This window comes from Plantactinospora sp. B6F1 (assembly GCF_040120695.1).
Lineage (GTDB): Bacteria > Actinomycetota > Actinomycetes > Mycobacteriales > Micromonosporaceae > Plantactinospora.
In genome coordinates, this window is sequence record NZ_JBEEAC010000003.1 from 1 (window position 1) to 54,081 (window position 54,081).

At 72.0% G+C, this 54,081-nt stretch carries 58 protein-coding genes (1 of these 58 only partly in view); 36 read left to right on the top strand and 22 right to left on the bottom strand.

The features are described from left to right. Positions 1–127: 127 nt before the first annotated feature. From ABNF97_RS05590 to ABNF97_RS05600, 3 genes are all read right to left on the bottom strand, one after another. Complete coding sequence (locus tag ABNF97_RS05590) at positions 128–532, bottom strand: hypothetical protein (RefSeq protein WP_130465228.1); 405 nt, start codon at positions 530–532, stop codon at positions 128–130. A gap of 265 nt (positions 533–797) precedes the next feature. Further along, positions 798–1,004: a hypothetical protein gene (locus ABNF97_RS05595; protein ID WP_130465227.1), complete on the bottom strand. Its 207-nt coding sequence runs from the start codon at positions 1,002–1,004 to the stop codon at positions 798–800. A gap of 40 nt (positions 1,005–1,044) precedes the next feature. After that, the gene (locus ABNF97_RS05600) at positions 1,045–2,145 is read right to left on the bottom strand and encodes a helix-turn-helix domain-containing protein (RefSeq protein WP_130465226.1); all 1,101 of its coding nucleotides are present in this window, start codon (positions 2,143–2,145) and stop codon (positions 1,045–1,047) included. A 125-nt stretch (positions 2,146–2,270) separates the two neighbouring features. On the opposite strand from ABNF97_RS05600, the gene ABNF97_RS05605 reads away from it, so the two are divergent. The 3 genes from ABNF97_RS05605 to ABNF97_RS05615 all read left to right on the top strand — a co-directional run bounded on the left by ABNF97_RS05605 (position 2,271) and on the right by ABNF97_RS05615 (position 4,264). Further along, positions 2,271–3,407 (top strand): NsdA family TPR-like regulatory protein, encoded by a 1,137-nt coding sequence (locus tag ABNF97_RS05605; RefSeq protein ID WP_130465225.1) that lies wholly within the window; start codon positions 2,271–2,273, stop codon positions 3,405–3,407. A gap of 313 nt (positions 3,408–3,720) precedes the next feature. After that, entirely contained in the window at positions 3,721–4,017 is a 297-nt protein-coding gene (locus ABNF97_RS05610) for a hypothetical protein (protein ID WP_130465224.1), read from the top strand. Continuing rightward, positions 4,007–4,264, top strand: a complete 258-nt coding sequence (locus ABNF97_RS05615) for a hypothetical protein (RefSeq protein WP_130465223.1) — start codon at positions 4,007–4,009, stop codon at positions 4,262–4,264. Before ABNF97_RS05610 ends, ABNF97_RS05615 begins: the two co-directional genes overlap by 11 nt. Here the strand turns inward: ABNF97_RS05615 and ABNF97_RS05620 are convergent. Next, positions 4,230–4,904, bottom strand: coding sequence for a DNA alkylation repair protein (locus ABNF97_RS05620; protein ID WP_130465222.1), 675 nt, complete (start codon positions 4,902–4,904; stop codon positions 4,230–4,232). The two genes, ABNF97_RS05615 and ABNF97_RS05620, sit on opposite strands and share 35 nt — an antisense overlap. Positions 4,905–5,086: 182 nt before the next feature. Continuing rightward, the gene (locus ABNF97_RS05625; protein WP_130465221.1) at positions 5,087–5,857 is read right to left on the bottom strand and encodes a hypothetical protein; all 771 of its coding nucleotides are present in this window, start codon (positions 5,855–5,857) and stop codon (positions 5,087–5,089) included. A gap of 404 nt (positions 5,858–6,261) precedes the next feature. Between ABNF97_RS05625 and ABNF97_RS05630 the strand changes: the two genes are divergently transcribed. Beyond that, positions 6,262–7,056 (top strand): hypothetical protein, encoded by a 795-nt coding sequence (locus ABNF97_RS05630; RefSeq protein ID WP_130465220.1) that lies wholly within the window; start codon positions 6,262–6,264, stop codon positions 7,054–7,056. 213 nt (positions 7,057–7,269) lie between these two features. Then, entirely contained in the window at positions 7,270–8,127 is an 858-nt protein-coding gene (locus tag ABNF97_RS05635; RefSeq protein ID WP_349337861.1) for a DUF2510 domain-containing protein, read from the top strand. A gap of 88 nt (positions 8,128–8,215) precedes the next feature. Here ABNF97_RS05635 and ABNF97_RS05640 read toward each other — a convergent pair whose 3' ends face one another. Together ABNF97_RS05640 and ABNF97_RS05645 are read right to left on the bottom strand one after the other, a co-directional pair. Further along, positions 8,216–8,986, bottom strand: a complete 771-nt coding sequence (locus ABNF97_RS05640; RefSeq protein WP_130465218.1) for a hypothetical protein — start codon at positions 8,984–8,986, stop codon at positions 8,216–8,218. Positions 8,987–9,187: 201 nt separating this feature from the next. Beyond that, positions 9,188–13,585 carry a S8 family serine peptidase gene (locus ABNF97_RS05645; protein ID WP_130465217.1) on the bottom strand — a complete coding sequence of 1,466 codons (4,398 nt, stop codon included), beginning with the start codon at positions 13,583–13,585 and terminating at the stop codon, positions 9,188–9,190. 347 nt (positions 13,586–13,932) lie between these two features. Here ABNF97_RS05645 and ABNF97_RS05650 point away from each other — a divergent pair, with 347 nt between their 5' ends. Both ABNF97_RS05650 and ABNF97_RS05655 read left to right on the top strand, forming a co-directional pair. After that, positions 13,933–14,373, top strand: coding sequence for a winged helix-turn-helix domain-containing protein (locus tag ABNF97_RS05650; protein WP_486484868.1), 441 nt, complete (start codon positions 13,933–13,935; stop codon positions 14,371–14,373). 188 nt (positions 14,374–14,561) lie between these two features. Continuing rightward, positions 14,562–15,428: a hypothetical protein gene (locus ABNF97_RS05655; protein ID WP_349337863.1), complete on the top strand. Its 867-nt coding sequence runs from the start codon at positions 14,562–14,564 to the stop codon at positions 15,426–15,428. Positions 15,429–15,440: 12 nt separating this feature from the next. Here ABNF97_RS05655 and ABNF97_RS05660 read toward each other — a convergent pair whose 3' ends face one another. Then, complete coding sequence (locus ABNF97_RS05660; protein WP_130465214.1) at positions 15,441–15,803, bottom strand: DsrE family protein; 363 nt, start codon at positions 15,801–15,803, stop codon at positions 15,441–15,443. 25 nt (positions 15,804–15,828) lie between these two features. On the opposite strand from ABNF97_RS05660, the gene mtfM reads away from it, so the two are divergent. Together mtfM and ABNF97_RS05670 are read left to right on the top strand one after the other, a co-directional pair. Then, on the top strand, positions 15,829–15,933 hold the full coding sequence (gene mtfM, locus ABNF97_RS05665; RefSeq protein ID WP_349337864.1) for a small membrane protein MtfM: 105 nt from the start codon (positions 15,829–15,831) through the stop codon (positions 15,931–15,933). Positions 15,934–16,107: 174 nt separating this feature from the next. Continuing rightward, the gene (locus tag ABNF97_RS05670; RefSeq protein ID WP_349337865.1) at positions 16,108–16,701 is read left to right on the top strand and encodes a heme-binding beta-barrel domain-containing protein; all 594 of its coding nucleotides are present in this window, start codon (positions 16,108–16,110) and stop codon (positions 16,699–16,701) included. A 39-nt stretch (positions 16,702–16,740) separates the two neighbouring features. Here the strand turns inward: ABNF97_RS05670 and ABNF97_RS05675 are convergent, their stop codons facing one another. Then, positions 16,741–17,592: an aminotransferase class IV gene (locus ABNF97_RS05675; protein WP_130465212.1), complete on the bottom strand. Its 852-nt coding sequence runs from the start codon at positions 17,590–17,592 to the stop codon at positions 16,741–16,743. A gap of 58 nt (positions 17,593–17,650) precedes the next feature. Here ABNF97_RS05675 and ABNF97_RS05680 point away from each other — a divergent pair, with 58 nt between their 5' ends. The 10 genes from ABNF97_RS05680 (at position 17,651) to ABNF97_RS05725 (ending at position 25,769) form a co-directional block, all read left to right on the top strand. Then, the gene (locus ABNF97_RS05680; RefSeq protein WP_165436881.1) at positions 17,651–18,082 is read left to right on the top strand and encodes a transcriptional repressor; all 432 of its coding nucleotides are present in this window, start codon (positions 17,651–17,653) and stop codon (positions 18,080–18,082) included. A 46-nt stretch (positions 18,083–18,128) separates the two neighbouring features. Further along, positions 18,129–19,241, top strand: coding sequence for a CAF17-like 4Fe-4S cluster assembly/insertion protein YgfZ (gene ygfZ / locus ABNF97_RS05685; protein WP_130465211.1), 1,113 nt, complete (start codon positions 18,129–18,131; stop codon positions 19,239–19,241). 114 nt (positions 19,242–19,355) lie between these two features. After that, positions 19,356–20,192: a beta-keto acid cleavage family enzyme gene (locus ABNF97_RS05690; protein WP_349337866.1), complete on the top strand. Its 837-nt coding sequence runs from the start codon at positions 19,356–19,358 to the stop codon at positions 20,190–20,192. A 46-nt stretch (positions 20,193–20,238) separates the two neighbouring features. Further along, complete coding sequence (locus ABNF97_RS05695) at positions 20,239–21,201, top strand: asparaginase (RefSeq protein ID WP_349337867.1); 963 nt, start codon at positions 20,239–20,241, stop codon at positions 21,199–21,201. An 87-nt stretch (positions 21,202–21,288) separates the two neighbouring features. After that, complete coding sequence (locus ABNF97_RS05700; RefSeq protein ID WP_130465208.1) at positions 21,289–21,924, top strand: helix-turn-helix domain-containing protein; 636 nt, start codon at positions 21,289–21,291, stop codon at positions 21,922–21,924. Then, positions 21,921–22,646, top strand: coding sequence for a hypothetical protein (locus ABNF97_RS05705; RefSeq protein WP_349337868.1), 726 nt, complete (start codon positions 21,921–21,923; stop codon positions 22,644–22,646). Before ABNF97_RS05700 ends, ABNF97_RS05705 begins: the two co-directional genes overlap by 4 nt. 126 nt (positions 22,647–22,772) lie before the next feature. Further along, entirely contained in the window at positions 22,773–23,087 is a 315-nt protein-coding gene (locus ABNF97_RS05710) for a DUF2516 family protein (RefSeq protein ID WP_130465206.1), read from the top strand. Next, positions 23,084–23,968, top strand: a complete 885-nt coding sequence (locus ABNF97_RS05715) for an alpha/beta fold hydrolase (RefSeq protein WP_130465205.1) — start codon at positions 23,084–23,086, stop codon at positions 23,966–23,968. The genes ABNF97_RS05710 and ABNF97_RS05715 overlap by 4 nt, the downstream gene beginning before the upstream one ends. 61 nt (positions 23,969–24,029) lie before the next feature. After that, the gene (locus tag ABNF97_RS05720; RefSeq protein ID WP_349337869.1) at positions 24,030–24,767 is read left to right on the top strand and encodes an alanyl-tRNA editing protein; all 738 of its coding nucleotides are present in this window, start codon (positions 24,030–24,032) and stop codon (positions 24,765–24,767) included. An 87-nt stretch (positions 24,768–24,854) separates the two neighbouring features. Further along, positions 24,855–25,769 carry an SDR family oxidoreductase gene (locus ABNF97_RS05725; RefSeq protein ID WP_349337870.1) on the top strand — a complete coding sequence of 305 codons (915 nt, stop codon included), beginning with the start codon at positions 24,855–24,857 and terminating at the stop codon, positions 25,767–25,769. Positions 25,770–25,839: 70 nt separating this feature from the next. Here ABNF97_RS05725 and ABNF97_RS05730 read toward each other — a convergent pair whose 3' ends face one another. Beyond that, positions 25,840–26,805: a WYL domain-containing protein gene (locus tag ABNF97_RS05730; protein WP_130465202.1), complete on the bottom strand. Its 966-nt coding sequence runs from the start codon at positions 26,803–26,805 to the stop codon at positions 25,840–25,842. Between the two features lie 156 nt (positions 26,806–26,961). On the opposite strand from ABNF97_RS05730, the gene ABNF97_RS05735 reads away from it, so the two are divergent. Further along, positions 26,962–27,798: an EI24 domain-containing protein gene (locus ABNF97_RS05735; RefSeq protein ID WP_502930454.1), complete on the top strand. Its 837-nt coding sequence runs from the start codon at positions 26,962–26,964 to the stop codon at positions 27,796–27,798. A gap of 127 nt (positions 27,799–27,925) precedes the next feature. On the opposite strand, the gene ABNF97_RS05740 is transcribed toward ABNF97_RS05735, so the two are convergent. Beyond that, positions 27,926–28,942, bottom strand: a complete 1,017-nt coding sequence (locus tag ABNF97_RS05740) for a LacI family DNA-binding transcriptional regulator (protein ID WP_349337871.1) — start codon at positions 28,940–28,942, stop codon at positions 27,926–27,928. 89 nt (positions 28,943–29,031) lie between these two features. Next, positions 29,032–29,793 carry a maleylpyruvate isomerase family mycothiol-dependent enzyme gene (locus ABNF97_RS05745; RefSeq protein ID WP_130465199.1) on the bottom strand — a complete coding sequence of 254 codons (762 nt, stop codon included), beginning with the start codon at positions 29,791–29,793 and terminating at the stop codon, positions 29,032–29,034. 63 nt (positions 29,794–29,856) lie between these two features. On the opposite strand from ABNF97_RS05745, the gene ABNF97_RS05750 reads away from it, so the two are divergent. From ABNF97_RS05750 to ABNF97_RS05760, 3 genes are all read left to right on the top strand, one after another. Continuing rightward, positions 29,857–30,945 (top strand): UDP-N-acetylmuramate dehydrogenase, encoded by a 1,089-nt coding sequence (locus tag ABNF97_RS05750; RefSeq protein WP_349337872.1) that lies wholly within the window; start codon positions 29,857–29,859, stop codon positions 30,943–30,945. 125 nt (positions 30,946–31,070) lie between these two features. After that, complete coding sequence (locus tag ABNF97_RS05755) at positions 31,071–31,421, top strand: helix-turn-helix transcriptional regulator (RefSeq protein ID WP_130465197.1); 351 nt, start codon at positions 31,071–31,073, stop codon at positions 31,419–31,421. Next, entirely contained in the window at positions 31,418–32,032 is a 615-nt protein-coding gene (locus ABNF97_RS05760; protein WP_130465196.1) for an HAAS signaling domain-containing protein, read from the top strand. Before ABNF97_RS05755 ends, ABNF97_RS05760 begins: the two co-directional genes overlap by 4 nt. 49 nt (positions 32,033–32,081) lie before the next feature. On the opposite strand, the gene ABNF97_RS05765 is transcribed toward ABNF97_RS05760, so the two are convergent. Next, positions 32,082–32,870 (bottom strand): class I SAM-dependent methyltransferase, encoded by a 789-nt coding sequence (locus ABNF97_RS05765; protein WP_349337873.1) that lies wholly within the window; start codon positions 32,868–32,870, stop codon positions 32,082–32,084. 152 nt (positions 32,871–33,022) lie between these two features. Further along, positions 33,023–33,802, bottom strand: coding sequence for an SDR family NAD(P)-dependent oxidoreductase (locus tag ABNF97_RS05770; protein WP_130465194.1), 780 nt, complete (start codon positions 33,800–33,802; stop codon positions 33,023–33,025). A 185-nt stretch (positions 33,803–33,987) separates the two neighbouring features. Between ABNF97_RS05770 and mshA the strand changes: the two genes are divergently transcribed. Beyond that, positions 33,988–35,361 carry a D-inositol-3-phosphate glycosyltransferase gene (gene mshA / locus ABNF97_RS05775; RefSeq protein ID WP_130465193.1) on the top strand — a complete coding sequence of 458 codons (1,374 nt, stop codon included), beginning with the start codon at positions 33,988–33,990 and terminating at the stop codon, positions 35,359–35,361. 43 nt (positions 35,362–35,404) lie between these two features. Beyond that, the gene (locus tag ABNF97_RS05780) at positions 35,405–35,929 is read left to right on the top strand and encodes a YbjN domain-containing protein (protein WP_130465192.1); all 525 of its coding nucleotides are present in this window, start codon (positions 35,405–35,407) and stop codon (positions 35,927–35,929) included. 92 nt (positions 35,930–36,021) lie between these two features. Here ABNF97_RS05780 and ABNF97_RS34105 read toward each other — a convergent pair whose 3' ends face one another. After that, complete coding sequence (locus tag ABNF97_RS34105) at positions 36,022–36,726, bottom strand: hypothetical protein (protein ID WP_502930455.1); 705 nt, start codon at positions 36,724–36,726, stop codon at positions 36,022–36,024. A 79-nt stretch (positions 36,727–36,805) separates the two neighbouring features. Here ABNF97_RS34105 and ABNF97_RS34110 point away from each other — a divergent pair, with 79 nt between their 5' ends. Then, complete coding sequence (locus tag ABNF97_RS34110; protein WP_486484865.1) at positions 36,806–37,171, top strand: hypothetical protein; 366 nt, start codon at positions 36,806–36,808, stop codon at positions 37,169–37,171. Between the two features lie 434 nt (positions 37,172–37,605). On the opposite strand, the gene ABNF97_RS05790 is transcribed toward ABNF97_RS34110, so the two are convergent. From ABNF97_RS05790 to ABNF97_RS05800, 3 genes are all read right to left on the bottom strand, one after another. Next, complete coding sequence (locus ABNF97_RS05790) at positions 37,606–38,409, bottom strand: M23 family metallopeptidase (RefSeq protein ID WP_349337875.1); 804 nt, start codon at positions 38,407–38,409, stop codon at positions 37,606–37,608. 23 nt (positions 38,410–38,432) lie between these two features. Then, positions 38,433–38,957, bottom strand: coding sequence for a helix-turn-helix domain-containing protein (locus ABNF97_RS05795; protein WP_130465189.1), 525 nt, complete (start codon positions 38,955–38,957; stop codon positions 38,433–38,435). A 67-nt stretch (positions 38,958–39,024) separates the two neighbouring features. Further along, positions 39,025–40,329 carry an MFS transporter gene (locus ABNF97_RS05800; RefSeq protein WP_130465188.1) on the bottom strand — a complete coding sequence of 435 codons (1,305 nt, stop codon included), beginning with the start codon at positions 40,327–40,329 and terminating at the stop codon, positions 39,025–39,027. A gap of 152 nt (positions 40,330–40,481) precedes the next feature. On the opposite strand from ABNF97_RS05800, the gene ABNF97_RS05805 reads away from it, so the two are divergent. Next, a complete protein-coding gene (locus ABNF97_RS05805) occupies positions 40,482–41,285 on the top strand; it encodes a phosphoglyceromutase (protein ID WP_349337876.1) in 804 nt (267 codons plus the stop codon). Between the two features lie 39 nt (positions 41,286–41,324). On the opposite strand, the gene phoU is transcribed toward ABNF97_RS05805, so the two are convergent. Next, positions 41,325–41,969, bottom strand: coding sequence for a phosphate signaling complex protein PhoU (gene phoU / locus ABNF97_RS05810; protein WP_349337877.1), 645 nt, complete (start codon positions 41,967–41,969; stop codon positions 41,325–41,327). Between the two features lie 218 nt (positions 41,970–42,187). Here phoU and ABNF97_RS05815 point away from each other — a divergent pair, with 218 nt between their 5' ends. Both ABNF97_RS05815 and ABNF97_RS05820 read left to right on the top strand, forming a co-directional pair. Further along, a complete protein-coding gene (locus ABNF97_RS05815) occupies positions 42,188–43,471 on the top strand; it encodes a sensor histidine kinase (RefSeq protein ID WP_349337878.1) in 1,284 nt (427 codons plus the stop codon). Positions 43,472–43,522: 51 nt separating this feature from the next. Then, positions 43,523–44,206, top strand: a complete 684-nt coding sequence (locus tag ABNF97_RS05820; RefSeq protein WP_130465185.1) for a response regulator — start codon at positions 43,523–43,525, stop codon at positions 44,204–44,206. 18 nt (positions 44,207–44,224) lie between these two features. Here the strand turns inward: ABNF97_RS05820 and ABNF97_RS05825 are convergent, their stop codons facing one another. Next, on the bottom strand, positions 44,225–45,124 hold the full coding sequence (locus ABNF97_RS05825; protein ID WP_349338049.1) for a DUF3109 family protein: 900 nt from the start codon (positions 45,122–45,124) through the stop codon (positions 44,225–44,227). 80 nt (positions 45,125–45,204) lie between these two features. Here ABNF97_RS05825 and ABNF97_RS05830 point away from each other — a divergent pair, with 80 nt between their 5' ends. From ABNF97_RS05830 to ABNF97_RS05840, 3 genes are all read left to right on the top strand, one after another. Further along, positions 45,205–46,170 carry a Ppx/GppA phosphatase family protein gene (locus ABNF97_RS05830; RefSeq protein WP_130465184.1) on the top strand — a complete coding sequence of 322 codons (966 nt, stop codon included), beginning with the start codon at positions 45,205–45,207 and terminating at the stop codon, positions 46,168–46,170. A gap of 48 nt (positions 46,171–46,218) precedes the next feature. Then, positions 46,219–47,055 carry a sugar phosphate isomerase/epimerase family protein gene (locus ABNF97_RS05835; protein ID WP_502930456.1) on the top strand — a complete coding sequence of 279 codons (837 nt, stop codon included), beginning with the start codon at positions 46,219–46,221 and terminating at the stop codon, positions 47,053–47,055. Positions 47,056–47,165: 110 nt separating this feature from the next. Next, positions 47,166–47,507: an MmcQ/YjbR family DNA-binding protein gene (locus ABNF97_RS05840; protein WP_349337880.1), complete on the top strand. Its 342-nt coding sequence runs from the start codon at positions 47,166–47,168 to the stop codon at positions 47,505–47,507. A gap of 77 nt (positions 47,508–47,584) precedes the next feature. Here the strand turns inward: ABNF97_RS05840 and ABNF97_RS05845 are convergent, their stop codons facing one another. Next, on the bottom strand, positions 47,585–48,580 hold the full coding sequence (locus ABNF97_RS05845; RefSeq protein ID WP_349337881.1) for a fibronectin type III domain-containing protein: 996 nt from the start codon (positions 48,578–48,580) through the stop codon (positions 47,585–47,587). Between the two features lie 164 nt (positions 48,581–48,744). On the opposite strand from ABNF97_RS05845, the gene ABNF97_RS05850 reads away from it, so the two are divergent. The 4 genes from ABNF97_RS05850 to ABNF97_RS05865 are packed head-to-tail and all read left to right on the top strand — an operon-like array spanning position 48,745 to position 53,350. Then, positions 48,745–49,626: a hypothetical protein gene (locus ABNF97_RS05850; protein ID WP_349337882.1), complete on the top strand. Its 882-nt coding sequence runs from the start codon at positions 48,745–48,747 to the stop codon at positions 49,624–49,626. After that, a complete protein-coding gene (locus tag ABNF97_RS05855) occupies positions 49,623–50,780 on the top strand; it encodes a hypothetical protein (protein ID WP_349337883.1) in 1,158 nt (385 codons plus the stop codon). Before ABNF97_RS05850 ends, ABNF97_RS05855 begins: the two co-directional genes overlap by 4 nt. 46 nt (positions 50,781–50,826) lie before the next feature. Next, positions 50,827–52,350, top strand: coding sequence for a hypothetical protein (locus tag ABNF97_RS05860; protein ID WP_349337884.1), 1,524 nt, complete (start codon positions 50,827–50,829; stop codon positions 52,348–52,350). A gap of 58 nt (positions 52,351–52,408) precedes the next feature. Continuing rightward, positions 52,409–53,350, top strand: a complete 942-nt coding sequence (locus tag ABNF97_RS05865) for a hypothetical protein (RefSeq protein ID WP_130465177.1) — start codon at positions 52,409–52,411, stop codon at positions 53,348–53,350. Between the two features lie 71 nt (positions 53,351–53,421). On the opposite strand, the gene ABNF97_RS05870 is transcribed toward ABNF97_RS05865, so the two are convergent. After that, a protein-coding gene (locus ABNF97_RS05870) for an endonuclease/exonuclease/phosphatase family protein (RefSeq protein ID WP_130465176.1) crosses the window boundary here: on the bottom strand, positions 53,422–54,081 show its 3' portion. The gene runs 108 nt beyond the window's last position; 660 of the gene's 768 nt are visible here — the last part of the coding sequence; its start codon lies off the right edge, out of view; it ends in the stop codon at positions 53,422–53,424.

Consider the following 54,081-nt stretch of genomic DNA (forward strand, 5'->3'; position numbering starts at 1 on the left):
ACCCTGGCAGCAGCAGCCGCCTTCGATCCTGTAGTCCTCACAAACACATGATCAACAGGCGGCTGCGTCCACGTTACACACCCCCACCACATCCCACGAGGTCAGACCGCCAATGGCGGCTGCCGTACTAGCAGCGGGACACGTTCTGAACGTGGTAGTTGTAGCCTTCACGGAGATGGATTTGATGTCCTGTCGTGGAGCAGCCGTAGTACGACACGGCCCCCGTCCCGACATTCCATATCTGACCCCGATACCCGGGACCGATGTATACGCCCCTGGTCTCGTTCCACCCGAACGCATAGTCGGAGAACATCACCCTCGGCAGGACGGCGTCGTACTTTCCCCGGTCGTAGTCGCCGTCCCAGTAACGCATCACTCCGATGCCGATAGTCGTGGCGTTGAAGACCCAGTTAGGGGCATCGAGCGTTTCGGCGGGCTTGGATGCCGAAGCCGCACCGGGGGCCAGGGCGCCGAGGCAGACCGTGGCGACTACGCAGATCGCACGCAGCAGGGTAATTCTTCGTTTGTGCATCGTGATCCTCCCGTTGATTCCGCCGGGTTGTCAGGGGCGCGGACGCCACCTGCACTGTTGGCAGCCTCGCAGAAATCCGGGGCAGGCTCATACGTCGCGGAGCGGCTTTGCCCCTACGCGGATTGCGGTACGTAGGTCTCCAAGGCTGCCCCAGCCTGTAGTCCCAGATGGCGAGCACGCCGGGGCATCAGCACCGCGTCGACCGCCTCTCGAATGCCTTGGCTGAGTGAGCCACTCTCGGCAGGCGGCTGATTGCTGAGCGCTGTCATGTGGTGCGGGTGTGATCGATGTGGAGGATGACCAACGTCGCGGCCAGCCAGTCCACCTCGCAGGCGGCGACCAGTTCTGGACGAGTCCGCGCTCCGGATCGTAGTTCCTCTATGACCACCTGCGTCGTCCAGCAGTCCGCCTTCAAGAGCAGGTCTTGGAGGACGTCCAGCCGATCAGCGAGGGTGAAGTGCGCCAGAAGCATGGTATCGAGTACAAGAATCGACCTCGGCGACATGCCAGGCTCACGGTGCAGGCTCCGGATCGTACTCCTCCGGAAGGTCGGCATCAGTGATCTGGCCATACATCAACTCGACCGCCCTTGTGCGGCTGATTCGACTGGCCCGCCACGCCTCGATAACCGCTTGTGCGTAGCTCGGCGGTACACGCACTGCGGCAAGATCGGGCTGCGGCGCCCAGCCTAAAGCCTCCATGAACTCCGCCCGGGTAGGCCGAGGGGCGCTCAAAGCGCGACGCGTCGCGGCATCGATAACCCCGGCCTGCTCAGCCTGCCGCAGAGCCAGCACCCAGGACGTGCGGTACAGGGCAGCGTTCTTGATAACCCGAGCCCGGATTGCGTTCCCAGCGCCTTGCTCTCTGGCCATCACACTGGCCGGCAGCAGCAGTTCCGCAGCAAATGCGTCGATCACCGCTTCTCGATCCGCGCGGGACGTGCTGACTCCCAGATCGCTGGAGTACTCGTCTCCAACTATCAGGTGCCCAAGTTCGTGCGCTGCAGTCGCTCGTCGGCGGCCGGGATCGCCCTGTGTGCTTACCACGGCAACGGCCAACTCTCCCTCGACGAGGGACGCGCCGTCGCCAGGCAAGTCAGTAACAAGCACCCACTGACCTGCACGCTCGCAGAGATCCATAATGCTGTCAATTGGCTCATCACCGAAGCCGGTCTGCTCCCGCAACCACTGAGCCGCCCGCCTGGCATCAGCTTCGGATGAGACTCTGCCGGGGTATCGGATCAGCGGAGGGGCCTGCAGAACGCCGATCGTTATGAGCTGCTGCACGTTGCGCAGCCACTCCACCAAAGCGATCTCCAGACGTTCGGCCGAGCGCGCTGCCTCGGTGTCCGTCTCTTTGCTCAGCATCGCTGTCCGTCGAGACAACACCGCTGGCCGTGGCTCGATCAGGTACTCCATCGAGACGCCGAGCGCGCGGGACAATCGCGATAGTTCGACCCCGTCAAGGCGCCTACTACCGGCCTCGACCTTTGCCAACATAGTTCGGTCGAGCCCGACACCGTCCGCAAGATCCTGCTGCGACATGCCTGCCGACAGTCGTGCCTGCCGCAGGTGCTCGCCGACACGACGCCAGTCCTGCTGCTCGCCAGCCATAGTGCGATAATCGCACGTCGGCGGACGAGATGGTTCGCACCCAGCAACTGGCCGGTGTACCGTCCGAAGTGGCGGCCAGGGTAGGGCCTGGATCGCCGCCACCCCAGCCCCATCTGGGAGGCCCGATGCCGCGCCCCGTTGCCGTGGACCCGCGATTCGGCGTCGAACTGCGCCGCCTCCGCCAGGAAGCTGGCCTGAGCATTCGCGAGCTGGCCGGCCCGGCACTCACCTCCCGCAGCCAGATTCACGACCTGGAGACCGGGCGCCGCCGGCCCACCGTCGAAACCGCTGCCGCGCTCGACCAGGCGCTCGACGCGCGCGGTCGACTAGCCGGGATGGTCCGGCCCGCCGGCCCACCCCCAGGGGATGCGGATCGGTTGGATTACGTGGCCGCCGCCCCCCGCCGCGTCGACGCGGCCGCCATAGACGCGCTCACTGACCTACTCGCCGCCCAGCGCCGACTGGAGGACGCCGTCGGCGCCGTTGCGGTACTTGGGCCGGTCCGGGCCCAGCTCGACCTGGTGACCGCGCTGGTCGGCGAGGCCCGGTGCGCCCTACGCCCCCGGCTGGTCGACCTGGCGAGCCAGTGGGCGCAGTTCGCCGGGTGGCTGTTCATCGCCGATGGTGCTGGCCAGCCGGCGGCCCGGTGGCTTGCTCGGGGCCTGGAGCTGGCGACCGAGGCCGATAACCCTGCGATGGTCGCGACCGTGCTGTCCTTCCGTGCCCACCTCGCCGAGGGGCAGGGCCAGATCGGCGAGATGATCGGCCTGTCACGGACTGCCGGCCGCAACCCGACCGTCTATCCGGGACTGCGGGCGTACTGTGCTGGCCAGACCGCGCGCGGCCTGGCGATGGCCGGTGTCGACGCGGCCGAGGTGCTCCCGCTGCTGGCCCGACTGCGGGACCTGGCGGCCGAGCAGTCGTCGGAAGATCTGCCGCCATCGGGCTACTGGTATACCGAGAGCTTCTTCCGGATCCAGGAGGGGATCACTCTGCGGCACCTCGCCGAGACTGACCGTCGACACGCAGACCGGGCTGCCGAACTGCTGACCGCCGGGGTCGCCGCCACTCCGGTCGAGTCGCGAGGGTCCGACTGGCACGGTCGCCAGGTCGTGCAGCTGGCTCGGGCGTTGGCGCTGGCCGGTGACGGGCCGGCTGCCGGGGATGCGCTGGATCGCGCTCGGGCGATTGCCCTCTCGACGGGGTCGCGTCCGCTGGCGGCGCAGGTTGCTGACGCTGTCCGCAGCCTGTCCGCAGGCTGACGCGCGGACGCGGACACGCTGGATCTCGCCAGGCAGGCGTCCCACTCTGATCTGAGGAACGCCGTCCGGGTCATGTGGCTCCGAGGCCCGGCCGGTGTCCTGGCCGGTCCGGGGCGCCGTCCCCCTGGACGCACCGGGCCGGCCCCGTTGATCCGCCCGCCGAGCGGCGTTCCGTGACCTGTGTTTCGGGGCGTCGTGGCGCACCTGGAGGTGATGACGTGCTGCTGACCGTACGACGCTGGATCCGGCGCCGCCGGGTCCGGGACTACCGCTGGGACGGCCGACGCTGGCTGCGGGTAGCGGGGCCGAACCGGTGACCCGGCCGCCGCATATCCCGCCGCCGGCGATCCCGGAGGTGCCGGTCGACACCCGAATACGGTTCGAGCCCGGTGAGTGGTCGCACTACCACCGGGGCGCCGACGTCGACGGGTATGTCGACATCCGGATCGTCCGGGTCGACAGGGGCATCACCCGCTCCGACGGCGGTCACCTCTGGGTGTGGGTACGCGGTCATGATCCGCTGTCCTGTCATTGGGAGAGTGTCGCGCCGCACGTGCCGTGCATGGAGTTGATGGCCCGGGTGGATGTCCTGGCCAGGTATGCCCGATGAGCCCCGGCCGGGGGACCTGTTGCGGATCGACGGTCGGGCGTCGGTGCAGTTCTCCGGGGACCGGGCGCTGGTGTTCCGGGTGGTGTCGGTGGACCCGAAACCGACGTACCACGGCTGGGTCTGGCTCTCCGGCTATGTGCTCGACGGGCGCGGCGAGGCGGTCGGCAAGCGCGAGGTGTACGTCCAACTCGCCGGGCTCCGGCGCCATACTGCTACCCGGCGTGCTGTCGGCGCACCATCTCGCTGATCCAGACGGGCGCGAACGGAGACGTGCAGCCCGGGGGAGTCGGATAGTCCTTGAGTACGCCCAGGCGCTCGCCGATGTCGATCGCGCGGGCGCGGTGCTCGGCGTGGTCGATGCCGATCTGCGCCAGGCAGTGGTTCATCGCCCACTGCAACCGGGGCGGGGCGTCCTTCATCTCCGCCTCGACGGTGTCGAGCAGTCCGGCGAGGTCCAGGCCCTCGGGCTTCTTGGCCACCCGTTCGATGGTCAGCGCCCAGCCGGCGCTCGCGACCACCGGATCCGGGTCGGCGAACCAGGCCCGGCGTAGCTCCTCGGCGTGCTGATTCTTCTTCACCACGTAGTTCACGAGCCAGTCGTGCACCTTGGGCGTGCGGGCGTCGCGCAACATCGCGTCCAACTCGTCCCGCGTGAACGCCTTCGGGCGGCAGATCAGGGTTGCCAGCAGTCTCGCCGCGGAATCACCCGTCTCCCAGAGCTGGCCGGCCAGTTCCTGCTGCGTCTTCAGCCGCTTCGCGATCGCGCGTAGCTTGCCGAGGTTCACGCCGTGATCATCGCCGTGCTTCTCGTTCACCTCGCGGATCTTCGGGTCCTCCAGCTCGGCCAGCTCGGCCAGCACCGTCTCGGTCAGCGTCGTCCCGGCCATCCCAGCCTCCTGCCTGTCCAGCGTGTCCGGGATGCAGCCTACGACGGAAGTCCCGTGCTGGTCGGCTCGATGATCCTGGACGACACCGAGGCCTTGAAAGCCTCGTCGACGTCCCACGTCCCACGTCCCACGTTCCCGGACCCGGGGGCGAGCTCCGCCCCGCCCGCCCCCGGGCGCACCCGCTACGGCAACTGGCTTAGGGACTCGATCGCCACCGCGCGGCTGGTGTTCGCGTACGACGCCGCCTCGACGGCCGCCGGGACGATCGGACCCAACTGCCAGTCACCGAGCCAGTACTGCTCCAACTGGGTCGCGGTGTGGATGCCGTAGACCTCGCAGGTGTAGGCCCGGATGACCGGAATGGCGTTCGGTTCCGGGTTGTAGTACTCGCAGGTCGGGGCGAGCTTGTCCACGATTTTCTGCAGCGCGGCCCGGTACTGGTTACGCAGGTTCGTCGTGCCGAAGCCGGCCCGGGCCCGGGCCACCATCGCGATCGGGAAGAGCGTGACGACCGCGTACCCGACGTCGTCGATCGCCGCCTTGCCGGAGACCGCGTCCAGATAGCTGCTGGCCCGTACCGCGTCGTGGGTGACGTCCTGGGCCCAGTCCTCCAACGTCTCCTCGGCGAAGTTGTTGATGTCCTCGAACTCGATGATGGCGGCGGTGGCGTCGTCGCGGATGTCGGCCACGGCGATCGCGTCGATGTGGGCGATAACCGCAGACTCGGCCTCGTTGAGCGCGTTGATGACGTCCTGGGTCATCGCCGCCAGGTCCGCAGGCGACACGTTCCCGTCCCCGACCCGCCCGAGCAGGTTGAGGGCGAGGTCGAGCATGTCGACCAGTGAGTTGTTGGTGTCGTCGGGGTCGGCGTGTGCCGGCTGGGTCGCCCCGGGCAGCATGACGGCGAGCGCGAGCGCTGTCGCGGCGAACCCCCGCAGTAGTTTGCCTTTCATCGATAGTCTCCTCTCTCCTCTGGTGCGGTGAGAGTCTCGGACCCGACTGGACCCCTACTGGAGACTCACTGGACCGGCCCGGCCGGGGCGGGCGGCGGCGGGCGGCGGACCTGGTCGCGCTCCCCCTCGGTGGCGGTGCCCGGCGGAACATGCCGAGGTGGCGTGCGGTCCAGTCCGGGTCCAGTCCCCGTCCAGTGGCCGTCACTAGCGTGCGCGTGACGCCGCCCTGGCGTCGATCAGCATCGATGTCGATGTCCGCCTTCCCGCCCTCGTGCCGGAGCGCACCGCGTCCGGTGAGGACCGGGCGGGCGTGCGTCGGCCGGGCCCTCGAAGGCGGAATGGAGCGTGGCGGAGTGGAGCGAGGCGGTATGAGGCGAGGCGGTATCAAGCGGAGACTGCTGAAAATGACCACGGCGGCGGTGGTGGCGACCGCCGTGGTGGTGCCGGGCGCGGCCAGACCGGCCCAGGCGGTGGATCCGGGCACGATCGTCGCGGTGGCCCAGTTCGCCCTACAGGCGTACGGCTATTTCAGCAGCTCGGAGAAGGGCGGGATGACGATCGAGGAGGCGACGAGCCGGATCATCGTCCAGATCAACAGCACCCGGAACACCATCATCGCCCACCTGGACGGACTGGCGACCGCCGAGGCGCGGGCCTGCGCCGAGCACCACCTGCTGGAGTTCGCCGACATCGAGGAGTTCTCGCTCAGCCTCAAGCAGCGCTGGGCGCAGGACGTCACCTCCTGCGTCACGCTGATCAACAGCCTCTGGAGCTCGGTGGCCACCCTCAGCGCCAAGAACCAGCTCGGCATCGCGCTCGGCACCGTCGGCCCGATCGCACTGGTGGCCCGGGCGCAGGCCCGGTTCAGCACCACCGAGCTGAAGACCCTGCTGATCGGCGCCTTCGAGCGGGTCCAGCAGCGGTTCACCCCGTACTGTCAGGCGACGCCGAACGTGTCGGAGGAGTACTGGCAGATGAACCCCGACCCGTCCTGGGTCTACGCCTGGTACTCCTGCAAGCCCGCTCCCGAGCCGCCGCACTGGTGGGAGAACGTGGGCGACTACAGCGTTTACGAGGTGGGGCTCTGGCACTGGGGTTCCCCGGTGAACTACCCCAACTGGCAGGCCGTCATCGACGGGTCGAAGCGGCTGTCGGCGGCCTCGGTGGCCGAGGCGGCGCTGAGCCAGCTCCGGGCGTAACCGGCATGCCGCGGCGCGGTCACCGCCCAGCGGCGGTGACCGTGCTCGGCTCACGGTTCGAGGACATGCCACTCTTCTTCGAGCAGGGCGCCGCCGGCCGGTCGGCGCGTCGGCAGAACCCGACCCGGCCGGCCCGTCCCTTGGTGCACGTCGCCGGTACTAGTCTTGGTTGTTCGGCGGCACTTAATTGTTCGGCGGCTCGGGGAGGACGGCATGCGACCGGGGTGGTATCCCGATCCCTCCGGCCGTTACCCGTTGCGCTGGTTCGACGGGACACTGTGGACGCCGCAGGCTCTCGACGGGTGGCAGCGTCCGGTCGTCGACCCGCTGCCCGCCGTGGGCGAGGCGGCCACTCTCCCGCCAGGCTCGACGCCGACACCGCCGGGCGCGTCCAGCACGCCGACACCGCCGGGCGCGTCCAGCACGCCGGCATCGTCGCCCGCGTCCAGCACGCCGGCATCGCCGGGCGCTGGGCCCGCATCGGTCGATGCGGCGCCGCCGGTGCTGCCCGTCGTGGCTGTGCCGGCGGGAGCCGGTAACACCGGACCGCCTGCGACGGGTACGCCGCCCGGGACGGTGGCCCCGGTCGACCAGGGGCGGTGGCTGTTCTGGCTGACCTGGCGCATGCTGCTGCTCGTCGTCGCTCTCGGCCTGCTGTTCATCGGCTTCGTCGTGTTGCCCTGGGGGCACATCCTCCGCCTCGGTATGCCGCCGATAACCGTCCACTACTTCGACTTCGTGGACTGGGTCGACGCGACCAACGTGCAGGCGAGCGGATGGCAGCGCGCGTACGCACAGGGAGTGGGGCTGCTGCACGCGTTCGTCGCGTTCGTCGCCACCGCCACGACGATCGCGGTGAGCCGGCCCGGCAGGCACGCACCCTGGGCCGGCCTCCTCCAGGTGCTGCTCTTCGCGTCGTTGATCGCCGTGCACTTCGGCACGCCGCACGCCGACATCGAAGACGTACACCCCGGGGGTGCCGGGCTGGCGGTCTTCGCCGGGATCTTCGCACTCTTCCTCGCCTGCCCCGGATTCGAGACCAAGCCCAAGCCGGCATCCCCGGCCCGCTAGCCGGGCCCGGGGCGCCCAGCGGCGGTGGTGGACGGGTCGCCCATCGTCCCATCCTCGGCCGGGGCGTCACCCGGCCGCGTTCCTCCGGCTATCCGGGGGTCAGGCACCAGTAGCCGTACGGGTTGCGGTAGAGGTCGTCCGGGTCGTAGCGGGCGCAGCCGCGGCTGCCGAGCACCCAGTGCGGGGCGTCGGCGGCGAGCGCGAACGTCTCACCGTCGCGGATCTGCCCGGCCCGCGGCTCGGTGAGCAGGTAGCGGGCCAGGGCGTCGAGGACGCGTACCTGCGCGTCGACCTCGGCCGGCCCGGTCGGCGGCCCGGCGCGCAGCTCGACGTCCGGGGCGCCGAGCAGGTGCATCCCGCAGCTGTACACCGCGACGCCGTCGGTGATCGGTCGCTTGACCCACGCCCGGTGCAGCACCACGGCCAGGGTCGGGTCGTCGGTCGTGGCGGCGGCCCGGTCGGCGAGGTCGAGCCAGCGGTCCCGGCCGTGTGCCAGGCCGCTGCTCTCGTTGCGTACCGCGGTGGCGCCGGCCCGGAGCAGCGCGGCGGTCAACGCCAGCATCCGCCGCGACACCTCGATCGCGGTCTGCCGGGTCGCTGGCGGCGACAGCAGGTACGCCACCGTGTCGTGTTCCCTGACCGCCCGCCGGTCGGCGTCGGTGAAACTCGGACTGCCCAGCGAGGACCGGAACGAGGCGACCATCCGCGAGTCGGGCTCCGGACGGGAGTACTCGGTGTCGAGGATGCAGTCCGGGCCGCCGATTTCGGCCGCGAGCCTGGCCACGACGTCGAGGTCGAGCCCTGCGCCGAGCACACAGAGCACGTGCTGCGGCGGCACGGATCCGGCCTCGTCGATCATGACCGGCACGCTACCAACGGGTACCGCGTCGCTGTCAATGCATAGCGCGTCGCTGTCAACGCGCCCGACGCAGCGGGCCGGCCGGACCCGGCGCCGAGTGGGCACCTGACGACAAGGGCGGTGCCCGCCGCCCCCGGACGGGGGCGGCGGGCACCGCCGCTCGGCAGTCACCGCCGGGTCAGCACCCGGCCCGGCCGCCGGTCAGATCCCGCCCAGCCGGGCGGGACACGGAATCACCGGTTCCAGGGTGAAGTCGAGCGTGCTGACCAGGCTGGCCTGGACCTGCTGCCGCTTCACCTGTGGCACCCAGCCGTCCTTGGCGACGATGACGTCGTACCTGCCCCTCGGCAGCCACCATGCGTACGCCCCCTTGTCCGTGGTGGAGAGGGTGTAGCCGGTCGACGGATCGCCGACCCGGTTGATCCGGACCGTCGCACCCAGCGGCACCTCGGCGCCGCCGCAGGTCCGGCCGATCACCGTGCCCTGGACCTTGCCCCAGGTGCCGGGTGGGGAGACGTTCATCTCCACCCCGACCACCGGGACCGGGTAGGGGCTCTCGGCCACCAGGCCGAGTTCGGCGCCGTAGGTGCCGGGCTGGGCGACCCCGGCCGCCGCGGTCGCCGTCAGAGTCACCTTGACGGTCCGGGACGCCCCGGCGGCCAGGGTGAAGCTGTCCGGCGTGGTGCTCAGCCAGGACGAGTCGCCCGCCTCCAGGCAGGCTTCCAGCCCACCCAGCCGCTCGGTCTCGGCCGACCCGACGAACGAACTCGGCGAACCACCCACCTTGTACGCGCCGCAGACCCCGGCGCCCCGGTAGCGGGCGAACTGCGCGTTCGGCAGGTTCACCCAGGCACCGGCCGCCGGGTCGTACGCCACCGTCCGGTTGGTCAGCGTGGTCGAGGCGGCGGTGGCGCCACCGGCCAGCACCAGCATCCCGCCGGCCGCCGCGTACTGCGAGCCCCAGAGGTCGAGCGGCATGTCCGGCAGCGGGTTCCAGGCGTCGGTGGCCGGGTCGTAGACGAAGCCGTTCTTGAACTCCGTCACGCCGACGCCACCGGCACAGTAGACCTTGCCACCGATGCCGCCGCAGGACATCCAGGACGAACCCTGCGGATAGTCGGCGGCGGTGTCGAACGTGTTGGTGAGCGGGTCGAAGACCGTCACGTCCGCGGTGTCGGCGGAACACTCGTTGTCGCCGCAGCCGCCGATGACGTACAGCTTGCCGCCGCTGGTCGCGAACGCCGCCGCCGCCCGGGGCGCCGGGTTGGTCACCTCGGGCAGGGTGCTCCAGGTCCGGCTCGCCGGGTCGAACACGTCGATCGTCGCCACCGGGGCCGAACCGGCACCCCAGCCGCCGACCACGTAGATCCGGCCGTTCAGCGCGGCGACCGCCGGCTTCGACCGCGCGGTCGGCATGTTCGGCAGGGCCGTCCAGACGTCGCTGGCCGGGTCGTACACCCAGGACTTGCGCTCGTTACCGGTGCCGGAACCGCCACCGATCGAGTAGACCTTGCCGTCCAGGGTCGCCGCCGAGTTGTCGAAGATCGACGCCGGGAGGTTGGCCACCCGGGTCCACGCGTCGTCGACAAGTGGCGTCGCGGCGGCGGTCCCGGTGCCGGGCCCGTACGCGGTCCCGGTGCGGCTCTGGCTCAGCCCCTTCATCTTGTACTCGACCAGCTCGGCGCCCTTCGCCGAGAGCAGGCTGAACCGGTCGCTCCGCTCCATCAACCGCACGGTGGTCGGCGCGTTGCCGGTGTTCGTCACCGTCACGTTGACGTTGCGGGTGCTGCCGTACGGCTGGTGCAGTTCCAGGTTCGTCGGGGTGACCGTCAGCCGGGCCGCCTTGAGCGCGAAGTCGGCCCGCCGGGTGGCGTCCGCCGGCACCGTCACCTGCTTGGTGATCGCCCGGTACGGCGACAGGCTGGCGGTGAACGGCTGCGCCCCGGTCAGGCTGGAGTAGAGCCAGTAGAAGCCGTCCGGGATGTTCGGGTCGTCCGGCGTCGCCACCGACACGCCCTTGTCGGCCGGTTGGTTGGCGCTGGCCACCGTGACGCCGTTCAGCGGGTCGCCGGTGTTGGAGTCCTTGGTGAAGCCGGCGACCAGTCCGCCCGGGTTCGGGGTGCAGGTCCGGTTGACGAGCTGGACGTTGTCCACCTCCCACCACCAGGCGAAGGTGCCGTTGAACCGGAACCGTACCCGGGCGTCCTCCGCGCCGGCCGCCGCGTCCAGCGGTACCTCCTCGACCCGGGGGCCGCGCCGGCTGGACGTCTGGTGCCAGACGTTGGTCCAGGTCGTACCGCCGTCGGTGGAGACGTCGACGTCGGCGGTGTCGCTGATCCCGACCGCCCGCCAGTCGCTGTTGAACCTCAGCAGCGGGGCACCCGTCGCCGAGAAGTCCAGCGGCGGGGTGATCAGATCGGTGTCCTGGGTGTTGCCGCTGCCCAGCTTGTCACTGTCGATGATCGCGAAGTTGCCGGTGCCGCCGGTCAGGTTGGTCCGGCCGCCCGGGTCGTCGAAGGCCCAGCCGCCCTTGTCGGTCCGGTTCACCACCGACCAGCCGTCCGGGGCCGACGTGCCGTCGAAGCTCTCCGTCAGCAGCGGGTCGCTGATCCCGGCCGTGTAGCCGGCGGCGGTGCAGGCCGGCAGCACGGCGGCGCTGATGTTGACCGTCTTCGAGCCGGTACCGACCGCCACCTCGGTGCTGACCGCACGGTAGCCGGGGTAGACCACCGTGGTGTCGAGCTGGTAGGTGGCGCTGGCCGGAACGGTGAACGAGTAGGCGCCGGTCACCGGGTTGGTGAAGATCGGACCGCCGGGTCGGCCGGAGACCTCGATCTTCGCGTACAGCGGCCAGCCGTGTCCGGAGCCGTCGGTGACCTTGCCGGCGACGGTGACCATCCGGGCCTTGTCGAGGGCGAAGTCCTGGGTGAGTACGTCGCCCTGGGCCACGGTCAGAGTGGCGGTGGCGGGGTTGAAGCCGTAGCCGCTGGCGGTCAGCTCGTGGGTGCCGACCGGCAGGACCAGGGCGTACCGGCCGTCCGGGTCGGTGACCGTGCCGACGGTGCCGGTGCGCACCTGGGCGCCCGCGACCGGGTCGCCGGTGGCGGCGTCGGTGACGGTGCCGGTGACCCGGCCGGTGTCGCCGCGCGGTGCCGCGGCTACCGCCTGGTACGCGTTGAGCCGGCCCTCGCCGAAGGTGTTGTTGTCGTCGACGGTGCCGCCGCAGGTGAGCGCCTCGACGTCGGTGGCGGTGTCGTCGAGCAGCCGTTCGGTCGCCGGGATGTTGCCCTTCAGCTCGGGCGCGGCAGACCAGATCAGCGCGACGGTGGCGGAGACGTGCGGCGCCGCCATCGAGGTGCCCTGGCCGATCCCGTAGCCGTTGCCGGGCACGCTGGACCGGACGTCGTGACCCGGCGCGGCGATGTTCGGCTTCACCGAGCCGTCGATGCTGGACACGCCCCGGCCGGAGAAGGAGGAGATGTTGTTGTTGATGTCGTAGGACCCGGCGGCGTAGGTCAGCGGGTAGTCGCCGGGGTTCTCGGTGGTGTTACAGCCCGGCCCGTCGTTGCCGGCGGAGAAGCTGGGGAAGATGCCGGCTGCCCGCCAGGCAACCACGGTCTGCTTGTACCACTCGTCGTTGCGGCCGCCGCCCCAGGAGTTGTTGACGATGTCCGGGCGCAGGTCGGGCCGGGGGTTCTGTCCGTTCAGGTCGGTCGGGGCGAGTACCCACTGGCCGGCGGCGAGCAGGGAGCCGTCGGAGCAAGTGTTGGTCTCGCAGCCCTTGGCGGCGATCCACCGGGCGCCGGGCGCCACGCCGATCTGGTTGCCGGCACCGTCGTCGCCGACCATCGTGCCCATGGTGTGCGTACCGTGGCCGTTGTTGTCGCAGGGCGCCGGGTTGGCGCAGACCTCGGCCGGGTCGAACCAGTTGTAGTTGTGGTCGACGCCGCTGCCGGTGTTGCCCCGGTAGGCGTTGCGCAGCGCCGGGTGGTCGAACTGGACGCCGCTGTCGATGTTGGCGACGACGATGTCCTCGCCGCGGTTGTCGAACTCGGACCAGACCCGGGGCGCCTCGATGTTGCTGATGTTCCACTCGACCGCATTGGTACCGGCGTCGGTGGTGGCGCGGAACGGCTTGGGTTTGACCAGCTCGTAGGTACGGCTCGGTTCGATGCTCCGCACGTCGTCCCGGGCCGCGATCGCGTCGAGCAGGGCGCGGTCACCCTCCACCCGCAACACGTTGGCGATCCAGTACGACCGGTACGTCGCGCCGCGCTTGTCCAGGTCGGCGCGGAGGTCGCGCTGGCTGCGCTCGGCGGTGGCGGTGAGCGTGCGGTAGACCGCGGTTGCCCGGTCGTCGACGTCGGCCAGCTTCGCCGCCGCGCTCAACTCGGCGCGCTCTCGCAGGTAGACAGTGAACGTGGTGCTGCCCTCGGCGGCGAGCTCGGAGAGCAGTTCGTGGCTCACCTCCGCCTCGGGGCCGGCCGCCGTGGCGACCGCGGGTTGTGCGGTGATCCCGAGCAGTACGGCGGCCGCGACAGCCACCCACCGCCAGCGTCTTGGTCGTTCGACCCAACTCCGTCCGGAACGGTCCGGCATGGTTCCTCCCCACTGTTCGGCGTCCCGAGCCGTCCTCGGGAGCCAGTTCCCCAGCTCCGGGTTGCCCGGTGCTGCCGCGCGCGTGGGTCGGACGTTCGCTTACAGACAGCGCCCCCCACTTTGGCTAGGGGTAATGCTCTTGCTCCGAGGGGTAGTGATCAATGCCCGATGTCGGCCAGTATCTAGGCAGTAACGAGGCGTATCTCGGTCAGGACTGGGTCGAATGACTTATATCGGTTAGCGTCGCTGTTGACTCGCCCGGTCAAACCCGTTTGGCTAGGGCCCGCAACCGACCGGGGGAGGAGTGGAGCCAGGTGGGAAGCGGAGAGGTCCCGCTCGTTGTGTGTGTGTCCACGGATGTCGCGGTACGGGAACGGGTGGTTCGACGACTGGATGACTTCGGCACGGTCGTGATCTGCTCAGACCTCTCCGAGTTGCGGGCGATGCTGTTTCCGATGGTCGGCAACGCGCCGGAATCCGATCCGGGGCCGGTGAGCCTCGGCGACCTCTCCGTCGACCCGGGCGGCCACCTGGTCACCTGGCGAGGCGAGCCACTCCCGTTGACCAGGCTGGAGCGGGAACTCCTGGCCCGGTTGGCCAGCCCGCCGCTCGGCGTGTGGACGTACGAGCGGCTGTTCGCCTCGGTCTGGGGCGGCGCCTACCTCGGCGACACGGCCATCCTGCACTCCGCGGTGAAGCGACTGCGGCGCAAGCTGCGCGCCGTCGAGGGCGGGCCGCAGGTGCAGACCGTACGCGGCGTCGGCTACCGGCTCGCCCCCGGACACTGACCCGCCGCCGCCCGGCCGGCCCGCCGGGTGCCCGTCGCCTGGCCGGGTGCCCGTCGCCTGGCCGGGTGCCCGCCGCCTGGCCGGGTGCCCGTCGCCTGGCCGGGTACCCGCAGCCGCCCGGCCTGCCGACTTGGAGTGTGGCCGGCTCGGTGCCGGCACCACCGGCTCGCCGTGCCACCATGGCGGACGTGCGCATCGACCCTCCGGCGCCGGCCTGGCCCGGCCAGCCGGCCCCGCCACCCCCGACCCGGCGGCGGCGCTGGCTGCTCGTCGCCCTGCTGGGCTGGGGTGCGCTGCTGCTGGTGCTCACCCTCGTCTCCGTGTACCGCGACGAACCGACCGTGCGAGAGCAGCGCACGATCGAGCAGGCCGGACCGGTGCTGCACCGGGCACTCGGCGAACTCGTCGCGGCGGCCGGCCCGGACGTCGCCGTCGAGATCACCGGCCGACCGGTACGTGACGAGTGTGAACTCACCGTCGTCCGGGACGGCGCGTCACTGGACGCGTCGGTCGTCGTACACGCGCCGGACGCGGACGTACCCGCGCTGTTGGACCGGATCGCCGACCGGCTGCCGGCGGCGTACCGGGCCCGGGTCCGGCACAGTGCCGACGGGAGCGTCCACGCGCTGCGCGCCGACGCGGGGGAGTTCGTGGCGATCGAGGGCGGCCGGGTCGGACCCGGAACGGTCGAGTTGACCGTCGGCACCGGTTGCCGCCCGGTCTCCGGCGAGCCGGACGACCGGGCCGTGCTGCCGCTGCCATCAGCCGACCCGGATCCGCTCCGGGTGCTCGGCGCGCTCGGCGCGGTCGAGCCGACCCCGGTCGAGCCGGTCTCCGCGCCCTGCCCGGGACAGGGCACCACCTGGACCGCACACGCCACCGGCCGGGGTGTGCCGGCCGGTCCGCCGGCCGCCGCGCTGCCCAGGCCGTCCGGCGCCGTCGTGGTCGCCGACACCACCGCGCGGTACGCGTACCGCAGCGGCCCGGTCAGCGTGGTCGTAGAAAGCGGCGACGGCCGGATCCGGGTCGCCGTCAGCAGCGGCTGCCCCCGGTGACGGCGCAGGACCCTAGTAGACCAGCGCCTGGGCGCCGTCCGCCGTCGCCTCCTCGACGAAGACCGCCGCCCCGGCGACGCGTACCCCGGGCAGCACGTCGGACTCGCCGATCTCCCGGCGGGCGGCACACTGGGTGCAGACGGTGACCCGGCCGCCGCTCAGGATCACGTGCAGCAGCTCGGCCAGCGGCGCGGAGTGCGGCAACTCGAACTCCTCGGCCCGGCCGGGCAACGCGAACCAGCTCGACTCACCGGTCAGCCAGAGCGACACGTCGACGCCGGAGGCGACCGCGGTGGCGGCGACGGTGAACGCCTGCGCGCAGCGTTCGGGCGAGTCTGAACCGGCGGTGGCCTTGACGACCAGGGTACGAGCCATGCCGCCAGCATAGGATCTACCCGTCATGGTTACCGAGATTGGGTTCGTCAGCCTGCTCGTCGCGGGCCTCGGCGCGCTCGCCGGTTACCTGGTGTATCTGGCAGTAAGAATCTCAAGAGGTCGCTGGTGAGTGCGAGGAGTGAGCCGGTTTTGCGAGCCCCGCAGTCACGAACGAAGGCGTGTCGGTGAGTGCGAGGAGTGAGCCGGTCTTGCGAGCCCCGCAGTCACGAACGGAAGGCGTGTCGGTGAGTGCGAGGAGTGAGCCGGTTTTGCGAGCCCCGCAGTCACGAACGGAAAGGAAGCTGTGAGCGACAACCCGATTGAGCCGCCACCCTGGCTGAACGCGCCGCCGGTCGACCCGTACCCGTACGAGGAGACGTACGACCTGCGCAAGGGGCCGGACCTGCACCCGGCGCTGCTCGGCCTGCTGCCGTACGTCGGGCTCTGGCGGGGACGGGGGCGGGGCGGGTTCCCCAGCATCGAGGACTTCGACTACGCCCAGGAGATCCGGATCACCCACGACGGGCGGCCGTTCCTCTACTACGAGTCGCGGGCCTGGATCCTGGACGAGCAGAGCCGGCCGGTCCGACCGGCCGGTCGTGAGGTCGGCTGGTGGCGGGCGGTATTCGACGACGACGGCAGGGGCACCGACGAGCTGGAGGTCATGCTCAGTACCCCGACCGGGGTGATGGAGCTCTACCTCGGCAAGGTCACCGGCACCCGGGTCGAGATCGCCACCGACGCGGTGCTGCGTACCTCGACCGCCAAGGAGGTCACCGCCGGTCACCGGCTCTTCGGCATCGTCGAGGGGGCGCTGCTCTACGCCCAGGAGATGGCCGCGGTCGGGCATCCGCTCTCCCCGCACCTCTCCGCCCGCCTGATCCGGGTCGGCGGCTGAGATGTTAGGAAGGGCCCCCCTTCCTAACGCTCGAAGCTGCTAACGCTCGAAGCCGAGCAGGTCGGCGAGGGCGGCGGTGTGCGGCGAGGGGGGCAGCGGCACTCCGTCCAGTTGGCGGACCTCGGCGAGGCCGCGTACCGACGAGGTGAACCAGACCCCGTCGGTCGCGCGCAGCTCGGCGGGGGTGACCATGCGGTGGGCGGCCGTCAAGGCCAGCTCGTGGGCCTGCCGGAGCAGCCAGTCGGCGGTCACCCCGGGCAGGATTCCGGTCCGCTCCGCCGGTACGGCGCACAGCTCGCCGCCGGTCAGCCAGACCAGGTTGGCGCTCGGCCCCTCCAGGGCGTACCCGTCGGTCGAGGTCCAGAGCACGTCGTCGACGCCGTTGGCGGCGGCCCAGCGCCGGGCGGCCTCGCTCAGCCCGTACGACGTGGTCTTCAGCCCGGCGAGCAGCCACGGCCGGCCGGCGCGGGCGTCGGCGGCGACCCCGAGCGGCAGGGTCGCGACCCGGATGCCGTCCCGTCGGGCCCGCCGGGACACCTCCGGCACCCGGGAGAGGGTGGCGTAGACGGTCGGTCCGGTGCCGCCCTCGGGCCCCCGGGTGCAGATCAGCCGCAGGGCGCCCTCGGTCTGGACCGGCCAGCCGGCGCAGGCGGTGTCGAGCAGGGCGTGCAACTCGTCGGGGTGGGGCAGCGGCAGCTCCAGCACCGCTGCCGATCGGGCCAGCCGGGCCAGGTGCTCCCGGGCCAGCCAGGGGCGGCCGGCCCGGACGTGCATCGTCTCGAAGAGCCCGTCACCCCGGAGTACGCCCCGGTCGTCGGCCCGGACCACCGGCTCGTCGGCGGGCACCACGCCCCGGCCCAGTACGGCGACGACCGGCTGCTCGCTGGACATTCCGCCGAGGGTAGCCGCCGAGGAGCCGGCCGTCGCGGCGGCGCACTATGCTTTGTCGGTGTCGGAATCGTCACTTGCGGAGATGCTGCGTTCCCGCGGACTGCGGTTGACGGCGCAGCGGCAGTTGGTCCTCGAGGCCGTCATGACACTCGGGCACGCCACCCCCGAGCAGGTGCACTCGGCGGTCCGGGAGGTCGCCGCCGGAGTGAACATCACCACGATCTACCGGACCTTGGAATTACTCGAACGCCTCGGGCTTGTTACCCATACACACCTGTCCCACGGGTCGCCGACGTACCACGCCGCGGGTGAGGACACCCACGTGCACCTGGTGTGCCGGACCTGCGGGGCGGTGGACGAGGTCGATCCGGAGATGTTCGGGCCGCTGGCCGAGAAGCTGGCGGCGGAACGAGGATTCCAGGTCGACATCGGGCACGTGGCGCTCTTCGGGGTCTGCGGACGGTGCGACTGCGAGGAGCGGCGAGAGTGACCGACCGCGAGGAGCGGGAGGGTGACCGACTGCGAGGAGCGGCGAGATGATCGACATCGCGGGTGCGGTGGCTGCCGAGGCGATCGACGAGCAGACCAGGGACCAGCCGGAGCCGGAGCACGCGGCGGCCGGGGTACGCCCGGTGGCCGCCCACTACGGCGACCCGATCCGCGAGCAGCGGCTGCTCGCCACCGACGTCGGCCTGGTCGACCGGTCTCACCGGGGGGTGGTGGCCGTCCCCGGGGCCGAGCGGACGAGCTGGCTGCACACCCTGACCAGCCAGCATCTCGGCTCGCTCGCCGCCGGGCAGGGCACCGAGCTGCTGGTCCTCTCCCCGCACGGGCACGTCGAGCAGCACGCCATGGTCGCCGAGGACGGCGAGACCACCTGGCTGGACACCGAGCCGGGCGACACCGGCGGCCTGCTGGGCTACCTGGAGAAGATGCGCTTCTTCACCCCGGTCGATCCCCGGGACGCCACCGCCGACTGGGCACTGCTCTCGCTGGTCGGCCCGCGCGCCACCGAGGCGGTCGGCACGCTCGGCGTCACCGGGCTGGCCGAACCGGATCTGCTCGGGGTGCCGGGCCCGAAGTTCGCCGCCGGCTCCGTGCCGCCCCGGCCGACCATCGTGTACGACGTGCGCGCGCTGCCCGGTGGCGGCTGGGCGCGCCGGGTCCGGCTCGGGGTCGACCTGCTGGTGCCCCGGGCGAGCATGTCGGAGGTGGTCGGCACGCTGACCGCCGCCGGCACACCGGTCGCCGGGGTGTGGGCGTACGAGGCGGTGCGAGTGGCGCAGCGGCTGCCCCGGGTCGGTTTCGAGACCGACCACCGGACGATCCCGGCCGAGGTGGGGCTGATGGCTCCGGCCGTACACCTGGACAAGGGCTGTTACCGGGGGCAGGAGACGGTGGCCCGGGTGCACAATCTCGGCCGTCCGCCGCGCCGGCTGGTGCTGCTGCACCTCGACGGGGTGACCACCGACCAGCTTCCGGCGGTCGGCGCCCCGGTGACCGTCGACGGGCGCACGGTCGGCTTCGTCGGTACGGCGGTCCGGCACCACGAACTGGGCCCGGTCGCGCTGGCGGTGCTGAAGCGGTCGGTACCGGACGACGCGGCGCTGCTGGTCGAGGGCCAGGCCGCCGCGATCGACCCGGAGTAGCCGCCGGGCAGCGAGCGCTGCTGGCGGTCCGCCGGCCGAGGCGCTGGCCTGGTGGCGGTCCGCCGGCCGGGGCGCTGGTGGCGGTCCCCGGGCGGGGCCTCGTAGGATCCCGGCATGACGGGCACCTTGATCACGGTGGCGCCGACCGGGGCCGAGTCGGCGAAGGCGGAGGTGCCGGCGCTGCCGGTCACCCTCGACGAGTTGGTGGTCACCGCGAAGGAGTGCGAGGCGCTCGGCGCCGCGGTGATCCACGTCCACATCCGGGACGACGATGCCCGGCCCACCCTCGATCCGGGCCGGCTGCGGGAGACCGTGGCCGCGCTGCGGGAGAGCAGCGACCTGATCGTGCAGCTCTCCACCGGAGGCGCGGTGATCGATCCGGAGGCGGACCGGCTGGCCGTGCTCGACGCCGACCCGGAGATGGCCTCCTGCACCATGGGTACGGTCAACTTCGGCGACGACGTCTTCCTCAACCGCTGGCAGTTCATCGTCGAGCTGCACACCCGGATGCAGGACCGGGGCGTCGTGCCAGAGTACGAGATCTTCGACCTCGGTCACCTGGCCGCGCTGCGCCGGCTGCTCGACCGGTACGGACTGCCGGCTGGCGGGCACGTGCACGTCGACTTCGTGATGGGGGTGCCCGGCGGCATGCCGGGCAGCACCGAGGCGCTGGTCGCCTGTGCCCAGGCGCTGCGCGACCTACCGGACGGGACGACGTTCTCGGCGACCGGCATCGGCCGGAGCACCATCCCGGTGATGCTCGCCTCGGTGTCGGCCGGCGGGCACCTGCGGGTCGGCATGGAGGACACGATCACGTACGCCAAGGGGCGCCCGGTGGAGTCCAACATGCAACTGGTGGCTCGGGCGGTCGGGCTGGCCCAGCTCGCCCAGCGCCCGCCGCTGAACCCGGCACAGGCGCGGGAGCTGTTGGGACTCGCGGCACAGCGCTGAGGGGTGCCGGCGCGGCGGGTTCGTCCAGTGGGTACCGTCCGCGATCATGGGCGAGATCTACGGCGGCGGCGTACCGCTGGTGGAGGCGGTCCGGTCGGGCTTCGTGGAGTCCGTGCACCGGGGTTCGGTGGTGGTGCTGGACGCGTCCGGCGCGGTACTGGCCGAGGCCGGTGACGTCCGCGCACCGGTCTTCCCCCGGTCGTCCAACAAGCCGTTGCAGGCGGTCGGGATGCTCCGGGCCGGGCTGCCGCTGACCGGTGCCGACCTGGCCGTCGCCTGCGCCAGTCACCACGGCGAGGACTCGCACGTGGACCGGGTCGGTGCGCTGCTGCGGCGGACCGGGTTGGACGTCTCGGCGCTGCGCTGCCCGCCGGATCTGCCGCTGTCGGAGCCGGCCCGGGCCGCCGTGTTGCGGGCCGGCGGTGGACCGTCCCGGCTCCGGATGAACTGCTCCGGCAAGCATGTCGGGATGCTGCTCGCCTGTCAGGCAGCCGGTTGGCCGGTCGCGGAGTACTGGCTTCCCGAGCACCCGCTCCAGCAGGGGATCGCCGCCGCGGTCGAGGAGTTCACCGGCGAGCCGGTGGCGGCGGTCGGGATCGACGGCTGTGGTGCGCCGCTGCTCGCCGTCTCGCTGACCGGACTCGCCCGGGCGTACCTGCGGCTGGTCTCGGCCGCGCAGGGCTCGGCGGCCCGGACGGTTGCCGACGCGATGCGGGGGTACCCGGAGATGGTCGCCGGCACCGACGTCGAGGCGTACGACACCCGGCTGATGACCGGGATTCCGGGGCTGCTCGCCAAGAGCGGTGCGGAGGGGGTGGTCGCGGTGGCGGTGCCCGGGGTCGGTGCGGTGGCGGTCAAGATCGACGACGGTGCGGCGCGCGGCCGGATGCCGGTGCTGGTCTCGGCGTTGCGCCGGCTGTCGGTGGCCGCCCCGATCCTCGACGAGCTGGCCGAGGCGCCGCTGTACGGCGGCGGCGAGGTGGTCGGCACGGTACGCGCCCGATGGTGACCTGACCGGGTGAGACGCCGGTAACTATTGCTAGCTTTCGCAAGCGTTTTGCTTGCAGGAGCAAGCGCGGCTCGCTACCGTCGAGACATGGCCAATCCGAAGGACCTTCCACGCGACATCGGCGGGTTCATCCGTGACCTGCGCCGCAACGCCAAGATCTCCCTGCGCCAGCTGGCCGAGCAGGCCGGGGTGAGCAACCCCTACCTGAGCCAGATCGAGCGTGGGCTGCGCAAGCCGAGCGCCGAGGTGCTCCAGCAGTTGGCCAGCGCACTACGGGTCTCCACGCCGGCGATGTACCTGCGGGCCGGGCTGCTCGACGACCGCGAGGGCCAGGGCGTGCTCGCCGCCATCGCGGCCGACCCGGACCTGACGATGCCGCAGAAGCAGTCGCTGAGCCAGATCTACGAGACCTTCCGCCGGGAGAACCTCCGGCACGCGGACGTACCGACCGAACCCGCCAGCACCGACACCCCGGGCACCGACACCCCGGGCACCGCCAGCACGTCAGGCACCGCCGACCAGGATCCGGCCGAGGCCGTACTCGAATCGGTGGCGGTGACCGAGGCGGGCGCCGCTGCCGCCCCACCGACCGAACCGCGGCCCGGCGCGAGGACCGCGCCGCCGGCCGCGACCACGAAGAAGACCGCCCGGAAGGCGGTCAAGAAGGCCACGCCGTCGACTCCGACGGTCGTCTCGGCCTCTGACGAGGAGGAACAGTCATGACCCAGCCCCGAACCGCCCGGATCCCCGCCCCGCTCTACGCGGTGGCCGGTGCCGGCGATCTCGCGTATCAGCAGCTGCGCCGGTTGCCCGCCGTGGTCAGCGGGCTCGGTGACGAGGTGACCCGCACCGAGCTGCGGGAGAAGGCCGTGACGACCACCGCCGAGCTGCGGGAGAAGGCGATCGCGACCACCGCCGAGCTGCGCCAGAAGGCCGCGCTGACCCTGCGCAACGCCAAGCCCGGCGCGACGAACCTGCGGCACCGGGCCGCGAACGGCGAACTGGACCGGCTGCGGGAGGCGACCATCCGCAACGCGGCGGTGGTGGTGGCCGGTGCCCAGGCCGCGCAGGAGCGGGCGATCGCCGTCTACGGCGACCTCGTCGCCCGGGGTGAGCGGGTGGTCGGCTCCGGTGTGGTGCAGGCCGCCGACACCGTCAACGCGGACATGACCGCCACCGGGACTCCGGCGGTGACCGCCGCCGGGCAGCCGGCGCTGAGCAGCACCCCGGCCGAGGTCGTCGAGCAGGTCAAGGAGCCCGCCGCGGCGGCCGACGCGACCGGCGCCGCCGAGGCCGGAGCGACCGGGACGGCCGAGGGCGACGGGACCGGTGCCGCCGGGGCCGGGACGGCCGGGGCGAAGGCGGCCCCGGCGGTGAAGCGCCGCCAGGCGGCGAAGTCGACCCGCCCGGCCACCAGGCGAACCCGCCCGGCGGCCGACAAGTAGCCGGCGGGCAACGGCCGAGCAGCCGGCGGTCGAGCAGTCGGCGAGCAACGGTCGAGTAGCGGCCGGTGACCCGGGTGGGTGCGCCAAGTGGCACCCACCCGGGGTCACCGGCATAAGCTTGCCGCCATGGGCACAGCCGCGCCGCTCTTCTTCGACGACGTCGTCCTCATCATCAACCTGGTGCTGATCGTCTTCGCCCTCGTGATCCAGGGCGTCGCACTCGTGCACTGCATCACCCAGCGCTCGGACGCCTTTCCGGCGATCGGCACCCTTCCCAAGGGCGCCTGGGTCGCCATCCTGGCCGTCTGCCTGGTACTCACCCTGCTGCTCTACCGGCCGCTCAACCTCTTCGCGCTGATCGGCATCGCGGCAGCGTTGATCTATCTGCTCGACGTCCGGGTCGGACTGCGCGACCTGACCGACGGCAAAGGCTTCTGGTGAGGGATTTCCGCTGGCCACCGCCGCCCGACGGCGGGCCACGGACGTACGGCCCGGGGCCGACCGCGCCGCGCAGCGGCCGGCCGGCGCTGCCCGACCCGGAGACCGAGCTGGTCGCCACCCCGCACGGCGTACGGCTGGAGCGGCTGGTGACCGGCGACGGTGAACCGGTCACCGTCTTCGCACACGGACTCGGCACCGGCATCTCCACCACCCGCCCGCTGGGCAGCGCGGTCAACGGTCGCAAGATCTTTTTCCAGTTCCGTGGTCACGGCCGCTCCGACGCTCCGGAGGGCGAGTGGAGCTACGCCGACCTGGCCCGTGACCTGCGGGCGATCGCCGATCTCGGTGGCGCCCGCCGGGCGCTCGGGATCAGCCTCGGCGCGGGCGCGCTCTGCCGGCTCCTCTGGGAGAGTCCGGCCCGCTTCGAACGGGCGGTCTTCGTGCTGCCGGCCGTACTCGACGAACCGCGCCCGGAGGTGGCCCGGCGGCGGCTCTCCGAACTGCTCAGCGCGGTACGCAGCGGCGACGCCGCCGAGGTGGCCGAGGCGGTCGCCTTCGAGGTGCCAGCGGCGATCCGGAACACCCCGGCCGGCTGGGCCTACCTGCGGCAGCGGGTCGACCAGTTGACCCGGGACGGTCTCGCCACCGGGCTGGCCAGCCTGGCCGGTCAGGTCGCCGTCCGGCAGCGTTCGGCCCTGGCAGCGGTCACCGCCCGTACCCTGGTGATCGGCTGTGCCGGCGACGACCTGCATCCGGTCGCGGTCGCCGAGCAGCTCGCCGAGGCGCTGCCGGCGGCGACGCTGCACGTCTACGACCGGCCCGGCCTGCTCTGGACGCACCGCGCCGACCTGCGCGAACGGATTTCCGGCTTCCTCAACTGACCGGTCGCCGGCGCCCACCGGTGCCACCGGGACCGGGCCGGCCGGGGTAACGTGGCGAGCCATGGGCGTTTCCCAGCATGGCCGGACGCACCGGCTCGACCTCGCCGACCCGACCCTGCGAGAGTGGGAGTGCACGGTGCTCTCCGCCGATCCCGAGCAGGGGATCGTGCTGGACCGGTCGGCCTTCTATCCCGGCGGCGGCGGCCAGCCACCGGACCACGGGGTGCTGCTCTGGCAGGGCGTGCAGACCCGGATCGTCGGCACCCGCAAGGGCGACGACCTCTACCTGATCCCCGCCGAGGGTGACCCGTTGCCGCCGGTCGGCACGGCGGTGACCGGCGCGGTGGAGGACACACGACGCAGCCTGCTGATGCGCACCCACTCCGGGCTGCACGTGCTCTGCGGCGTGGTGTTCCGGGACTTCGGTGCCCTGGTCACCGGCGGCAACATGGAGCCGGGCGAGGCCCGGATGGACTTCAACCTGCCCGAGGTGCCGACCGACTTCAAGGCCCGGCTGGAGGAACTGGTCAACACCGAGGTCACCGCCGACCGGGCGGTGGCGGTGAAGGTACTGCCCCGGGACGAGGCGCTGGCCCTGCCGGACATCATCCGCACCCAGTCCAACCTGATCCCCGCCGACGAGCAGGAGATCCGGATCGTCGACATCGTCGGGCTGGACGTGCAGGCCGACGGTGGTACCCACGTCGCCTCGACCGCCCAGATCGGCAAGGTCCAGGTGGTCAAGGTGGAGAGCAAGGGCCGGGCCAACCGGCGGGTGCGGGTCCGGCTCGTCAACTGAGCTCCCGGGTTCCCTCGTCAACTGAGCTCCCGGGTTCCGGAGAAATCCGGACGCGAGTTGTCAGAATTCGCTGCCAGGGTCATGGTCATGACAGCAGAACTGACTGGAAAGGTCGCGCTCGTCGCCGGGGCGACCCGGGGTGCGGGGCGGCAGATCGCCGTGCAGCTCGGCGCGGCCGGCGCCACCGTCTACGCCACCGGGCGGAGCACCCGGGAGAAACGCTCGGAGGTGGACCGGCCGGAGACCATCGAGGAGACCGCCGAACTGGTCACCGCGGCCGGCGGCGTCGGGATCGCGGTACAGGTCGACCACCTCGTCCCCGACCAGGTACGCGCCCTGGTCGAGCGGATCGACCGGGAACATGGCCGGCTGGACGTACTCGTCAACGACATCTGGGGGGCGGACCGGCTGATCGGCTGGTACAAGCCGATCTGGGAGCAGGACCTGGACGACGGCTTCCGCACGCTGCGGCTCGCCGTCGAGACGCACATGATCACCAGCCACTTCGCGCTGCCGCTGCTGATCCGCAACCCGGGGGGCCTGGTGGTGGAGGTCGGCGACGGCACCAGGGAGTACAACGACCAGAACTACCGGCTGTCGGCCTTCTTCGACCTGGCGAAGACCGCGGTGAACCGGCTCGGCTACATCTGGGCACACGAGTTGAAGGAGTACGGCGGCACGGCGGTCGCGCTCACCCCGGGCTGGCTGCGGTCGGAGTTCATGCTCGACGAGTTCGGCGTCACCGAGGAGAACTGGCGGGACGCGATCGAGAAGCAGCCGCACTTCGTCATCTCGGAGAGTCCGGCCTTCGTCGGCCGGGCGGTCGCCGCGCTCGCCGCCGACCCGGAGAAGGCCCGCTGGTCCGGGCAGTCCCTCTCCAGCGGCCAACTCGCCAGGGTGTACGGCTTCACCGACCTGGACGGCAGCCAGCCGGACGCCTGGCGTTACATGGCGGAGGTGGAGGCCACCGGCAAGCCCGCCGACGCGACCGGCTACCGCTGAACCGTGAGATGCAAGGAGGGCCGGCCCCTTGTTGTCGCCTTCTGTTGTAGCGGGGGCCCTTCCTGACCGCTTACGCGTAGAGCCCGGCCAGTCGCCGTGCCGCCGAGCGGAGCCGGTCCCGTAGCTCCGGCGGCTCCAGCACCTCCACCTCCGGGCCGAGGCTGAGCAGTTGGCCGTACGCGACGTCGGGGGACTCGACCGGCAGCCGGGTCACCACCCAACCGTGCTCGTCGGGCTCCCCGGCGTTCGCCTCGGCCTCCCGTACGGCGGGCGGCTCGGTGACGTAGCGCAGGGCGTACCGGCCGGCGGGGCTGAGCCGGACCGTGATCTCGTCCCGCAACATCTCCCGGACGAACCGTTCCGCCTGGGCGGCCCAGTAGCCGGCCAGCTCGAACGAGTCGTCCCGGCTGAACGTCTCCGCGCCGACGGTCACCTCGGTCATCCGGTCCACCCGGTAGGTGCGGTGCCCCGGTCCGACCCGGGCCACGAGGTACCACGCGCCGCCCTTGCACACCAGCCCGTACGGCTCGACGGTCCGGGTCACCTCCCGGTCGCGGCGCCGGTAGCGGAACTCGACCGTCCGGTCCTGCCACACCGCTTCGGCCAGTTCGCTGAGCCAGGCCGGCGGATCCGCCGTCCGGAACCACCCCGGTACGTCGAGGTGGAACCGCCGCTCCACCCGGGTCGACGCGTCCCGCAGCCCGCTCGGCAGCGCGGCGAGCACCTTCAGTTGGGCGGTCGTCACCACGTCGGCCAGTCCCATCTCGCTGGCCGGTCCGGGCAGCCCGGAGAGGAAGAGCGCGTCCGCCTCGGTCCGGCTCAGTCCGGTCAGCCGGGTCCGGTAGCCGCCGAGCAACCGGTAGCCGCCGGCCCGGCCCCGGTCGGCGTAGACCGGGATGCCGGCCGCGTTCAGCGCCAGGATGTCCCGGTAGATGGTCCGTTCCGAGACCTCCAGCTCCCGGGCCAGCTCGGCACCGGTCATCGACTCGCGGTTCTGCAGGAGCAGGACCAGGGAGATCAGCCGAGCGGCGCGCACGCATCCATCCTGCCCGGCGGCGCCGACGCCGTCTCGACCGGCGGTGGTGACGCGTTCCCGGGCGACGGTGGTGACGGATTCCCGGGCGGCGGCGACGCGTTCGCGGGCGACGCGGTGCCGTGCCGGCGGTCGGGGCGGCCGATAGGCTTTCCGGTCGTGCAGACCCCCACCCCCGCCGCGCCGCGTCCCCGCCGCGCCGGCTCGTTCCTCTCCGCGTTCGGCTCCGGGGTCGGGCTGCTGTTCCGAGGGCTCGCGGTCTACGGCCGCAACCCGGGGCTGGTGCTGCTCGGCATCGTGCCGGCGGTGATCTCCGGCGCGCTCTACCTGGCCGGTCTCGGCACGCTGATCTACTTCTCCGACGAGCTCGCCGCGCTGATCACCCCGTTCGCCGACGACTGGTCGGACGGCTCGCGCCGGGCCCTGCGGCTGGTCGCCGGGCTCGCCCTGCTCGGCCTGGGCGGCCTGCTCGGGGTCCTCACCTTCACCGCCATCACGCTGGTGATCGGTGACCCGTTCTACGAGAAGATCTCTATCCGGGTGGAGGAGCGCTACGGCGGGGTGCCGGACGAGGTCGAGCTGCCGTTCTGGCGTTCGCTGCGGCGCAGCATCGCCGACGCTGCGCGGCTGCTCGGCCGGTCGGTGCTGTTCGGCGTACCGCTCTTCGTCGCCGGGTTCGTGCCGGTCGTCGGGCAGTTCGTCGTACCCGTGATCGCCGCGATGGTCGCCGGCTGGTTCCTCGCGATGGGCCTGGTCGGAGTGCCGTTCCAGCGGCGCGGGCTCCGGCTGCCGGAGCGGCAGCGGGCGCTGCGGGCGAACCGGCCGCTGACCCTGGGCTTCGGGGTGGCGGTCTTCCTCTGCTTCCTGATCCCGCTCGGTGCGGTGCTGCTCACCCCGGCAGCGGTCGCCGGGGCCACCCTGCTGGCCCGCCGCGCGCTCGGCGAGTCCGTCGACCACCGCGACCGGGCCGACGCGACCGCCCCCGAGTCGGTCTGACGCGGGTCGAACGGTCGAGGGCGACATGACCAGTTCGCCTGATCGCCGCTTCGCCTGACTGCCGCTTCGGCTGATCGCCGCCGCAACTGGTGCCGCTTCGGCTGATCGCCGCCGCCGGCAGGGCGGCTCAGGCGGAGGCGCGTAGCACGAGTTCGGTGGGGAGCAGGACGACCGGCTCGATCCGGTCACCGGCGGCGAGTCGCAGCAGTTGGCGGGTCATCGTGCGGCCGAGATCCTGGATCGGCTGCCGTACGGTGCTCAACGGCGGGTCGGTGTAGCCGGCCAGCTCGATGTCGTCGAAGCCGAGCACCGCCACGTCCTCCGGGACCCGGCGCCCCGCCTCACGCAGCGTACGCAGCGCGCCGTGCGCCATCAGGTCGGAGGCGACGAAAACCGCGTCCAGGGTCGGGTCCCGGGTCAGGAGTTGCCGCATCGCGACCGCCCCGGACTCCCGGGTGAAGTCGCCGAACGCCTCGACCGGGCGCCGGCCGGCGTCCCGGAGTTCGGCCCGGTAGCCGGCGAGCCGGTCGATCCCGGCCACCATGTCCTGCGGGCCGGCGATGGTGGCGATCCGCTGCCGGCCGGACCTGAGCAGGTGCCGGACCGCGCCGCGTACCCCGGCGACGTGGTCGACGTCGACGTACGGCACCGCGACGGGGGGCTGGCCGAGCGGACGCCCGCTGCACACCACCGGCAGTCCCGCCTGGGCCAGCGCCCCGGGCAGCGGGTCGGCGCCGTGCAGGGAGGCGAAGAGTACGCCGTCGACGTGCCCGCCCATCGCGTAGCGCTCGACCCGCTCGTGGCTGGCCGCCGACTCGGCCAGGGTCAGCACGAGCTGCTTGCCAGCGGCCTCCAGCTCCCGGCTGACCCCGAGGATGATCCCGGGGAAGACCTGGTCGTCGGAGAAGACCCGGGTGGACGCCTCCGGCAGGACCAGCGCCACCGAGTCGGTCTGCTGGGTGACCAGGCTGCGGGCCGCGAGGTTCGGCACGTAGCCCAGCTCCCGCACCGCCCGCCGGACCGCCTGTTGGATCGGCTCGGCGACCGTGGTCGAACCGTTCACCACCCGGGACACGGTGGCCCGGGACACACCGGCCCGTTGCGCCACCGCCTCCAGCGTGGGCCGCGCGCGGGTCACCGCCATCTCCGCTCCTCAGCTCAGCCGCCGGGGAAATGGTTCCACGCGCGCCTGAAGGTCAACAACCCGTCGGGCGGGTGCCGGACCGGCTCCGGTCAGCCGACGCGCAACCCCGGAAGCAGCCCGGCGTCGCCGGCCACGTCGAGGGCGTCGAAACCGAGCCGCCCCCAGAGGGCCAGCAGCAGGTCGCTGGCCGTGCCCGAGATCTGCGCCCGGGCGTGGTGGTCGTCGCTGTCCAGGATCGTGTCGGTGTCCAGCAGGGCGACGCCGGCACCGCGCAGCCGCAGGTACCACTCCTGCCCGGCGTCGGTCGCGACCAGGTGGACCACCCCGTGGAACTGCTGGTCGGCGGCGCGCCGGCCGGCCGGCAGATGGGTGTCGAGCACCTCGCCGACCCCGTCGGCCGCAAGCTTGGCCTCGATCGGCTCCCCGGCGGCGACCGCCATCTGCGCGTCCCAGCGGTGCACCGCGGTCTCGTGCGCCATCCGGCGGTGCCAGAACCCGGCCTTCTTCGGCTGGGGCGCGTAGTTCCAGGCCGGCGCCTCCGGGTCGACCCGGTCCAGCACGTCCATGAGCTGGTCGAACTCCTGCCGCCACCACTCCACGGCCGCCGTCCCGGTCGGCAGGCCGTCCGGGACCGTGAGCGGGTCGGCCCGCTCGGTGCTGCCCCGGCTCACGATGCTCCGGGCCCGGGCGTAGACCGACCCGAGGTGGTGCACCAGATCGGTCATGGTCCACTCGGGACAGGACGGCACCCGGATGTCGAGCGGAGCCTCGGCGACCGTGGCACCGAAGGTCGGCCCCTCGGCGCGGAGCGCCCCGAGCCAGAAGTCCTTGGTGCCGTGCAGTCTGGTCATGTCGATCCTCCCGTGCCCCGGGCCGCCACCGGTCGGCCCGTCTCTCAGCCTAGGGTGAATGCTGTGCCAGACGTTAACGCCCGCCCGATAACCGCCGCCGACTCCGCCGATCCCGCGCGACTGGCCGGTTATACGACGCTGCGGCTCGGCGGCGCACCCCGGCGCCTGGTCACCGCCACCCGAACGGATGACATTCCGGAGAAACTGCGTGCCGCCGACCTGCGGGACGAGCCGGTCCTGGTGCTGGCCGGCGGCAGCAACGTGGTGGTCGCGGACGAGGGTTATCCGGGCACGGTGCTGCTGGTCCGGTCCCGCGGCTTCGAGCTGGTCGCCGAGGACGAGGTGTCGGTGACCATCCGGGTGGCGGCCGGCGAGCCGTGGGACGACCTGGTGGCGGCCACCGTCGAGGCCGGCTGGTCGGGGGTGGAGTGCCTCTCCGGCATTCCCGGGTCGGCCGGCGCGACCCCGATCCAGAACGTCGGGGCGTACGGGCAGGAGGTCGCGGAGACGGTCACCGGGGTGGAGGTGTACGACCGGCTGACCGGCGAGCTGACCCGGATGAGCGCTGCCGGGTGCGGCTTCGGCTACCGGTCCAGCGTCTTCAAGTACAACGACCGGTGGACGGTGCTCACCGTCGACTTCCGGCTGTTCCGCTCGACGCTCTCCGCTCCGGTGCGCTATGCCGAGCTGGCCCGGGCGCTCGGGGTGGAGGTCGGCGACCGGGTGCCGCTGGGTGACGCCCGGGCCGCCGTACGCGCGCTGCGTGCCGGCAAGGGCATGGTGCTGGATCCGGCCGACCCGGACACCCGCTCGGTCGGGTCGTTCTTCACCAACCCGGTGCTGGACGCCGGGGCGTACCAGGCGCTGCGGGAGCGGGCCGCCGGACTCGGCGAGCCACCGGCCTGGCCCGGCGCGGGGGACACGGTGAAGGTCAGCGCCGCCTGGTTGATCGACAAGGCCGGTTATCCGAAGGGTTACCAGGGGCCGGGCGGGGTGGCCATCTCCTCGAAGCACACCCTGGCGCTGACCAACCGGGACGGTGGCTCGACCGGTGCCCTGTTGACGCTGGCCCGGGAGATCCGCGACGGGGTGCACGACCGGTTCGGCGCCACCCTGCATCCGGAGCCGGTGCTGGTCAACTGCGCCCTCTGAGGGTCGAAGCCGGGTCTTCCACCCTCGCTCGTACCCGGATAGGGCGGGGCGCCGCCCCTGATCCTTGCAAAGCAAGGTACCCTGTGCCGCATGGTTATCGTCATCGTCGATGTCGGGCGCCGCTGATGGCGGCGGCCAGACCCGAGGCGCTGCCCGGCCAACTCCGCCGCGGAACGCTCGAATACTGCGTGCTCGCGCTGCTCCGGCCCGGCGAGCGCTACGCCCTCGACCTGGTCCGCGAACTGGGCGCGGTCGACGGCATGGTGACGAGCGAGGGCACCATCTACCCCCTGCTGTCGCGGCTGCGCCGGGACGGTCTGGTGGAAACCGCCTGGCACGAGTCGCCGAGCGGGCCGCCCCGCCGCTACTACCAGCTCACCGCCACCGGGCGGGACCGGCTCGACCAGTTCGTCGGTGAGTGGATCCGGTTCCGTGACGCGGTGGATCTGCTCGTCATCCCCAAGGAGATCCCGTGAAGCCGACCACCCCCGACGCGCTCGTCGAGCGCTACCTGCGCCAGTTGCGCGCCGAACTCGCCCCGCTGCCCGCCGACCGCCGGCAGGAGGTGCTCGACCAGATCGGCGAGCACATCGCCGTACGCCGGGCGGAGCCGGACGGGCAGACCGTGGCCGAGGTGCGCGCGATGCTCGACCGGCTCGGTGATCCGGTGACCCTCGGCGCGGACGCCCGGGAGCGGTTCGGGGTGCCGCCCCGGCGCCGCGGCCCGGTGGAGACGCTGGTACTGGCCTGCGCCGCGACCGGCCCCTTCCTGGTGCTGGTCCCGGCCGTGCTGGTGCCGTTCGGCACCGTCCGGCCCTGGCACGTCGTTCCGGTGGCCGTTGCGGCGCTGCTCTGGCTCTCCCGGCTGTGGCCGGTTCGGGACAAGCTCGTCGGCACCGCCCTGCTGCTCGGCTGTGCGGCCGTTTTCGTCCTGCTCGACCTGCTCGGCTTCCAGGACACCGGCCTCGGTTCGCTGGCCCTGCTGTTCGTGGCGCTCTTCCTGCCCTTCGGCGCCGCCACCTGTTACCTGGCGATCCGGATGTCCCGGCTCACCACCGCCGCGCCGGCCCGGCTCGGCGCCCGGTAGCCGTTCCGGTGGTCGGACTGGCCCGGCCGCGTCCCGGGCGCGGCCAGGGTCAGCGCCGTGTTGCCGGCGGGGTGTCACCGGGTGGCGCCACCGCCGACCACGCCACGGTGACCTCGCCGAGCCGCCACCTGGCCGGTCGGTCCAGTACGGGCCAGCCGGCGGCGCGGACCGCCTCGACCGCACGCCGCCAACGCTGCCGGGGCCCGAACGTGGCGTACGGGGCCGCCTCCCGCCAGCCCTGCTCCAGCGCCTGGATCAGCGCGTGCACGCCGGTTCCCGGGACGTTGTGGTGGATCAGCGCCTTGGGCAGCCGCTCGGCCAGTGTGGCCGGACTGTCGAGCGTGGAGAGACGAGCGGCCAGGGTCAGCGACCGGGGGCCGGTGGCGTCGACGAGGAGCCAGCCGGCCAGCCGGCCCAACTCGTCACAGGTCCCCTCGACCAGCACTCCGCCCGGTTGCAGTGCCCCGGTCATGGCCCGCCAGGCCGGTACGACCTCCGGCTCGGCGTACTGCCGCAGCACGTTGAACGCCCGGACCAGCACCGGGCGCAGCCCGGCCAGCTCGAAGCCACCCCGGCCGAAGGTCAGCCCCGGCGGGTCGGCGGCGGGCGCGGCAGCGGCCACCCGTACCGGATCGATCTCCAGCCCGACCACCCGGACGTCCGGCCGGACGGCGGCGGCCAGCCGGGCCCGCAGCTCGACCACGGTGACCGGGCTGGCACCGTAGCCGAGGTCCACCACCAGCGGATCGCCGGCGTCCCGAAGCAGGTCGGCACAGGTCGACGCGATCCAGTTGTCCACCCGGCGCAGCCGGTTGGGGTTGGTGGTGCCCCGGGTCACCGCACCGACCGGGCGGGCCGTCCCACCGCCACCCGCGCCGTCCGACGGTCCGCCCCGCCACCCGGTTGGCGACCCCCGCCGAGCGGGTCGCCCGGAAGCAGTGGTCCCGTGGTCGCCGGCGGTGGGATCCGACCGCCGCGGCGGCACCCGGCTCACCTGCCGGGGTCGGTCCCGACCCGGTGCACCTTGTGCTGGGCCGCCTGGGCCAGCGGGCGGACCACCAGCCGGTCCACGTTGACGTGATGTGGCCGGGTGACGCACCAGGCGACGCAGTCGGCCACGTCGTCGGCGACCAGCGGCTCGGCCACCCCGGCGTAGACCGCCGCCGCCCGCTCGGCGTCGCCGCCGAAGCGGACCAGCCCGAACTCCTCGGTCCTGACCATTCCCGGGTCGATCTCGACGACCCGGACCGGCCGTCCACAGAGCTCCAGCCGCAGCGTCTCGGCCAGCGCGGTCTGGGCGTGCTTCGCCGCCGTGTAACCGCCACCGCCCTCGTAGACGATCAGACCGGCGGTGGAACTGAGCACCACCACCGTGCCGGCGCCGGAGGCATCCAGCGCGGGCAGCAGCGCCTGGGTGACCCGGAGCGTGCCGAGCACGTTCACGTCGTACATCCACTGCCAGTCGGCGATCCTGCCTGACTCGACCGGGTCCAGCCCACGCGCGCCACCGGCGATGTTGACCAGTACGGTGACCGGCCCGTCCAGCCGTCCGGCGGCGGCGGCCAGCTCCGCCACCGATTCATCCGAGGTGACGTCGCAGGTCTGCGCGGTGGCCGTGCCGCCGGCCCGGCGGATCTGGTCGACCAGCGCGTCCAGCCGGTCGGCCCGGCGGGCGGCGGCGAGCACGTCGAAGCCCTCGGCGGCCAGCCGGCGGGCCGTCGCGGCGCCGATTCCGCTGGACGCCCCGGTGACGATCGCGACAGGAGTCATCGGGACATTCTGGCCCAAGCCGGTGCCGAGGCCGCGACCTGGGCCCGAATGAGGTCGGTCACCTCCTCGACCACCCGGACGATTGCGGGTGCCCCGATCGGGAAGATGACACCCAACACGGTGGTTGCTCTGTGATGTGACCCGGTCGTGCGGGACGGCGTAACACGGTGACAGAAGGAGCGGGCGTGGCGGAACTGCACACCGGGGTGGCCCGGCAACGAGGTGCCCGGCCGTGGCCGACGCCACGACGGATCGCGACCATCTCCGTGCACACCTCACCGCTGCACCAACCGGGCACCGGTGACGCCGGTGGGATGAACGTCTACATCGTCGAGGTCTCCCGGCGGCTGGCCGAGGCCGGCGTCGAGGTCGAGATCTTCACCCGAGCCACCTCCAGCGACCTGCCGGCGGTGGTCGAGATGGCCCCGGGCGTGACGGTCCGGCACGTCACCTCCGGCCCGTTCGAGGGACTGGCCAAGGAGGAACTGCCCGGCCAGCTCTGCGCGTTCACCGCCGGCGTACTCCGGGCCGAGGCGGCTCGCCCGCCCGGCTTCTACGACCTCATCCACTCGCACTACTGGCTCTCCGGCCAGGTGGGCTGGCTGGCCAAGGAGCGCTGGGGGGTACCCCTGGTGCACACCGCGCACACCCTGGCCAAGGTGAAGAACGCCCGGCTCGCCGAGGGGGACCGGCCCGAGCCGAAGGCGCGGGTGATCGGCGAGGAGCAGGTGGTCGCCGAGGCCGACCGGCTGGTGGCGAACACCACGGTCGAGGCCCGGGACCTGATCTCCCGGTACGCCGCGGACCCGGAACGGGTCGAGGTGGTACGCCCCGGGGTCGACCTGGACCGCTTCACCCCGTCACCGCCCGGCCGGGAGGAGGCCGCCCGGCTCGCCGCGCGGCGCCGGCTGGGCCTGCCGGAACGGGGCGCCATCGTGGCCTTCGTCGGCCGTATCCAGCCGTTGAAGGCACCGGACGTGCTGCTGCACGCGCTGGCCGAGCTGCGGAACCGGCAGCCGGGAATCGCCGGGACGGCCACCGTGGTGATCGCGGGCGGACCGAGCGGCAGCGGACTGGACCAGCCCACCTCGCTGATCGAGCTGGCCGGCAAGCTCGACGTCGCCGACGCGGTGCGGTTCCTGCCACCGCAGACCGGTGACGACCTGCCGGCGCTCTACCGGGCCGCCGACCTGGTGGCGGTGCCGTCGCACAACGAGTCGTTCGGCCTGGTCGCCCTGGAGGCGCAGGCCTGCGGTACCCCGGTGGTCGCCGCCGCGGTCGGCGGGCTGGTCACCGCCGTCCGGGACGGCGGCAGTGGCGTACTCGTCGACGGGCACCACCCGCACGACTGGGCGAGGGTGCTCGGCGGCCTGCTGGTCGCGCCACGGCTGCGGGCCGAGTTGTCCCGGGGTGCGGTCGAGCACGCCCGCGCCTTCTCCTGGGCTCGTACTGCCAGCGGCCTGCTAGGGGTCTACCGTGGGGCGGTGGCGGAGTACCGCGACCGGCTCGCCTCCGAGCTGGCGGACGGCACGGCGACGCTTCCGCTGGCGGCCTGCTGACGCTGCGGCGGTGGCGCCCCCGGACGGGGAGGGTGGACGGGAGATGGAGTCTCGGGCGGAGATCGGTCGGCTGATCGAGGCGGTCTGTGCCGACCGGGAGCTGACCTGCGAGCCGACGGGCGAGCACTCGTACGCGGTCACCCTGCCGGGCACGCACAAGCTCAAGACGATCTGCAACCTGATCGTCGGGGAGCACGCGCTGCGGATCGAGGCGTTCGTGATGCGCCAGCCCGACGAGCGGCGCGAGGAGCTCTTCACCTGGCTGTTGCAGCGCAACGCCCGGATGTACGGGGTGGCGTTCTCCGTCGACGCGGTCGGCGACGTCTACCTGACCGGCCGGGTGGGCCTGACCGGGGTGACCGAGGAGGAGCTGGACCGGCTCCTCGGCTCGGTGCTGACGTATGCGGACGAGTCGTTCGACACCATGCTGGAGATCGGCTTCGGCGCGGCGATCCGCCGGGAGTGGGAGTGGCGGGTCAGCCGGGGCGAGTCGTTGGCGAACCTGCGAGCGTTCGCGCACCTCTTCGAGCGTTCGGCGACGGAAAACTCGGGTTTGGACCGCCCCTGACGGGTATGCCCCGGCGGCGGCACCAGGATGTGGCGATGGCCGCGCCGCCTGCCGAGGTCAGACTGTCAGAGGGAGCGTGAGGATCTCATGGCTCAGCGGAACAGTTCCGGTCGCGGCGCAACCGCGACCGCGACGAAGCGCCGATCCAGCAGCAGCACGGGTGACATCGACGAACGCAAGATCAGCTCGATGAAGGTCGATGACATCCGGGGGCAGCTCAAGAAACGTGGCATTTCAGGCATATCGGCACTACGCAAGATGGACCTGGTGAAGAGCCTGGTCCGGACGCTGAAGGCCGAAAGCCGGGGCGGGCCGGGCCGGAAGGCCACGACGACGGCGAGCAAGCGGGCGACGCCGAGCAAGCGGACGACCGCAAGCAAGCGGACGACCGCAAGCAAGCGGACGACCGCAAGTAAGCGGACGACGCCGAGCAACCGGGCGACGCCGAGCAAGCGGGCGACCGCGAAGAAGGCGCCGTCTCGTACGGTTGCGGCACAGAAGGCCCCGGCCCGGAAGGTCAGCACCGCCCGGGCGACCGCGAAGAAGGCACCGCCTGGGAAGGCGACGGCGAAGAAGGCGCCCGCCCGGAAGGCCGGTACCACCCGGGCGACGGCGAAGAAGGCGCCGGCCGGGAAGGCCGGCACGGCCCGGGTGACCGCGAAGAAGGCGCCGGCCGGGAAGGCGACGGCGAAGAAGGCGCCTGCCCGCAAGGCCGCTGCGAAGAAGGCGCCGACCCGGAAGGCGACCGGCGCGGCGACCGGCGCCCGGAAGGGTACGACCGCCGGGAAGAGCACCACGGCCGCGGTTAAGACGACCGGGGCGCGCAAGTCGACGGCGGGGCCCGCCCGGAAGGCGGGCGGGGCTCAGAAGTCGACCGTGAGCGGCGGCGGGAAGTCGAGGTCGCTGAAGTACGCCCAGCCGATCTCCTCCCCGCAGGACACCCCGGAGCGTCCGGGGCGGAGCCTGGTAACCCGGGACCACGACGTGATCCGACGCTGGGCCGAGGGCCGGAACGCCCAACCGGCGACGATCGAGGGCACCGAACGCGAGGGACGGCTCGGCGTACTGACGTTTGACTTCCCCGGTTGGCGGGAAGGCGGACGACTGAAGCCGGTCAGCTGGGACGAGTGGTTCCACACCTTCGACCTGCGCCAACTGAACTTCATTTACCAGGAGCAGCTTTCCGACGGTCGGCAGAGCAACTTCTTCCGTACCGAATCGCCGCTGCGCGAGGACGGCTGACTCCCGGGTGGACCAGGAATTTCTGGGGGTACCCACGGTGTTGCACAACAAGACGCCGGAAATTGACCAACCGTGGGTGTGATGGGCAAGACAGAGCTTCCGGCTTGTGTTGGTCATCCGGCGACAACTAACGTTATTGCACGCGCCGCGCTCGGTTGCGTTCGGGGGAACGCCAGATCGCGCAGATCTGTGCACCGGGCGTTGGTGCTGGGGGACGGGTGGTAGTTGCCGCCGTTGGGGGACGGTGCGCGCCACCTGTAACCGGCGGTGCGTGCGGGCGACGTTTACGGGGGTGAGCGTCGCCCGCCGCCGCCGGTCCAACGCTGTCCGGCAATTCCGTGTGGGAGCCGGCTCCCGACATCCTCGACCGCGCCTCCTCGACCGCGAGCCCCGGTCCGGACCCCGGCCCGTCGCACGGACGAAAATGGGATCGATTATCGCCGCCCTGCCGTCGGGTCGACAGAAATGGTCTCTCCGTTGGCCGGTACGCCGATTTCCCGCCACGTGAACGGAATTCCCCGGGCGACGTCCAGATCCGGATTGTCCATCAACTGGAAGTGGACATGTGGTTCGGTCGAGTTGCCGGAATTTCCACACTCCGCCACCGGCTGACCGGTTCGGACGCGGTCTCCGGCCCGGACGAGCAGCGAATTACGTCGCAGGTGCGCGTAGGCGGCGTACCGGCCGTCGCCGAGATCCAGGATGAGGTGGTTGCCGAGGATCTGACCGGGGCCGGCGATCTCCCGGAACAGTCCCTCCACCACCAGGTAGAGCAGGGCAGGGTAAGAGTTGCGGCTGAGGTGGTCACGATTGCGGTCGACCGCACGGAGCACGGTGCCGTCGGCGACCGCCAGCAGCGGCGCGCCGAAGCCGGGGAAGTCCCGGTTGGGCCGTACCGGCGGCCACCACCCGAAACCCGGGCGCGGCCGGTCCAGCGGTTCCGCGACCAGGTCGATCGCGTACGTCTGCCCGTAGGCGCGCACCCCGTGGCTGGGTACCTTGCTGGCCGGGCTGTTCAGCGCCGACCAGCGGCCGAGGACCGGTGGGTCGAGCTCGACCGGCGGCCCGGGATCCGGCGCCCTGGCGAGCACCCGCCCCAGCGCCACCCGTAGGGCGATGGCGAGTGCGATCACCAGCCAGCCCCACAGCGAGGTGAAGTCGAGGAAGAAGCCGGCCCCCAGGATCACCAGAAACGCGAGCCAGCAGGCGCGGTGCAGGACCATCAGTGCCTTGAGCATGGAAGTCTCCTCTCGGGGCGAGGTCAGGCCCGGGCGATCGCCACCGCCACCAGCAGCGGGACCACCCGCCCGGCGGGCACCTCGTAACGCCCCCGGCCGGGGCTGTGCAGCCAGCCGGTCGCGGCCAGTTGCCGGAGGTGGTGGTAGACCTGTCCGGTCGTGCCGAGGCCGTCGAGGGCGGTGAGTTCGGTGACGGTACGCCGGCCGGCCAGGATCTCGTGGAGCAGTCGCAGCCGTACCGGGTGACCGAGCGCGGCGAAGGACTCCGCCGCATCGCTCCAGTCGCCGGCCTCCCCGTCGAGCAGTGCCTCGGTCGGCAGGCCGTACTGCCAGTCGTAGCGCTCGTTGCCGGGCAGCCGGACCGAGCCGGTGTAGAGCACGCCGCCCTGCTCGGCACCGAGCGCGGCGAGCCGCGCCTTCAGGCCGTCCAGGGCCCAGAAGTCACCCTCGCCCGCCGGTGGATCCGGCCGGGGTGCCGGGGCCGTTACCCGTTCCTCCAGGGCCGCCAGTCGGCGCTCCAGCTCGGCGACCCGCTCCTCCAGCGTCATAACTTCGAGTGTACGTAATTACGTAACTCCTTGACAATCGCCCGTACCGTCGAAGATGCCCCCCGGCTCAGGCGCGAGCGGTGGCCGATGGCCGGGTCGGGCCCGCGTCACCGGCCGGCTCGTCCGCCGCCGGCCCCGCCGTTCCCGCCTCGGCCGTGTGCAGCGCGCGGACCCGCCGTTCCCGGGCCGGCCCGGAAAGCAGATGCGCGACCGCCACCACGCCGCCAAGCGCCGCGCAGCCCAGCCAGAGCGCCGAGTCGCCGAACTGTTCCCGTACGAAGCCACCGGTGACCGGGGCGGCGAACGTCGCCACCGACCAGGAGAGTGAGAAGAGTCCCTGGTAGCGCCCGCGCAACGCCGTCGGGGACAGCTCGGCGATCAGGGTGGCGTTGGACGGCGAGTTGAGCATCTCGCCGAGGGTCCAGATCAGCACGGTGAGCACGTAGAACCAGGCCGCGTCCGCGAACGCGGTCAGCCCGAAGCCGACCCCGGTGATCAGCGCGGCCAGTGCCAGTACCCGGGAGCGGCCCCGCCCCCGGATCAGCCGCGGTACGAAGAGCTGCCCGGCCACGATCAGCACCCCGTTGACCGCGATCACCGACCCGTACGTCGACGGCGACAGCCCGTCCTGTCCCATCGCGATCGGCAGCATCGAGAGGTGCTGCATGAAGACCAGCGCCAGCAGGATGTTCAAGGCGACGAACCCGACGAACACCCGATCGCGCAGCGCGCTGCCCAACCCGCCCCGGTGCGGTGCGGCCAGCCCCGCGGGGACAACACGGACCCGGCGGGTCTCGGCCACCTTGAGAAAGATGATCAGTGCGGTGGTGACCGTGGTCGCCGCGTTGACCACGAAGAGCAGCAGGTAGCTGGCCTCGGCGGCCAGCCCGGCCAGGATCGCGGCGCAGGCGAAGCCGAGGTTGATCGCCCAGTAGTTCAGCGTGAAGGCGCGCAGCCGGTCCCGTTCGGGTACGACGTCGACCATCATCGCGCCGAACGCCGGCCGGGCCGCCTCGGCGAACATCCCGAGCAGCAGCGCGCCGAGCCCGACCAGCCAGAGCTCCCGGACCAGCCCCAGGGCCAGCATGATCGCCGCCGCGCCCAGATGCGCGGTGAGCAGGGTGGGCCGCCGCCCCCACTGGTCGGCGAGGATCCCGCCGGTGAGGGTGCCGACCGCCCCGCCGGCACCCCAGAGCCCGAGCACGATCCCGGCCTGGAACTCGGAGAAGCCCCGCTCGGTGGTGAGGTAGATGGCCAGGAAGACGAGGACGAAGGAACCGAGCCGGTTGACCAGGGTGCCGGCCCAGAGGTACCAGAAGGTCCGAGGTAGACCGCCGGTGGTGTCCTGGAACCACTTTCCGACCGTCCGCATCCCGCCGCCCCCGTACCGGTAATGACCGTTCGCCGCCTAACGCCTTACGACGCTAGTGTGGCGGGTCCGACCCGGTCATCCCGTTTTCCACGTGTCGGTCGTCACCCCGGGTCGCCGCGTGCCGGTTCGGCAGGTCCGGCAGGATGAGGTCCATGACTGCGAGCACGAGTGATCGGCCGGAGGAGGCCACGGTGGCGGGCGAGGGCGCCGCAGTGGGTACGTTGGTGCTGCTCCGGCACGGCGAGAGCGACTGGAACGCCAAGAACCTCTTCACCGGCTGGGTCGACGTGGACCTCACGGCCAAGGGTGAGAGCGAGGCCCGGCGCGGCGGCGAACTGCTGCGCAAGCACAACCTGCTGCCCGACGTGCTGCACACCAGCGTGCTCCGCCGGGCGATCCGTACCGCCGAGCTGGCGCTGGACGCCGCCGACCGGCACTGGATCGCGGTACGCCGCTCGTGGCGGCTCAACGAGCGGCACTACGGCGCGCTCCAGGGCAAGGACAAGAAGCAGACCCTGGCCGAGTACGGCGAGGAGCAGTTCATGCTCTGGCGCCGGTCGTACGACACCCCGCCGCCGCCGATCGCCGACGGTGACGAGTGGTCCCAGGCCGGCGACCCGCGCTACGCCCTGCTCCCGCCCGAGCTGATGCCGAAGACGGAGTGCCTGAAGGACGTCGTCGACCGGATGCTGCCGTACTGGTTCGACTCGATCGTGCCGGACATCCTGGCCGGCCGGACGGTGCTGGTCGCCGCGCACGGCAACTCGCTGCGGGCGCTGGTCAAGCACCTGGACGGCATCTCCGACGAGGCGATCGCCAAGCTGAACATCCCGACCGGGATCCCGCTGCGCTACGACCTCGACCGGTCGATGCGCCCACTGGTGACCGGCGGAGCCTACCTCGACCCCGAGGCGGCCAAGGAGGCCGCCGCCGCCGTCGCCAACCAGGGCCGCTGAAGTGTGAGTCCCTGTCGTCCGCCAGAGGGCGACCGGGACTCACACCTGGGTTTCGCCGGTGACCAGGTAGACGACCCGGCGGCCGGCGTTCACCGCGTGGTCGGCGTACCGCTCGTAGAAGCGGCCGAGCAGGGTCGCGTCGATGGCGGTCTCCACCCCGTACGGCCAGTCGTCGGCGAGCAGCACCGCGAAGAGCTGCCGGTGCAGGTCGTCCATGGCGTCGTCGTCGGAGTCCAGTTCGGCGGCGAGATCGGCGTCGGGCTCGGAGAGCACGTGCGCGATCTTGTCGGCGATCCGGTCCGCCACCGTCGCCATCTCGGTGAAGACCGGACGGAGTTCGGCCGGTACGGCGGGCGACGGGTGCCGGCGTACGGCCGTCTTGGCGACGTGGTCGGCGAGGTCGCCCATCCGCTCCAGATCCGCCGCGACGTGCAGGGCGGTGACCAGGGTGCGCAGGTCGGAGGCGACCGGCGCCTGCCGGGCCAGCAGGTCGCAGACCCGCTCCTCGACCTGCCGGTAGAGGGAGTCGATCTCCGCGTCCCGCTCGATCACACCCTCGGCGGCCGTCCGGTCGGCGGTGAGCAGTGCCCGGGTGGCCTGCCGCATGGCGACCCGGATCGCCTCGGCCATGTCAACCAGCAGCTGGCTCACGATGTTCAGGTCGATCCGGAATTCCTCGCGCATGATCACGTCCTGTTGAAGGTGGCGGTACCGCCGGCAGTGCCGGGTCCGGCCCTGCCGGCGGTAGGGGCGTCGGTCCGGCCAACGGTAGGTCGATCCGGCGGCGCCGAGGTGAACATCGGTGAACGGCACCGGGCCGGCGGGTGAACATTCCCGGGCGCCGGCGTGATTCGCCCGATTTTGCCTGGTCGATAGGTTGACGATGACCCTACGATCGCCGCGTGGAATGGGGGGCGGTCGCGGGCGTGCTGGTCGGGCTCGGTCTCGGCCTGTTCCTCGGCCCGCTCCGCCACCGGGTCGCCGGATGGTTTCCGGCCGGACGCACCGCGACCGGACGAGGCGCGGCACGCAGCGACAGGAGGCCGGCGATAGGCACCGACGAGCAGGCAGGCGGGCTGCCGGGACTCGGCCGCAGGAGCCTCGACTCGCTCCGGGTGGGGGTGGTGGTCCTCGACGCCCACGACGTCCCGGTCCTGGTGAACCCGGCCGCCCGGGCGATGGGACTGCTCCGGGTCGGCAGTGCCCCCGGCACGGTCGCCGCGCACCCGATCATCCGTACCCTGGCCGGCCAGGTGCGGCGCACCGGCGTGCGCCGCGAGGTCGAGCTGGACCTGACCCGGGGCCGCGAGGGCGGCATGTCCGACCCGCTCGGCGTGCACCTGCGGGCGATGGGTCTGGGGTCCGGCTACATCGCGGTCGAGGCCGCGGACGTGACCGAGTCGCACCGGGTCGCCCGGGTCCGCCGGGACTTCGTGGCCAACGTCAGCCACGAGCTGAAGACCCCGATCGGGGCGTTGCAGTTGCTCGCCGAGGCGCTGTTGGACGCCACCGACCAGACCGCCGGAGAGGGGACGATCGATCCCCCCGGGGACATGGCGGCGGCCCGCCGGTTCGCCGAGCGGATCCAGCACGAGTCGACCCGGCTCGGTAAGCTCGTCAACGAGCTGCTCGAACTCACCCGGTTGCAGGGCGCGGAGCCGCTGCCGGCGCCGGAGCCGGTCGCGCTGGACTGGGTCACGGCCGAGGTGCTGGACCGGACCCGCACCGCCGCCACCGCCCGGAAGATCACCGTCGTGGTCGAGGGCGAACGGGAGCTGACCGTCTACGGCAGCGACGGCCAGATCGCCACCGCGGTCAGCAACCTGGTGGAGAACGCGATCGCCTACTCGGCGGAGCGGACCAGGGTCACGGTGGCGAGCCGGAGCACCGACGAACACGTCGAGATTGCCGTCACCGACCAGGGCATCGGGATCGCCCCGGACGACGTCGACCGGATCTTCGAGCGGTTCTACCGGGCAGACCAGGCCCGGTCACGGCAGACCGGCGGGACCGGCCTCGGCCTGGCGATCGTCAAGCACATCGCCACCAACCACGGCGGACGGGTCGAGGTGTCCAGCACGCTCGGCGGTGGCTCGACGTTCACCCTCCGGCTTCCCGCGCGTCCACCGGACGCCTTCCTGCCGCCAGCCCCGACAGTTGGGATCGAGACCGGTTCCTTCGGATAGCCCGAGTTCCCTCGGACAGTTCCGAGCGGACCTACACCAGAGAGGAAGTCCGTGGCCCGCGTACTCGTGGTCGAGGATGAGGAGTCGTTCTCCGACGCGCTCTCCTACCTGCTGCGAAAGGAAGGGTTCGAGGTCTCGACGGCGGCGACCGGCACGGCGGCGCTGACCGAGTTCGACCGCACCGGTGCGGACATCGTGCTGCTCGACCTGATGCTGCCGGAGATGTCCGGCACCGAGGTGTGCCGGCAGCTCCGGCAACGGTCCCAGGTGCCGATCATCATGGTCACCGCCCGGGACAGCGAGATCGACAAGGTGGTCGGGCTGGAGATCGGCGCCGACGACTACGTGACCAAGCCGTACTCGCCGCGCGAACTGGTCGCCCGGGTCCGGGCGGTACTGCGGCGGCGCGGCAACGAGACCGCGGAGCCGGGTACCCCGACCCTGGCCGCCGGCCCGGTCCGGATGGACGTCGAACGGCACGTGGTCACCGTCGACGGCTCCCCGGTGCAGCTTCCGCTCAAGGAGTTCGAACTGCTGGAACTCCTGCTCCGCAACGCCGGGCGGGTGCTCACCCGGGGACAGCTGATCGACCGGGTCTGGGGCGCGGACTACGTCGGCGACACCAAGACCCTCGACGTACATGTGAAGCGACTGCGCTCGAAGGTCGAGCCGGAGCCGTCGGCGCCGCGCTTCATCGTCACCGTCCGGGGTCTGGGCTACAAGTTCGAGCCGTAGCCCGGCGGCCTCCGTCGGTCAGCGGGACGGGCCGCGCGGCCTGCGCTGGGCCGCCGGCCGGCGTCCGGCGGCGACCGCCCTCGGGCTGGCCGGCTCCCGGCCACCCTCCTCGGGACGGTCCAGCACCGGGTCGGCCCCGGCGGTCGCCGGGTGCGTCGCCACCAGGCCACGCCGTTCCCGCTCGGCGCAGAGTTCGGCCAGTTTCGCGTACGCCGGCTTGCCGATCAGCGCGATCAGCTCGGGGGAGTACGACAGGTACATCGGCTCGGCGCCGACGTGCGCCTCCGGCGACGAGGTGCACCACCAGTCGAGGTCGTGCCCGCCCGCACCCCAGCCGCGCCGGTCGAACTCGCCAAGCGTGCTGACCAGCACCTTCGTCCCGTCCGGGCGCTTGGTCCAGTCCTGGTCCCGGCGTACCGGCAGTTGCCAGCAGACGTCCGGCTTGTATTCCAGCGGGTGTACGCCGTCACGCAGCGCCTGGGCGTGCAGGGCGCAGCCGCCCCCGCCGGGGAAGTCGGCGTCGTTGAGGAACACGCACGGCGTGTCTTCGCCGCGGGTCGCCGTACGCCGGGCCGGGGTCTCGCCGTCCACCGAATCCAGCTCGGTGTAGTTCTTGAAGCCCCGCCGATAGTGCTGCCAGGTCTGCGGGCTGAGCCGCTTGACCGCCGACCGGACCCGCTTCTCGTCGTCGGCGTCGGTGAAGAAGGCGCCGTGCGAGCAGCAGCCGTCGGCGGCCCGGCCGGCGATGATGCCGTGGCAGGTCTGGCCGAAGACGCAGGTCCAGCGGGAGAGCAGCCAGGTCAGGTCGGCCCGGATCAGGTGCTCGGGGTCGGCCGGGTCGGCGAACTCGAGCCACTCCCGGGGAAAGTCGAGCGGAACCTCCCGGCTGCGGGGGTCGGCGGGGTCGTCCACCAGGATCCGGAGCTGGTCACGTGCTGCTGCCACCCGGCCAGCCTACGCCCGCTATCCGCCCTCGACCTGCGTCTAGGGTCTTTCCCATGCGACTCGGTGTGCTTGATGTCGGTTCCAACACCGTGCACCTGCTGGTCGTGGACGCGCACCACGGCGCGCATCCGTGGCCCGCACACTCGGAGAAGGCGGTGATCCGGCTCGCCGAGCAGATCGGCCGGGACGGAGAGCTGCCGGTCGCCGCGGCGGACGCCCTGGTCGAGGCGGTGTACGAGGCGAAGCTGGCCGCGGACCGGCTGGCCGTCGACGACCTGCTGGCCTTCGCGACCTCCGCGGTCCGGGACGCCACCAACGCGTCGGAGGTGCTGTCCCGGGTCCGGGCCGAGACCGGGGTACTCCTCCAGGTGCTCTCCGGCGCCGACGAGGCCCGGCTGACCTTCCTCGCCGTACGCCGGTGGTTCGGCTGGTCCGCCGGTCGGCTGCTGGTGCTGGACATCGGCGGTGGCTCGCTGGAGATGGCGGCCGGGATCGACGAGGAGCCGGAGTTCGCCCGGTCGCTGCCGCTGGGCGCCGGCCGGCTCACCCGGGAGTGGCTGGACGTGGGGCCGGAGAGTGACCGCACCCCGTCGGCGTCGGCGGTGGCCGGCCTGACGACGTACGTCGAGGAGATGCTGGACACCGTTGTCGAGGGCACCGTCGGGGTCGGCTGGGACCGGGTCGCCGCGACCAGCAAGACGTTTCGGAGCCTGGCCCGGCTGGCCGGCGCGGCGCCGTCGTCGGACGGGCTATGGGCACCGCGCAGCCTCTCCCAGACCGGACTGCGGCAGGTGATCGGCTTCATCCGGCACATCCCGCCGAGCAAGCTGTCCGAACTCGAAGGGGTCGACCCGCGCCGGGCGCACCAGTTGTTGGCCGGGGCGATCGTGGCCTCGGCGGCGATGTGCCGGCTCGGGGTGGAGAACCTGGACATCTGCCCGTGGGCACTCCGGGAGGGTGTGATCCTGCGCCGGCTCGACCTGCTGGATCCGGCGCCGAGGGCTCGAGAGCCGATCTGACCTGCGGTTTCATCCGTTGTTGTGTGTGTCTGCCCGATCCGCGCTCGGATGGCGGGTGCCGGGTCGGGCTACGCTGAGAGCGTGACCACCCGCGTACTGCTGTCCAGTTCCTCGGTCTTCCCCGAGCCGACCGCAGCCGCCTTCGAGATGGCGGCGACGCTCGGCTACGACGGTGTCGAGGTGATGGTCTGGACCGACGCGGTGAGCCAGGACGCCGGAGCGCTGCGCGGCCTGGCCCGGCACTACGGCGTGCCGGTGCTCTCGGTGCACTCGCCCTGTCTGCTGGTCACCCAGCGGGTCTGGAGTTCCGACCCGTGGGAGCGGCTGCGCCGATCGGCGGTACTGGCCGAGACCCTCGGGGCGCCGACGGTGGTGGTGCACCCGCCCTTCACCTGGCAGCGGGAGTACGCCCGCTCGTTCGTCGACGGCGTGGCCACGCTCGGCGACGACCATCCGGGGATCCGGTTCGCGGTGGAGAACATGTTCCCGGTCCGGATGGCCGGCCGGGCGTTCGTGCCCTACACGCCGGGGTGGAACCCGACCGACACCGGCTACCCCGCCTACACCCTGGACGTGTCGCACTGTGCGGCCTCGCACAGCGACGCACTGGAGTTGGCCGACAAGATGGGGGCCGGGCTGGCGCACGTACACCTCGGGGACGGCACCGGCGAGGGCCGGGACGAGCACCTGGTGCCCGGCCGGGGCACCCAGCCCTGCGCCGAACTGCTGACCTCGCTCGCCGGGCGTGGCTTCACCGGCTCGGTCGCGGTGGAGGTCTCCACCCGGCGGGCCCGCAGCCGCGCCGACCGGGAGAGCGACCTGCGGGCGGCGCTGGAGTTCGCCCGCCAGCACCTGGCCGCGCCGACCCGGGTCGACGCCCGCTGAAGGTACGCCCGCTGGAGATTCGCCCCCCGGACCGGCGGCCGACGCCGTCTCGGCCTGGTGCCGGATGCCGTACCGAGCCGGTTGTCGGTACCCGTCGTTACGCTCGCCCGGTGGTGACCGTAGCCGACGTGCGGGTGCTGGCCCGAACACTGCCGCGCAGCAGCGAGCACCTGATCCGGGACCGGGTGAAGTTCCGGGTCGGTCCGATCGTCTACGTTGCCTTCTCCCGGGACGAGACGACGATGGGTTTCGGCTTTCCGAAGGAGGAACGGGAGGCCCTGGTCGCCAGCGACCCCGAGCTGTACTTCCTGCCCGGCAGATCGGATCTGCGCTTCAACTGGGTCTGCTGCCACCTGGCCCGACTCGACCACGACCAGATGACCGAGCTGGTCACCGAGGCGTGGCGGATGGTGGTTCCCAAGTTCCTGGCCCGGCAGCGGCTGGGCGGCTGATCGGCGCCACCGGTCGGGACACGGTGTGCCGACCGCCGGCACGCCGCCGGGACCATGCCCGGGGTGGACCGTCGGCGTCAGGTCCCGGTGCAGGAGGCGCCGTTCAGGGTCACGCCGCTGGGCGGGACGTCCGGGGTGCCGGGTGTGGCGAGGGTCAGTGTCACGTCCTCCGTCTCGCCCACGCTGAACTGGTCGGCCCAACCCGACCACCAGACCACCACGTCCCGACCGTGCTGCGCCCAGGCGTGCGAGGCGTACCCGATCCGCCGGTCGTCGGGGAAACTGAACCGGACCGACCAGGCCGACAGCGCCGTGCGGCCGGTGTTGGTCACCAGCACGGCGGAGGGCTGGCCGGCGGTGCCCGGTCGATAGCCGGCCCGGCACGATGCGGTGGGATCCGCGGCGGTGCGCGCCCTGGTGGCCGGTGACGGTGCCGAGACGTTGCCGGAGACGTCCCGGGCGACCAGATGGAAGTCGTAGTGCAGGTCGGGGATCAGCCTGGTCACCCGGGTCGAGGTCCCGGGCAGGCCGCCGACCAGCGGTGTGCTGCCGGTGCCCTCGATGCCCGACCACAACTGATAGGTCGGTGCCGAGGCGTTGTCGGTGGACGCCGCCCAGGCCAGCGTGACCGTGCTGGCGGTGACGTCCGAGACCACCGGGGTGCCGGGCGGGCCGGGTGGTTCCGCGTCCGGCGGCGCCGGGTCGGTCCGGAAGGTCACCGGCGCGGAGAATCCGCTCTGGTTGCGGCCGTCGGAGGCACGCACCATCCAGGTGTACGCCGTGTCGGGCGTCAACCCGGTGAGCCGGTACGACGGGACACCGGTGTTGGTGTAGAAGCCGTTGCCGCCGCCGCGCAGGTACCAGATCTCGTACTCGGTGACCCCGGTGTCGTCGGTGGACGGCCGCCAGGTGAGCAGGGCCGAGGTCTCGGTGATCTGGGTGGCGACGGGCGTGCCGGGGGTGCTGGGTGGGATGGTGTCGGGTGGCGCCGCGAGGGCCGGCGCGGCGGCGGCGATGATCCCGGCGGTGGCCAGCGCGCTGAGCACGGTGCGCGGACCGGTGCGGGTCGTCATGCGGTGCCTCCCGGGCGCCACGAAGGGCATCCATCGATAAACGCCGATTGTGGCATCGTATCGCTGTTCGGCGTCCGGTTGGCGGCGTAGCGAAGAGACGCAGGGGGCGACGCGCCGGAATGCTGGTGATTGCTGGAAAAGAGTGGAACTCGTACGCTGCCAGCGTGGCGGAGTCGGTGGACATGGTCGAGCGCCGGATCGACGCCCTGCGGGCCGAGATCCGCCGCACGGTGGCGGCCCGGGACACCGCCCGGACCCGGGCGCTGCGGGCCGAGCTGCGGGCCGCCGAACACGCCTGGGAGCAGGCCGTCACCGACCTCGCCGAGGAGTTGGGCGCCGAGCCGGCGGCTGAGTCGCCGGCCCCGGCCGGGTCGCTGGCCCCGGCCGGGTCGCTGGCCCAGGTCGGGTCGCTGGCCCCGGCCGGGTCGCTGGTGCCGGTGCGTGAGCAGGTGCATCATGCGCTGACCCTGCTCTGCGTACCGGCCGCGCCGAGGCTGATCGCCGAGGTGCACGCGGCGTTCTTCGGCCCGTCGGCACCGAGCCTGGCCGCGAACCGCCTCACCCACCTGCGGCGGGACGAGAAGCGCTCGTTCGAGACAGCGCCGTACGCCCGGCCGTACCATCTCTGCGCCGCGCTGACCGCCGCGCACCTGGCACCGGCGCGCGGCCTGATCGCGGTCTCCACCTGGCCGCTGGAACGGCGGGTCGTCGGCCCGCTCAGCCCCCGGGTCGACTTCCTGACCGCCGCCGTCCGGATCGCCCGCCGGGCCGGCACGATGCCGGACGGCAGCGCCCCGGTCAGCAAACTGTTGTGGCGGTTCGCCACCAACATCCCCGGCGCGACCGGATCACCGGGAACACTTGATCGCCATGACACAGTGGATCCCCAGACGGTGATCCGGGCGGCCGAGGCCGAACGCGCGGTGCATGCCGAGGCCGACCGGGCACAGCGGAAGGCGGCGGCCGACCGGGCCCGCCGGCACCTCGACGACGTGCAACAACTCTTCGGCAGTACGCTGCGGACGCTCCAGGGGAAGACGGCATGACGAGCATCAGCATGGGCACCAGCAGGAGCACCGCCGAGCGGCTGGCCGCGATCCGCGGCGGTGTGCAGCCGAAACGGCACAACGCCCGGACCATCGCCGCGCTGACCCGCAACCCCGGCTGTGCCCGGCGGGCCGTACTCGACACGGCCGGGGTGGACAAGCAGCGGCTGGCGGCGTACGTCGACTTTCCGGCCCGGTTCGGGCAGTCCGGGTTCGCCATCGCCCGGGGCAACGCGTTCGAGGCGCAGGTGTTGGCAAGTGGCGCTGCCGAGCTGGTGAAACTGCTCCGGGAACGGCTCGGGCTGCCGATCCCCGAGGTAGCCTACGACGACCTGGCGACGGTGACCGGGCGGGAGAAGGAAACCCCCGAGGTCCGGTACGCCCGTTCCCGGGCCCTGCTGCTGCGGGCCGCCGCCGGGGAGGACGACGCCGGCACGCTCTTCGACCATCCGCTGCTCGCCCTGGAGGTGGCCGGCCAGCGGGTCTACCTCGAACCGGACCTGATCGCCTTCCAACACGCGGGCCGGTTCCACGTCGTCGAGATCAAGTCGTTCGCGGTGCTGGACGGGCAGGCGGATCCCGGCAAGGTGTCGGCGGCGGCGATCCAGTCGGCCGTCTACGTGCTGGCGATGCGCCAGATGCTGGCGGAGGCCGGGCACGACCCGGAGATCGTGGCGCACGACGTGGTGCTGGTCTGTCCGCGCGACTTCTCCAACTCCCCGACCGCGGTACTTGTCGACGTCCGCAAACAGCTGGCCGTGCTGCGGCGGCAGCTCGGCCGGATGACGAGGGTCGAGGCGATGCTCGCCGCCCTGCCGGCGAACCTGAGCTTCGACCTGGCGCCGGACGCCGACGGGGTACCGACCCGGGCCCCGGAGGCGCTGGTCGACGCGCTGCACGCCATCGACGCCCGGTACGCCCCGGACTGCATGTCGGTCTGCGAGCTGGCCTACTTCTGCCGGGCCGAGGCGCGCGGCTGCACCGCCGCGCTCGGCACGGCGGCCCGGGAGGAGCTGGGCGGGATCGAGCGGGTCGAGACCGTGCTCGGACTGGCGCGGGGCGAGCTGGTCCCGGCCGAGGAGCAGGAGGAGGCGGCGGCGCTGCTCCGGAACGCCGCCCGGCTCCGCGCCGAGGTGCTGGCGGCGGCCGGATGATCCTGCTGGCCGGGCCGGTGACGGCGGTGGTTGCCGGGACGGTGGCGTGAGCACCCTGACCGCGCTGGCCCGGGCCGAAGCGGTGGCGGCCGGGCGCGCCCAGCGGATCACGACGGTCCGCCACCTGCACGTGGCGGACCGGCCGCTGGTCTTCGTGCCGCTGAGCATGGCCGGGGAGGCGAACGCACCACTGGCCGCGCTGGTCGGCGACGATCCCGACGCGCCGAGGCTGCTGGTGGTGCCGCAGCCGCGCAACCGGGACCAGCGGTTCGGCTTCGCCGCCGAGCTGGCCGAGGTGATCCTGCCCTACCTGGACAGCTTCCGGGGTGTCGCGGAGCCGGTGTCGGTCAACCGGGGCAAGGAAATCCGCTACCGGTTCGTGGACGCGCCGCAGATGCTGGTGCCCAACACGGCGGGGATCGGCTTCGTCCGGCTGTTCGGCCGGTCGACGCGGTTCCGGCGCACCGACGGTGACTATCCGGTGCACCCGTCGGTACCGCTGCTCGGGCAGTGGTTGACGTTCCTGGCCGACCGGGCCGAACATCCCGGCTCCGGGATGCTGCTGGCGCTGACCGAGGCGCTCGGGCTGCACTGGGCGACCGGGCAGTCCGGGCTGGAAGACGCCCACCTGGCGGCGCTGCTGGCCTGGATCGACCCGACGGACGGGCTGACCGGTGCCGACGCGGCGGTGATGGCCGAGGATCCGCTGCGCTGGCCGCCGGCCGGGCCGGCCACGGATCCGACCTTCGACAACGAGGTACTGGCGCCGGCCATGGCCGGCTACCAGGAGGCGGTGGCGAGCGGCGACGAGGTGCGGCGGGGGCGGGCTCGGGGCGTACTCGAAGAAGCCCTGCGGTCGCAGCTGGCGCCGACCTGGGAGCTGATGTGGCGGGGCGTCTCGCTGCTCCGGGAACTGCCGGCGGGGTCGCGGGTGGCCGGGCGCTGGGCCGAGGACCGGGACGTCTTCAGCACCTTCACCCTCTACGTCGACGGGGGCGGCTATCCGCAGCCGCGCCGGGACGGGGCGGTCAACGCGGCGCAGCGGCTGCACCGGCTCGAACGGGCCCTCCAGTCGTACGCCGTGCAGCGCGCCTACGACGACCCGCTGGTGATGGCGGACTACCGGCTGACCGGGGAAGCTTTCGTCGGTGAGGTGATGCTGGCGGACCCGCACCGGATCGACGACAGCGGGAAGCGGCGGGTGTTGCGGCCCCGGATCCAGCTGACGACCGGGGATGTGGTGCAGGTGACGGTGGGGACGGTGCTGCACTCGCCGAGCCGGCCGGGGCAGAGGGCCCGGGTGGTGTTCGTGACGCCTGACCCGGCGCCCGGCCGGACGGACGTGGTGCTGGAACTGTCGGGCGGATTGGGACGGTCGCTCACCCCGGCGCCGGGGAGCGTGCCGGAGGTGGGGGAGCGGCTCTGCTACACGACGCTGTCGGACTCGTTCGTGCCGCCGGGGGAGTTCCCGAGCCGGGAGGAGACGCCGTGGACGCACGGCGGGCCGCCGCAGGCGTACGAGGAGCCGGTCGAGCCGAGCGTGGACGATGCCCGGGAGGAGTGGTCGTGACGAAAACCTGCCAGCGACCGGGTACCGCTGGCGAATTCCGCCGGTCTAGGATTCTGGAATGGGTGATGTCGGCAATCTTTGGGACCTGGAGGCACAACCGGCCGCCCTGGATGCGCTCGGATCCGCCTGGAGCATGCAGACCAAGCAATTGACCTGGGCCGCTGAGACGGTGAACAGCGCGGCCACCCAGGTGATCGGATCGGAGGCGTGGACGGGTGACACCGCCGATCGATACGACCAGCACCGCCGGAAACTTGTCGCGGAGTTCGACGACTGTGCCGAACTGGCTGGCAAGGTCGCCAGGGCACTCGGCGAATGTGCCCAGGTGCTACGCCACAACCAGGAGATGCTCACCCGTGAGCGGGAGAAACTCTCCAGAATCCGCCACGAGCAGCCGCCCGGTGGCCCGCTGACCTTCCATCCCGCCGACGAGCAGGAGACGAAGCAGGTGAACGAGGCGATCGCGCTGGCCAAGCAGATCCGGGCCAGGGTCGACTCGGAACTGAACGCCCAGGCGCGGGTCTTCGAGTCGGCGCACGGCCAGTTGCAGGGCCGGCGGAGCAAGCAGACGGCCGGGGCGCTACGGATGCTCAACTACAACATCCAGCAGGGCGGCGGTGGCAACCAACCGTTCCCCTGGAACAAGGCCCAGGGCACCGATATGCGTGACATGGGCGAGCTGGCGCAGCGCATCATCGACGGCAAAGTCGACGTCGCGACGTTGCAGGAGATCTTCGGCAGCGGAGCGGAGCGGCTGCAGCAGGAACTCAACGCCCGGGCCGCGCCGGGTGAGCGGTGGGAGGTGCACTTCGGCAAGGCCTCGGAGCGGGGGCACTGGGACGACAGTCTGTTCCCGGGTGGCGGGAAAGAGGACTTCGGCAACGCCGTCGTCGTGCGTACCGGCGATGGCCTGACGACCGGCAACGTCAGGGTCACCGACCTCGGCCCGGGCGACGAGGGGCGCTCCGCGACCAGGGTCCGGATCAACGTCGACGGCTGACCCGGCGTGCGGGGCCGCGGCCGTGACATCGGCGGCGCGATCCCCGCGGCAGCCTGCCCTTCAGGCCCGCCTCACCAGCTCGGCAGCCTGACGTCGACCAGCTGCCCGTCGTGGTCGGACTGCTGCCGGTCGAACCGATGGGCCTCGCCGGCCGCCCCCACGCCCCGGGGCAGTAGGTGGTCGATGGGCCGGTTGGTGGCGGAGGTGCCGCCCCAGCCGTCGTGGATGGTGCTGGCCCCGAGGTCGAAGCCTCGACCGGCGTAACCTCTGAGTGCCTGCGCGGACGGGCTGTCGTCGTTCGCCACCGAGTTGAAATCCCCGCCCACCACCGTGTTGCCCTGGGACTCGTTGCCCAACAGCTGCCCCAGCCTGTTGATCTGCCCAGGCTGCGGCTTGTCGTCGCCGTGGTTCAGGGTGATGTGCGTGCTGAGCACGTCGAGCTGGTTCCGGTTCGCCTTGAGCAGAGCGTCGACCTTGAGACGGCTCTCGGACCTGGCGTCGGCGTCCCGGTACAACGCGATGGCCATGTTCAGTCGGTCGCGGTCGCTGTCGAGCGTGCCCGAGAACGCCACCAGCACGTCAATCATGACCGACTTGGCCCAGCCATGGGCACCATGGCAGGCCGAGCCCGCCTCCGTGTTGCCGAACAGGGTGGGCGCCGGCGACAGCGAGACGGACGGCGTCAACCGGTTCCCAGTGATCTTCGGCGTCGTATTCAGGGTGGGTACTCC

Excerpts from the sequence above, each read along its gene's own strand:
- ABNF97_RS05795 (WP_130465189.1), bottom strand. The coding sequence starts at position 38,957 with ATGACGCTGGAGGAGCGGGTCGCCGAGCTGGAGCGCCGACTGGCGGCC.
- ABNF97_RS05835 (WP_502930456.1), top strand. The coding sequence starts at position 46,219 with ATGGCGGGTGCCGGGTCGGGCTACGCTGAGAGCGTGACCACCCGCGTA.
- ABNF97_RS05640 (WP_130465218.1), bottom strand. The coding sequence starts at position 8,986 with ATGATCGACGAGGCCGGATCCGTGCCGCCGCAGCACGTGCTCTGTGTG.
- ABNF97_RS05790 (WP_349337875.1), bottom strand. The coding sequence starts at position 38,409 with ATGCTCAAGGCACTGATGGTCCTGCACCGCGCCTGCTGGCTCGCGTTT.
- ABNF97_RS05635 (WP_349337861.1), top strand. The coding sequence starts at position 7,270 with ATGCGACCGGGGTGGTATCCCGATCCCTCCGGCCGTTACCCGTTGCGC.
- ABNF97_RS05590 (WP_130465228.1), bottom strand. The coding sequence starts at position 532 with ATGCACAAACGAAGAATTACCCTGCTGCGTGCGATCTGCGTAGTCGCC.
- phoU (WP_349337877.1), bottom strand. The coding sequence starts at position 41,969 with ATGCGCGAGGAATTCCGGATCGACCTGAACATCGTGAGCCAGCTGCTG.
- ABNF97_RS05700 (WP_130465208.1), top strand. The coding sequence starts at position 21,289 with ATGGCCAATCCGAAGGACCTTCCACGCGACATCGGCGGGTTCATCCGT.
- ABNF97_RS05695 (WP_349337867.1), top strand. The coding sequence starts at position 20,239 with ATGGGCGAGATCTACGGCGGCGGCGTACCGCTGGTGGAGGCGGTCCGG.
- ABNF97_RS05745 (WP_130465199.1), bottom strand. The coding sequence starts at position 29,793 with ATGACCAGACTGCACGGCACCAAGGACTTCTGGCTCGGGGCGCTCCGC.
- ABNF97_RS05755 (WP_130465197.1), top strand. The coding sequence starts at position 31,071 with ATGGCGGCGGCCAGACCCGAGGCGCTGCCCGGCCAACTCCGCCGCGGA.
- ABNF97_RS05770 (WP_130465194.1), bottom strand. The coding sequence starts at position 33,802 with ATGACTCCTGTCGCGATCGTCACCGGGGCGTCCAGCGGAATCGGCGCC.
- ABNF97_RS05620 (WP_130465222.1), bottom strand. The coding sequence starts at position 4,904 with ATGGCCGGGACGACGCTGACCGAGACGGTGCTGGCCGAGCTGGCCGAG.
- ABNF97_RS05865 (WP_130465177.1), top strand. The coding sequence starts at position 52,409 with ATGGGTGATGTCGGCAATCTTTGGGACCTGGAGGCACAACCGGCCGCC.
- ABNF97_RS05710 (WP_130465206.1), top strand. The coding sequence starts at position 22,773 with ATGGGCACAGCCGCGCCGCTCTTCTTCGACGACGTCGTCCTCATCATC.
- ABNF97_RS05605 (WP_130465225.1), top strand. The coding sequence starts at position 2,271 with ATGCCGCGCCCCGTTGCCGTGGACCCGCGATTCGGCGTCGAACTGCGC.
- ABNF97_RS05740 (WP_349337871.1), bottom strand. The coding sequence starts at position 28,942 with ATGGCGGTGACCCGCGCGCGGCCCACGCTGGAGGCGGTGGCGCAACGG.
- ABNF97_RS05660 (WP_130465214.1), bottom strand. The coding sequence starts at position 15,803 with ATGGCTCGTACCCTGGTCGTCAAGGCCACCGCCGGTTCAGACTCGCCC.
- ygfZ (WP_130465211.1), top strand. The coding sequence starts at position 18,129 with ATGATCGACATCGCGGGTGCGGTGGCTGCCGAGGCGATCGACGAGCAG.
- ABNF97_RS05690 (WP_349337866.1), top strand. The coding sequence starts at position 19,356 with ATGACGGGCACCTTGATCACGGTGGCGCCGACCGGGGCCGAGTCGGCG.
- ABNF97_RS05625 (WP_130465221.1), bottom strand. The coding sequence starts at position 5,857 with ATGAAAGGCAAACTACTGCGGGGGTTCGCCGCGACAGCGCTCGCGCTC.
- ABNF97_RS05845 (WP_349337881.1), bottom strand. The coding sequence starts at position 48,580 with ATGACGACCCGCACCGGTCCGCGCACCGTGCTCAGCGCGCTGGCCACC.
- ABNF97_RS05720 (WP_349337869.1), top strand. The coding sequence starts at position 24,030 with ATGGGCGTTTCCCAGCATGGCCGGACGCACCGGCTCGACCTCGCCGAC.
- ABNF97_RS05780 (WP_130465192.1), top strand. The coding sequence starts at position 35,405 with ATGGAGTCTCGGGCGGAGATCGGTCGGCTGATCGAGGCGGTCTGTGCC.
- ABNF97_RS05725 (WP_349337870.1), top strand. The coding sequence starts at position 24,855 with ATGACAGCAGAACTGACTGGAAAGGTCGCGCTCGTCGCCGGGGCGACC.
- ABNF97_RS05645 (WP_130465217.1), bottom strand. The coding sequence starts at position 13,585 with ATGCCGGACCGTTCCGGACGGAGTTGGGTCGAACGACCAAGACGCTGG.
- ABNF97_RS05855 (WP_349337883.1), top strand. The coding sequence starts at position 49,623 with ATGACGAGCATCAGCATGGGCACCAGCAGGAGCACCGCCGAGCGGCTG.
- ABNF97_RS05675 (WP_130465212.1), bottom strand. The coding sequence starts at position 17,592 with ATGTCCAGCGAGCAGCCGGTCGTCGCCGTACTGGGCCGGGGCGTGGTG.
- ABNF97_RS05830 (WP_130465184.1), top strand. The coding sequence starts at position 45,205 with ATGCGACTCGGTGTGCTTGATGTCGGTTCCAACACCGTGCACCTGCTG.
- ABNF97_RS05615 (WP_130465223.1), top strand. The coding sequence starts at position 4,007 with ATGCCCGATGAGCCCCGGCCGGGGGACCTGTTGCGGATCGACGGTCGG.
- ABNF97_RS05800 (WP_130465188.1), bottom strand. The coding sequence starts at position 40,329 with ATGCGGACGGTCGGAAAGTGGTTCCAGGACACCACCGGCGGTCTACCT.
- ABNF97_RS05595 (WP_130465227.1), bottom strand. The coding sequence starts at position 1,004 with ATGCTTCTGGCGCACTTCACCCTCGCTGATCGGCTGGACGTCCTCCAA.
- ABNF97_RS05705 (WP_349337868.1), top strand. The coding sequence starts at position 21,921 with ATGACCCAGCCCCGAACCGCCCGGATCCCCGCCCCGCTCTACGCGGTG.
- ABNF97_RS05630 (WP_130465220.1), top strand. The coding sequence starts at position 6,262 with ATGACCACGGCGGCGGTGGTGGCGACCGCCGTGGTGGTGCCGGGCGCG.
- mtfM (WP_349337864.1), top strand. The coding sequence starts at position 15,829 with ATGGTTACCGAGATTGGGTTCGTCAGCCTGCTCGTCGCGGGCCTCGGC.
- ABNF97_RS05600 (WP_130465226.1), bottom strand. The coding sequence starts at position 2,145 with ATGGCTGGCGAGCAGCAGGACTGGCGTCGTGTCGGCGAGCACCTGCGG.
- ABNF97_RS05805 (WP_349337876.1), top strand. The coding sequence starts at position 40,482 with ATGACTGCGAGCACGAGTGATCGGCCGGAGGAGGCCACGGTGGCGGGC.